The 52,026-nt window shown below is 72.6% G+C and carries 43 protein-coding genes, 2 pseudogenes and 2 riboswitches; of the genes and pseudogenes, 25 read left to right on the top strand and 20 right to left on the bottom strand.

Going from position 1 to position 52,026, the window contains the following annotated elements; all coding sequences use genetic code 11:
* Together AB0G17_RS33285 and AB0G17_RS33280 are read right to left on the bottom strand one after the other, a co-directional pair.
* A partial coding sequence (locus tag AB0G17_RS33285; RefSeq protein WP_361390715.1) for a substrate-binding domain-containing protein occupies nt 1-557 on the bottom strand: 557 nt, incomplete at its 3' end.
* Nucleotides 558-735: 178 nt separating this feature from the next.
* Entirely contained in the window at nt 736-1,467 is a 732-nt protein-coding gene (locus AB0G17_RS33280) for a TetR/AcrR family transcriptional regulator (RefSeq protein WP_361390713.1), read from the bottom strand.
* A 353-nt stretch (nt 1,468-1,820) separates the two neighbouring features.
* Between AB0G17_RS33280 and AB0G17_RS33275 the strand changes: the two genes are divergently transcribed.
* On the top strand, nt 1,821-3,239 hold the full coding sequence (locus AB0G17_RS33275) for an MFS transporter (RefSeq protein WP_361390721.1): 1,419 nt from the start codon (nt 1,821-1,823) through the stop codon (nt 3,237-3,239).
* A 32-nt stretch (nt 3,240-3,271) separates the two neighbouring features.
* Here AB0G17_RS33275 and AB0G17_RS33270 read toward each other — a convergent pair whose 3' ends face one another.
* A complete protein-coding gene (locus tag AB0G17_RS33270) occupies nt 3,272-4,366 on the bottom strand; it encodes a hypothetical protein (RefSeq protein ID WP_361390711.1) in 1,095 nt (364 codons plus the stop codon).
* Nucleotides 4,367-4,476: 110 nt separating this feature from the next.
* On the opposite strand from AB0G17_RS33270, the gene AB0G17_RS33265 reads away from it, so the two are divergent.
* Nucleotides 4,477-5,232 (top strand): tyrosine-protein phosphatase, encoded by a 756-nt coding sequence (locus AB0G17_RS33265; RefSeq protein WP_361390709.1) that lies wholly within the window; start codon nt 4,477-4,479, stop codon nt 5,230-5,232.
* 130 nt (nt 5,233-5,362) lie between these two features.
* Nucleotides 5,363-6,337, top strand: a complete 975-nt coding sequence (locus AB0G17_RS33260) for a hypothetical protein (RefSeq protein WP_361390707.1) — start codon at nt 5,363-5,365, stop codon at nt 6,335-6,337.
* Between the two features lie 22 nt (nt 6,338-6,359).
* On the opposite strand, the gene AB0G17_RS33255 is transcribed toward AB0G17_RS33260, so the two are convergent.
* Nucleotides 6,360-6,653 carry a hypothetical protein gene (locus tag AB0G17_RS33255; protein WP_361390705.1) on the bottom strand — a complete coding sequence of 98 codons (294 nt, stop codon included), beginning with the start codon at nt 6,651-6,653 and terminating at the stop codon, nt 6,360-6,362.
* A 267-nt stretch (nt 6,654-6,920) separates the two neighbouring features.
* Between AB0G17_RS33255 and AB0G17_RS33250 the strand changes: the two genes are divergently transcribed.
* Nucleotides 6,921-8,429 carry a sigma-70 family RNA polymerase sigma factor gene (locus AB0G17_RS33250; protein ID WP_361390704.1) on the top strand — a complete coding sequence of 503 codons (1,509 nt, stop codon included), beginning with the start codon at nt 6,921-6,923 and terminating at the stop codon, nt 8,427-8,429.
* Between the two features lie 33 nt (nt 8,430-8,462).
* Here AB0G17_RS33250 and AB0G17_RS33245 read toward each other — a convergent pair whose 3' ends face one another.
* Both AB0G17_RS33245 and AB0G17_RS33240 read right to left on the bottom strand, forming a co-directional pair.
* A complete protein-coding gene (locus AB0G17_RS33245; RefSeq protein WP_361390702.1) occupies nt 8,463-9,299 on the bottom strand; it encodes a CAP domain-containing protein in 837 nt (278 codons plus the stop codon).
* A 109-nt stretch (nt 9,300-9,408) separates the two neighbouring features.
* Nucleotides 9,409-10,452, bottom strand: a complete 1,044-nt coding sequence (locus AB0G17_RS33240; RefSeq protein ID WP_361390700.1) for a winged helix-turn-helix domain-containing protein — start codon at nt 10,450-10,452, stop codon at nt 9,409-9,411.
* 301 nt (nt 10,453-10,753) lie between these two features.
* Here AB0G17_RS33240 and AB0G17_RS33235 point away from each other — a divergent pair, with 301 nt between their 5' ends.
* Nucleotides 10,754-11,440 (top strand): NAD(P)-binding domain-containing protein, encoded by a 687-nt coding sequence (locus AB0G17_RS33235; RefSeq protein ID WP_361390698.1) that lies wholly within the window; start codon nt 10,754-10,756, stop codon nt 11,438-11,440.
* 28 nt (nt 11,441-11,468) lie between these two features.
* Nucleotides 11,469-12,068 (top strand): TetR/AcrR family transcriptional regulator, encoded by a 600-nt coding sequence (locus AB0G17_RS33230; protein ID WP_361390696.1) that lies wholly within the window; start codon nt 11,469-11,471, stop codon nt 12,066-12,068.
* A gap of 15 nt (nt 12,069-12,083) precedes the next feature.
* Here AB0G17_RS33230 and AB0G17_RS33225 read toward each other — a convergent pair whose 3' ends face one another.
* The 4 genes from AB0G17_RS33225 to AB0G17_RS33210 form a co-directional block, all read right to left on the bottom strand.
* The gene (locus AB0G17_RS33225) at nt 12,084-12,593 is read right to left on the bottom strand and encodes a hypothetical protein (protein WP_361390694.1); all 510 of its coding nucleotides are present in this window, start codon (nt 12,591-12,593) and stop codon (nt 12,084-12,086) included.
* An 11-nt stretch (nt 12,594-12,604) separates the two neighbouring features.
* Nucleotides 12,605-13,234: a sigma-70 family RNA polymerase sigma factor gene (locus tag AB0G17_RS33220; protein ID WP_361390692.1), complete on the bottom strand. Its 630-nt coding sequence runs from the start codon at nt 13,232-13,234 to the stop codon at nt 12,605-12,607.
* A 52-nt stretch (nt 13,235-13,286) separates the two neighbouring features.
* On the bottom strand, nt 13,287-13,763 hold the full coding sequence (locus AB0G17_RS33215; protein ID WP_361390690.1) for an LPXTG cell wall anchor domain-containing protein: 477 nt from the start codon (nt 13,761-13,763) through the stop codon (nt 13,287-13,289).
* A gap of 175 nt (nt 13,764-13,938) precedes the next feature.
* Entirely contained in the window at nt 13,939-15,345 is a 1,407-nt protein-coding gene (locus tag AB0G17_RS33210; RefSeq protein ID WP_361390688.1) for a PLP-dependent aminotransferase family protein, read from the bottom strand.
* A 149-nt stretch (nt 15,346-15,494) separates the two neighbouring features.
* On the opposite strand from AB0G17_RS33210, the gene AB0G17_RS33205 reads away from it, so the two are divergent.
* Nucleotides 15,495-16,601, top strand: a complete 1,107-nt coding sequence (locus tag AB0G17_RS33205) for an MFS transporter (protein ID WP_361390719.1) — start codon at nt 15,495-15,497, stop codon at nt 16,599-16,601.
* On the opposite strand, the gene AB0G17_RS33200 is transcribed toward AB0G17_RS33205, so the two are convergent.
* Nucleotides 16,585-17,478, bottom strand: a complete 894-nt coding sequence (locus AB0G17_RS33200; RefSeq protein WP_361390686.1) for a LysR family transcriptional regulator — start codon at nt 17,476-17,478, stop codon at nt 16,585-16,587. The genes AB0G17_RS33205 and AB0G17_RS33200 overlap by 17 nt on opposite strands.
* Before the next feature lie 498 nt (nt 17,479-17,976).
* Here AB0G17_RS33200 and AB0G17_RS33195 point away from each other — a divergent pair, with 498 nt between their 5' ends.
* Together AB0G17_RS33195 and AB0G17_RS33190 are read left to right on the top strand one after the other, a co-directional pair.
* Nucleotides 17,977-21,603 carry a tetratricopeptide repeat protein gene (locus tag AB0G17_RS33195; RefSeq protein WP_361390684.1) on the top strand — a complete coding sequence of 1,209 codons (3,627 nt, stop codon included), beginning with the start codon at nt 17,977-17,979 and terminating at the stop codon, nt 21,601-21,603.
* 52 nt (nt 21,604-21,655) lie between these two features.
* Nucleotides 21,656-21,839, top strand: a pseudogene (locus AB0G17_RS33190) (carbohydrate-binding protein); the annotation flags it as partial.
* Between the two features lie 60 nt (nt 21,840-21,899).
* Here the strand turns inward: AB0G17_RS33190 and AB0G17_RS33185 are convergent.
* On the bottom strand, nt 21,900-24,872 hold the full coding sequence (locus AB0G17_RS33185) for a tetratricopeptide repeat protein (RefSeq protein WP_361390682.1): 2,973 nt from the start codon (nt 24,870-24,872) through the stop codon (nt 21,900-21,902).
* On the bottom strand, nt 24,869-26,734 hold the full coding sequence (locus AB0G17_RS33180; RefSeq protein ID WP_361390680.1) for an HSP90 family protein: 1,866 nt from the start codon (nt 26,732-26,734) through the stop codon (nt 24,869-24,871). The genes AB0G17_RS33185 and AB0G17_RS33180 overlap by 4 nt, the downstream gene beginning before the upstream one ends.
* A 311-nt stretch (nt 26,735-27,045) precedes the next feature.
* Between AB0G17_RS33180 and AB0G17_RS33175 the strand changes: the two genes are divergently transcribed.
* The 7 genes and pseudogenes from AB0G17_RS33175 to AB0G17_RS33145 all read left to right on the top strand — a co-directional run bounded on the left by AB0G17_RS33175 (nt 27,046) and on the right by AB0G17_RS33145 (nt 34,806).
* The gene (locus tag AB0G17_RS33175) at nt 27,046-28,161 is read left to right on the top strand and encodes an alpha/beta hydrolase-fold protein (RefSeq protein WP_361390678.1); all 1,116 of its coding nucleotides are present in this window, start codon (nt 27,046-27,048) and stop codon (nt 28,159-28,161) included.
* Nucleotides 28,162-28,316: 155 nt separating this feature from the next.
* Nucleotides 28,317-28,859 (top strand): potassium channel family protein, encoded by a 543-nt coding sequence (locus AB0G17_RS33170; protein ID WP_361390676.1) that lies wholly within the window; start codon nt 28,317-28,319, stop codon nt 28,857-28,859.
* A gap of 242 nt (nt 28,860-29,101) precedes the next feature.
* Nucleotides 29,102-29,458, top strand: coding sequence for a peptidoglycan-binding protein (locus AB0G17_RS33165; protein WP_361390674.1), 357 nt, complete (start codon nt 29,102-29,104; stop codon nt 29,456-29,458).
* 202 nt (nt 29,459-29,660) lie between these two features.
* Nucleotides 29,661-32,078 (top strand): penicillin acylase family protein, encoded by a 2,418-nt coding sequence (locus AB0G17_RS33160; protein WP_361390672.1) that lies wholly within the window; start codon nt 29,661-29,663, stop codon nt 32,076-32,078.
* A gap of 188 nt (nt 32,079-32,266) precedes the next feature.
* Nucleotides 32,267-32,638, top strand: a pseudogene (locus AB0G17_RS33155) (radical SAM protein); the annotation flags it as partial.
* 517 nt (nt 32,639-33,155) lie between these two features.
* Nucleotides 33,156-33,320, top strand: coding sequence for a hypothetical protein (locus AB0G17_RS33150; RefSeq protein WP_361390670.1), 165 nt, complete (start codon nt 33,156-33,158; stop codon nt 33,318-33,320).
* 69 nt (nt 33,321-33,389) lie between these two features.
* Nucleotides 33,390-33,597: riboswitch (cobalamin riboswitch) on the top strand.
* A gap of 27 nt (nt 33,598-33,624) precedes the next feature.
* On the top strand, nt 33,625-34,806 hold the full coding sequence (locus AB0G17_RS33145) for a HoxN/HupN/NixA family nickel/cobalt transporter (protein WP_361390668.1): 1,182 nt from the start codon (nt 33,625-33,627) through the stop codon (nt 34,804-34,806).
* Here AB0G17_RS33145 and AB0G17_RS33140 read toward each other — a convergent pair.
* Complete coding sequence (locus AB0G17_RS33140; RefSeq protein ID WP_361390717.1) at nt 34,799-35,638, bottom strand: NAD(P)H-binding protein; 840 nt, start codon at nt 35,636-35,638, stop codon at nt 34,799-34,801. The genes AB0G17_RS33145 and AB0G17_RS33140 overlap by 8 nt on opposite strands.
* A gap of 155 nt (nt 35,639-35,793) precedes the next feature.
* On the opposite strand from AB0G17_RS33140, the gene AB0G17_RS33135 reads away from it, so the two are divergent.
* Nucleotides 35,794-36,843 carry a WYL domain-containing protein gene (locus AB0G17_RS33135; protein ID WP_361390666.1) on the top strand — a complete coding sequence of 350 codons (1,050 nt, stop codon included), beginning with the start codon at nt 35,794-35,796 and terminating at the stop codon, nt 36,841-36,843.
* Between the two features lie 88 nt (nt 36,844-36,931).
* Here the strand turns inward: AB0G17_RS33135 and AB0G17_RS33130 are convergent, their stop codons facing one another.
* Nucleotides 36,932-38,242, bottom strand: a complete 1,311-nt coding sequence (locus AB0G17_RS33130) for an aldehyde dehydrogenase family protein (RefSeq protein WP_361390664.1) — start codon at nt 38,240-38,242, stop codon at nt 36,932-36,934.
* 446 nt (nt 38,243-38,688) lie between these two features.
* On the opposite strand from AB0G17_RS33130, the gene AB0G17_RS33125 reads away from it, so the two are divergent.
* Nucleotides 38,689-39,348 (top strand): HAD family acid phosphatase, encoded by a 660-nt coding sequence (locus AB0G17_RS33125; RefSeq protein WP_361390662.1) that lies wholly within the window; start codon nt 38,689-38,691, stop codon nt 39,346-39,348.
* A gap of 71 nt (nt 39,349-39,419) precedes the next feature.
* Here AB0G17_RS33125 and AB0G17_RS33120 read toward each other — a convergent pair whose 3' ends face one another.
* From AB0G17_RS33120 to AB0G17_RS33110, 3 genes are all read right to left on the bottom strand, one after another.
* Complete coding sequence (locus tag AB0G17_RS33120; protein ID WP_361390660.1) at nt 39,420-40,736, bottom strand: FAD-binding oxidoreductase; 1,317 nt, start codon at nt 40,734-40,736, stop codon at nt 39,420-39,422.
* A gap of 130 nt (nt 40,737-40,866) precedes the next feature.
* Entirely contained in the window at nt 40,867-41,181 is a 315-nt protein-coding gene (locus AB0G17_RS33115; RefSeq protein ID WP_361390658.1) for a hypothetical protein, read from the bottom strand.
* Nucleotides 41,182-41,196: 15 nt separating this feature from the next.
* The gene (locus tag AB0G17_RS33110) at nt 41,197-42,867 is read right to left on the bottom strand and encodes a sodium:solute symporter family protein (protein ID WP_361390656.1); all 1,671 of its coding nucleotides are present in this window, start codon (nt 42,865-42,867) and stop codon (nt 41,197-41,199) included.
* 716 nt (nt 42,868-43,583) lie between these two features.
* Between AB0G17_RS33110 and AB0G17_RS33105 the strand changes: the two genes are divergently transcribed.
* The 5 genes from AB0G17_RS33105 (at nt 43,584) to AB0G17_RS33085 (ending at nt 48,167) form a co-directional block, all read left to right on the top strand.
* The gene (locus AB0G17_RS33105) at nt 43,584-44,486 is read left to right on the top strand and encodes an aldo/keto reductase (RefSeq protein ID WP_361390654.1); all 903 of its coding nucleotides are present in this window, start codon (nt 43,584-43,586) and stop codon (nt 44,484-44,486) included.
* Between the two features lie 358 nt (nt 44,487-44,844).
* Nucleotides 44,845-45,030, top strand: a riboswitch (cyclic di-AMP (ydaO/yuaA leader).
* A gap of 4 nt (nt 45,031-45,034) precedes the next feature.
* Nucleotides 45,035-45,868: a LysM peptidoglycan-binding domain-containing protein gene (locus AB0G17_RS33100; RefSeq protein ID WP_361390652.1), complete on the top strand. Its 834-nt coding sequence runs from the start codon at nt 45,035-45,037 to the stop codon at nt 45,866-45,868.
* A gap of 151 nt (nt 45,869-46,019) precedes the next feature.
* On the top strand, nt 46,020-46,613 hold the full coding sequence (locus AB0G17_RS33095; protein ID WP_361390650.1) for a helix-turn-helix domain-containing protein: 594 nt from the start codon (nt 46,020-46,022) through the stop codon (nt 46,611-46,613).
* Entirely contained in the window at nt 46,607-47,332 is a 726-nt protein-coding gene (locus AB0G17_RS33090) for a DUF2993 domain-containing protein (protein ID WP_361390648.1), read from the top strand. The genes AB0G17_RS33095 and AB0G17_RS33090 overlap by 7 nt, the downstream gene beginning before the upstream one ends.
* A 151-nt stretch (nt 47,333-47,483) precedes the next feature.
* On the top strand, nt 47,484-48,167 hold the full coding sequence (locus AB0G17_RS33085; RefSeq protein WP_361390646.1) for an epimerase: 684 nt from the start codon (nt 47,484-47,486) through the stop codon (nt 48,165-48,167).
* Between the two features lie 34 nt (nt 48,168-48,201).
* Here AB0G17_RS33085 and AB0G17_RS33080 read toward each other — a convergent pair whose 3' ends face one another.
* A complete protein-coding gene (locus AB0G17_RS33080; protein ID WP_361390644.1) occupies nt 48,202-48,882 on the bottom strand; it encodes a beta-glucanase in 681 nt (226 codons plus the stop codon).
* A gap of 389 nt (nt 48,883-49,271) precedes the next feature.
* Between AB0G17_RS33080 and AB0G17_RS33075 the strand changes: the two genes are divergently transcribed.
* The gene (locus AB0G17_RS33075; protein ID WP_035796868.1) at nt 49,272-49,475 is read left to right on the top strand and encodes a cold-shock protein; all 204 of its coding nucleotides are present in this window, start codon (nt 49,272-49,274) and stop codon (nt 49,473-49,475) included.
* 345 nt (nt 49,476-49,820) lie between these two features.
* A complete protein-coding gene (locus AB0G17_RS33070) occupies nt 49,821-51,341 on the top strand; it encodes a DEAD/DEAH box helicase (RefSeq protein ID WP_361390641.1) in 1,521 nt (506 codons plus the stop codon).
* Between the two features lie 51 nt (nt 51,342-51,392).
* Here AB0G17_RS33070 and AB0G17_RS33065 read toward each other — a convergent pair whose 3' ends face one another.
* Entirely contained in the window at nt 51,393-51,803 is a 411-nt protein-coding gene (locus AB0G17_RS33065) for a GntR family transcriptional regulator (RefSeq protein WP_361390639.1), read from the bottom strand.
* Nucleotides 51,804-52,026: the final 223 nt, after the last annotated feature.

Here is a 52,026-nt window from a genome sequence, read left to right as displayed (position 1 = left end):
TTCGGGTCGGTGATCGCGCCGTTCATCATCACGATCTGGCCGTCCTTGGCCTTCGCGCCCAGCGCGTCGACCAGGGCCTTGCCCTGCACATGGCCGACCTGCTCGTTGTCGAACGACGTGTACGCGTCGATCGGGCCCTCGGCCAGACGGTCGAAGGCGACGACCGGGATGCCCCGGTCCTTGGCCTTCTTGATCGCGCCCGCGATCGCCTTCGAGTCCACCGCGTCCACGATCAGCGCGTCGACCTTGTTGGTGATCATCGTGTCGACCTGCTGGGCCTGGATCGTCGCATCCTGCTTCGCGTTCGCGTAGATCACCTGACCCTTGCCCGCCGTGAGCTCCTTGACCATTTTCTCGATGAGCGGTTTGTCGAACTTCTCGTAACGCGCGGTCTGGTTCTCCGGCAGGAGCAGACCGATCTTGAGGGCTCCGCTCTTCTTCGCCTCCGAGTCCTTGGCGGTGTCGCCGGACTTCTTGGCGCTTCCGCAGGCGGCGAGAGCGACGGCCATCGCGGTGGCGGTCACGGATACGGCGGCACGACGCATACGGGTGTTCATCGAGAGACCTCCCTGACATGGCCGCGTCCTCGCGGCCGAGGTGGCTGGAAGTCAACTGGGAGGCGCATGGGGCGTCAAGGAGTTGAGGGTGAACGAGACCGCAATGAGTCTTTTCCTTGAATAGTCGAACGCGCAACAACTCTGGGGCCGGGTCGGGCAGTTGGTCTGCCCTGCTGGCTCACGCCAGCCGGAACGCGTCCGCCAGCGCGTCGACCTGCGCCATGAGCAGGGTACGGGCCCGGTGGCCGATCCCGCCGTACTGGCCCGACACCGCCAGGCTCACCGTGCCGTGCAGCTGCGACCAGGCGAGCACCGCGCCCGCCAGCGCCGTCCCCGCTCCGGCGGCGCGCACGGGGCGCCCGGTCCGCTCCGCCACCCACGCGGCCAGCGAGTCGTCCTCCCGTAGCCACCCGGCCATCTCGTCGACCGCCGGGCGGAACGCTTCGGCGGGATCCCCGTCGGCGAAGACCGCGAGGAAGGGGCCGAGGGCGGCCCGCGCGCGCTCCAGCGTGTCCGGCGGCGCGGCGTAGCCCGGCACCGGGGTTCCCTGGATCAGCAGATAGCGGTGCGGCTGGGCGGTGGCCCAGTCGAGGTAGGCGTCCGCGAAGGCGTGCAGCGCGGTACGGGCGTCGTTCGCGGCGATGCCCACGGCGTGCGCGATGGCGTGCGCCAGATCGTCGTACGCGTCCCGCATCAGATCGCCGAGCAGCTCGTCGCGGCCGGCGAAGTAGCGGTAGAGCGCGGGTCCGGACAGGCCCATGTCCTTGGCGATCCGGGTCAGCGCCACGGCCTGGGCGCCTCCCTCGGCGAGCTGTTCCAGCGCCGCCGCCTTGATCTCGGCGCGGGTCTGCTCCCGGTAGCGGGCCCGGGGACTCTTCACCTCGGCGCCGGTGGGTACCTGGGCGGTCATGGGTCCTCCTGCGTGCACCGGCGGTCCCGTGCGGCCCGGCGGCCGGACGCGGACGCGGTGGCTTGCGTCGGTCCCCTTGTCCCATGATCCTCCCGCGAGTGGGGCTCGCAATGGCTACGGCCCATAACAAGGCGGATCGCGGCGGCGCGGGATGGCGCGGGTGGTCCGCTTCCTGGGCCATCATTCGGATGCGTACCGTCCGCATGAGAGAGCGTGCGAAAGCGCGTGAACAGGCGCGTGAACAGGCGCGTGGACGGGCGTGTGAGAAAGAAGGGCGAGCGCTGGTGGCTGCGCATTCCGAGGGCGGTCGCGAGGTCGGGCCGGGCGGCGCCGGCCGGGCGGCCGCCGAGCGCCTGTCCGACCCCGAGCCCCTCTCCGACCGCGGCCGCTGGCGGGCGCTCGCGGTGTGCCTGGTGGCGGGCTTCATGACGCTGCTCGACGTGTCGATCGTCAATGTGGCCCTGCCGTCGATCCGGGTGGCGCTGGACGCCCCGGAGGCCGATCTGCAGTGGGTGCTCTCGGGATACGCGCTCGCGTTCGGCCTGTTCCTCGTCCCGGCCGGGCGGATCGGCGACGCCCGGGGCCGGCGTGCGGTGTTCATGACGGGGCTCGCCCTGTTCGTCGTCGCCTCGGCGGCCTGCGGGGCGGCGCAGTCCAGCCTGTGGCTGGTGGCGGCCCGCGCCGTCCAGGGCCTGGCCGCAGGGCTGATCTCGCCGCAGATCTCGGCCCTGATCCAGCAGATGTTCTCCGGCGCCGACCGCGGCCGCGCCTTCGGGATGCTCGGCAGCGTCATCGGCATCTCCACGGCCGTGGGCCCCCTCCTCGGTGGGCTGCTCATCCACGCGGCGGGCCCGCACGAGGGCTGGCGCTGGGTGTTCTACGTCAACGTGCCGATCGGCATCGCCTGCCTGGTGCTGGCCCGCCGCCTGCTCCCCGACACCCCCTCCGCGCGCCGCATCCCGCTGCGCTCCCTGGACCCGGCCGGTGTGCTGCTGCTGGGCGCCGGGGTCCTGACGCTGCTCCTGCCGTTCGTCCAGGCGCAGCAGTGGCACGGCCCGGAGAAGTGGCTGCTCCTGGTCCTCGCCGCCGCGCTGCTCGCGGCGTTCGTGGGGTGGGAACGGCGCCAGAGCGCGCTGGGCGCGTCCCCGGTCGTCGACCTCGCCCTCTTCCACGAGCGCAGCTACTGGCTGGGCTGCGCCCTGATCCTGCTCTACTTCGGCGGATTCACCTCGATCTTCTTCATCACGGCCCTCTACCTCCAGGCCGGGCTGCATCTGAGCGCGCTGCTCGCGGGCCTCGCCATGACACCGTTCGCGGTGGGCTCCGGTGTCGCCGCCACCATCGGCGGCCGGCTGGTCGCGCGCTTCGGGCGGCGGCTGGTCGCGGTCGGCCTGGTCATGGCCGCCACCGGCCTCGGCGCCACGGCGCTCGCCGTCCATCTGGCGCCGGGCAGGTCGGCGGCGTGGGCGATGACGGCACCGCTGCTGCTCGCGGGGCTCGGCAGCGGTCTGGTCATCGCCCCCAACCAGACCCTGACGCTCTCTCAGGTCCCGGTCCGCTCGGCGGGCAGCGCGGGCGGCACCCTCCAGACCGGCCAGCGCGTCGGCTCGGCCGTCGGCATCGCCGCCGTCGGAGCGGTGTTCTTCGCCCAACTGGCGCACGGCGACTGGGCCGCGGCGTACGACCACGGGCTGCTGGTGTCGATCGCGTTCGTGCTCGGCGCGCTGCTCCTCGCGCTCGGCGACCTGCGGGCCGGTATCCGGGAAAGGTGACCGGCCCTGCCCCCGGCGCGCCGACGCTCGGCTCAGGCCGTTCCCTTCACCTCTCGTACGGCCCGGCGCCACGCCGAGTCGACCGAGAGCAGGGCCGCCGGGGCGAGGTCGGCCGGAACGTCGGGCAGGAATCCGGTGCCGGCGAGGGGACCGGAGCCGGCCGCCCCTGACCGCGAGTCGCCGACCGGGACCGAACCCGGATCGTCGGCCGCGACCGACCCCGGATCGTCGGCCCGCCCGGACCCCGAACCGTCGGCCGCCCCGGACCGCGTGAGGCCGCGCGGCGCCGCACCCCGGCGGCCCGCCCAGTGCTCGCGGGCCTCGTCCCGTACGTCCACGAGAGCTTGACGGTGGTCGACCGGGGGAGGGACGAACAGGCCGCCCGCCGCGCGCGTCTGCTCCTGCCACCGGTCCTGCCAGAACTCGACCGTCCAGCCGGGCCAGCGCGACGCCATCTCGTACGCCCCGGCCTGCGCGCCGAGCAGCCACCAGCCCACTCGGCGGTTCGCCGGGTCGATGTGCAGTCCGGAGAGCACGGCGAGCTCGCAACGGCCGTGCTCCGGCGCCGAGTCGAGGCGCTCCAGGAGAGCGGGCCCCTCGGCGACCGGGTGGTCCCCGGTGGCGGCGACGAGATGGCAGCGGCCGGCGCCCACGGTGACGACCGTGGCGAGCGGATCGTCCTCGGCAAGCTCCTCGTCTCCCGGCGCGAGCGCGGCTCCCGCGGACACCTCGCGGAGCGGATCGCGCACCGCGCCCGGGTCAAGCCCCAGGTAGGCGCGCAGCTCCGCCGGGCCGTCGTAGGTCCAGCGGGGCTGCCAGCCGGGCCAGGCGTGGCGCAGCAGGTCGAGCGCCGCGGCCCGGTGGCGCATACAGGTGGTCGGCCCGTCCGAGGCGAAGACGAGCAGCACCCGGCGGTGCGGGTCGAGAAGCACCGCGCCCTCGCAGTGGACGTCGTCGCGCCAGCCGTGGCGCGCCGGGTCGTGGGCGCGCAGGAACGGCAGGGCGACATCGGGGCCGGCCAGCAGGTCGAGATCGAGCCCCACCGCCCCGAACCGCGACTCGTACAGCTCGTACCGCTCGTGGTCGCCGTCCTCGGGAACGACGGCGAAGGTTGCCCAGTCGGCCATGAGCGAGAGGATCTCAACCCGGTGCGGCGCCCACCAGTCGATTCCGGCCGGTGCGGGGAGTGATCCACGCCACGGCCCAGACCGTCGCGACGGCCGTAGGGTGCGATCCCGTGAACAGACACATTGCGTTCGAGCGACTGCACAACTTCCGTGACCTGGGCGGTTATCGCACCGAGGACGGCCTGACGGTGCGCTGGGGGCGGCTCTTCCGCTCCGACTCGCTGGGCAAGCTCCAGGGCGAGGACTGGGACCGGTTCCTGGGCCTGGGCGTCCGTACCGTCATCGACCTGCGCTACCCGTGGGAGATCGAGGGCAAGGGCCGCGTCCCCGAGCACGCCTCGCTGACCTACCACAACCTCAGCATCGAGCACCGCCCGTACGACCAGGCGGCTCTCGGCGCGGACGTGGAGACCGGCCGGTTCCTCGCCGACCGCTTCCTCGAAGTCGCCCACGACGGGGTCGAGGAGCTGAGCCGGGCGCTGCGCACCATCGCCGCGCCCGACAGCGGCCCGCTCGTCTTCCACTGCGCCTCCGGCAAGGACCGCACCGGTCTGCTGGCCGCGCTCGTGCTGACCCTGCTGGGCGTCCCCCAGGACGTCGTCGTCGAGGACTTCACCCTCACCGAGCTCGCCACGGACCGCCTGATAGCCGACTGGCGGGCCGCCAACCCCGGCCGCGAGATCACCTGGCCGGGCTACGGCCGCGCCCCCGCCGACATCATGCGGTTCTTCCTCGCCGATCTGACGGATCGCTACGGGTCGGTGCGCGGATACGCGGCCGAACTGCTCGGCGCCGACGGTGAGTTGGTCGCCGGGCTCCGCGCCGCGCTGCTGGAACCGGCGGTCGAGCCCGCCCCCGCCGCGTAACCGACGCGGGGGTCCGCGGTCACCGCGGGCACTTCTGCCCGCAACGCACCACGCCTATGGTGGGACGTCACCTGTCGTCACTTGCCGTCACTCGTGTCCGGCCAGAGGGGAACTGATGGTGCGTAGGACCGTGCGTAGGACCAGAATCATCCGGCACACCGCCGCGCTCGCGGCCGCCCTGCTCCTCGGTGCGGGGTTCGCCCCGGCCACCGCCGCTGACGAGGGCGGCCCGGCCGGTGTGAACCCGGCCGCCGCCGCGCTCGACGCCTACTGGAGCCCCGCCCGTATGGCGGCCGCGCTGCCCGGTGACGCGGGAAAGGGCGCCGGCCCCTCGGCGCGGGCGGCGGCGCCCACCGAGGACGGACCCCGGCCCGGCGAGTACATCCCGCCCAGCAGGAGCTTCGACGGCATCCCGCAGGCGGGCACCTTCTTCTGGACCGACGCCAACGGCACCGGGCGCACCTGTAGCGGTTCGGTGGTGCGCAGCCCCGGCCACGACCTGGTGCTGAGCGCCGGACACTGCCTGAAGGGCTACGCGGGCCCCTCGCCCCGGCGGCATCTCGCCTTCGTGCCGCAGTACCACGACGGGCTCAAGCCGTACGGTGTCTTCCCCGTGGCGGCCAATGGGGTCTATGTGTCGCAGGAGTACTACGACCTGGGCGAACACGCCGGAGCCGCGTACGACTTCGGCTTCGCGGTCACCGAACCCAACCAGGACGGCACCCGGCTCCAGGACGCGGTGGGCGGGGTGGAGCTGCTCACCGACACGGGCTACTACCACCTCCCGGTACGGATGATCGGCTATCCCGGCAACGCGCAGAAGCCGCTGGAGTGCTGGAGCTGGACCACCAAGTGGGTCAGCGACGACCCCGCCGACCCGGGCACCTTCCCGCGCATCGCCTGCGACGCCTTCGTCGGCGGGACCAGCGGCGGGCCGATGCTGGTGCCGTGGCCGGACGGCTGGGCGGTGATCGGGGTCATCGGCGGGTACCACACCGGCGGCAACACCCCCCAGGTCTCCTACAGCGCCTACTTCGGCGCCGCCACCCGGGCCCTCTACCGCGCCGCGGTCAGCGGTGCTCCACCGGCGGGTCCGGCGTCCTGACTCCTGTCGGACACCTGACGGGTCAGCGTGCCAAGGCCGACAGACCCTTGCGGAGGTCGTCCCGGTCCATGACCGGCGTGTAGGAAACCTTGGCGCCGAGTTCCATGAAGAACGGTTCCGAGAACTTCGGCATGTGGGACGAGTCCGTCATGTCGAACACGATGAACGCCGTACGACAGCCGTTCTGCGCCGTGAAGTAGGCGGCTTCGGGCTGGAGCGCCTCCAGGGCGGATTCCACCGTCTTCTGAAGCGTCCCGTTCCTGATGGCGTCGTTGGCCTTCGCCGTGTCCATCTCGATCTTCATCAGTGTGCGCACCGACCTCACCCCTTCCCGACCGGGTGGGTGCTCGCTTTTCGCGCACCGGTCACTCCCGGCCGCATGCACCTCCAGCGTCTCGCTTTCTGCCCGGTACCACAACGCGAAGGGTCCCGCACGACGCCTGCGAGGCGCGTTCGGAGGTGCACGTTCCGGGCCGCGCGGGGCGTCATACAAAATGAGGGCCGAGTTCCTGTTATCCCCGTGTCCGCCAGGGGTCTCCGAACGACGGGAGCGTACGAACGACGCCAGCGGGTGAGGGAGCAGATGCACAGGGACAGCACGTCCATGCCGGAGCTGGTGGGCGCCGCGCGGACCGGCGACGCACAGGCGCGCGAGCGGCTGGTCTGCGACTACCTCCCGCTCGTGTACAACGTCGTCGGCCGGGCCATGGACGGCCACGCCGACGTCGACGACGTCGTGCAGGAGACCATGTTCCACGCCCTGGAGGGGCTCGACGGGCTGCGCGAGCCGTCGCGCTTCCGGTCCTGGCTGATCGCCATCGCGATGAACCAGATACGCCACCGCTGGCGGGCCCAGCAGTACACGACCGCGGTCGGCCCCGAGCAGCTGGCCGAGGCGGCGGACCCGGAACCGGACTTCGTGGACCTCACCATCCTGCGCCTCGGACTGTCCGGGCAGCGCCGCGAGGTGGCCGAGGCGACCCGCTGGCTCGACGAGAGCGACCGCGAACTGCTCGCCCTGTGGTGGCAGGAGGCGGCGGGCGAGCTGACCCGCGCCGAACTCGCCGAGGCGATGGCCCTCACCCCGCAGCACGCCGCCGTACGCGTCCAGCGCATGAAGGCCCAGCTGGAGGTGGGCCGGATCGTGGTGCGGGCGCTCGCCGCCCGGCCGCTCTGCGGCGAGCTGGCCCGGACCGTCGCCGGGTGGGACGGCCGCCCCGCCCCGGTGTGGCGCAAGCGGATCGCCCGCCACACCCGCGACTGCCCCGCCTGCTCGGGGCGGGGTGCGGGCCTGATGCCCGCCGAGGGGCTGCTCGCCGGACTCGCCCTGCTCGTGCCGCTGTACGGGGCCGCCCAGTTCCTGCCGGGCGCCCGCCTCGCCCCGGTCGCGTCGACGACACCGACACCGACACCGACAACGGCACCGGCACCGGGGAGCGGCGGGTCGGGCGCGGCCGCCCCGGCGAAGGCGCGCGCCTACGTGGTCGGGGGAGCCCTCGTCCTCGCCGTGGTCCTCGGGATCCTCGCCGTCCTGCTGTGGCCCGATCCGCGTCCCGAGGCGAAGCCCGCGCCGACCGCCGTGCCGCACGCCACCGCGAGCGCCGCCTCGCCCTCCCCCTCCGCCACCCCCGTACAGCAGCCGCCGAGGACGAGCCCGTCGCCCAGCCCGACCCCGAGCAGGACCGTCCGGCCCACGCCCGCCGCCGCCACCCCCGAGCAGCGGCTGCTCCGGCTGGTCAACAGCCGCCGTGGCGCGGCCGGTTGCGCGCCGCTGCGCATGGACCCCCGGCTGACCACGGCGGCGCTCCGGCACGCCCGGGACATGGTGGCCCGCCACTACTACGACCACGCGAGCCCCGAAGGTCAGCACGCCGACGCCCGGATGCGGGCCGCCGGATACCCCGTCGGGGCCTGGGCGGAGAACCTGGACCGGGGGCCGGCGGACCCGGCCACGATCGTCGACGACTGGACGGACGGCTCGATCCACCAGCAGAACATGCTCGACTGCGGGTACCGCGACACGGGCGTGGCCGCCGTGTCCGGCCCGGACGGCACGGTGTGGGTGCAGGACTTCGCGGGATCGCCGTCCTGAGTTGCGCCCCACACCGGTGCCGGGCGGGGCGGGTCAGCTGCCGAAGTTCTGCACCCACCACGGGCCGTTGCCGCTGAGGTTCACACCGACGCCGATGTCCTTGAAACCGCAGTCCAGGAGGTTGGCGCGGTGGCCGGGGCTGTTCATCCAGTCGCGCATCGCGTCGGCCGGGCTCTTGGGCCCCCGGTGGATGTTCTCGCCCCACTTGTGCCAGCCGTATCCGGCGGCGCTCATACGGTCGCCCGCGTTGCGCCCCTCCGGGCTGTTGTGCTCGTAGTAGTTGCGCGCGGCCATGTCGTCGGCGTGCGCCTGGGCGGAGGCGTTGAGCCGGCGGTCGGCCTTGAAGGGCGAGCAACCCGCCTTGGCGCGCTCGGCGTTGGCGAGGTCCACGACCTGCTGGACGTACGAGGCGGCGGTGCCGACCGCGGTGTTCTGGGTACGCGGCGGTGTGGTCCTGCGGGGTGCGGGGCCGCCACCCGCGTGTCCGGTGGTCGTCGTGGCCCCGGTGTCCTTGCTCGTGTGCGTCGGGCCGGGCGTCGGGGTGCTCCGGCTCGGCCCCGGCTTGGGGGCGGCGGTCTTCGTGGGTGCGCCGGAGCGTATCGGCGTGGGCGAGGACGACGGGGTGGCGGCCGTGGTGGCGCCGGTGTCGAGGGCGTGCCCGGCGGGCGGGGCCGCCTGGGTCCGTACGGTGTCGGCGTGGTCGTCGGAATGCGGCCACAGCAGCGCTCCGGCGACCGCGGCGACCGCCACGGTCCCGGCCACCGCGGTACCGACGGCCTGCCGGGAGCGTTGCCGGTGCGCACGTCGGCGCCCGGCCCGGCCCTCGCTCGCGGTGGGCCGTACGTGGGGGTGGTCGTCGTGGTGCTGCATGGGGCTCCGCTCTCCGTCCGGTGCTGCCGGGGTGTCCGGCACATGGGAGAGCCGGGGGCGCCGGGGTCATAACACTTTCCGCGGACGTGACCTGGGTCACGGGGCGTGGTCAGGTGCGCAGGAAGGCGGGCTCCGGCCCCGCCGCGTCGGCGGTGGACGCGTTGAGCAGGCCGATCCCGGCCGCGGTGGGGGTGTGCAGGACGGCGTTGCGGTCCCGGGCCGTGCCGACCAGACCGGCCGACCGCAGCACCGTGGCGTGTTCGCTCGCACTCGCCGGTGAGATGCCCGCCCGGACGGCGAGCTGACTGGTGGTCAGGCCGGGGTGCTCCGCGATCGCGCACAGCACGGTGGCGCGGGTGCGGCCGAGGAGCGCCGCGAGGGAGCGCGGCGCGGTGGTCAGGGCGCTCGCGGTCGCCGTCGCGGGCAGCGGGAACCATGGCGTCCGGTCATGGCCGACGGGAAAGCTGATCCAGGGCTGCGGACCGGCGTCGTCGAAGAGCGGATACGCCGATCCGAAGACCGTCGGGATCAGCAGGAGGCCCCGCCCTTCGAGACGCAGATCGCCCTCGTGGCCGGAGGCCATGGTCAGTTCGAGCACCGGTGGATTCCAGCGCACCCGGCGCGGGTTGAGCCCCTGGAGCAGCCGCTCCACCCCGCCCTCGGTGAGGTGGCGCATCCGCATCGCCCGGTCGGCGTCCGCCAGTTGCTCGATCCGGGGCCAGTGGGGCGCGACGAGCTGCTCGTAGGTCTCCTCGAAGACATCGACCAGATCCTGTACGAAGCCGGGCTCGTCGGCGAGGCGGCCCGTCCAGGCGGGAACCCGGCGGACCCGGCCCGCCCACTGGTCGACTTCCTCGCGTATCCGGCCCGCCGGGGTGGCGCGCACCATCTCCCACAGCTCCTGGGCGCTGCCCGGCTCCGCCGGCAGCAGGAAGTCCATCGACCAGCCCGTGACGGGCACCACCTCGAAGGCGAGCCGGGTGCGGGGCGCCAGCCGGGCGAACGACTCCCGCCGCCACGCGTCGAAGCGCACCCGCTGCGTGGACTCCCGCAACACCCGCAGGGCGACGTCCAGTTCGAGCAGTGGGCGCGGCCCCCGCGCCACCCGTGTACGGGCGAGGTCGTCGGCGGTGAAGTGGATGCGCAGCGTCACGCGCCCGAGCATGGCCGTCCGCCGTGTTTCGGACCAGCCCGAAACACGTCACCTCCGCGTCCCGGCGGCTGCCACGGTGGAGGTGCGCAACAACGGGGGAGTGCCGGCTGGTCCGCACCGGAAGTACGGGGGCGGTGGACCAGCCGGCATGTGCGTGCGTGGCCGCGTGGCACGGTAGGCGGGCCTCGGCCGCCGCTGACGGGCCGTTGCGGTCCTTGTAGTACCGAACGGCTCGGTTTACGTTCACGTGCACCGGGCGGCCGCCCCTCACCGGCCCCCGTTCCCGAAAGGATCGAGCCCCATGCGCTACGCAGTCCTCGGCACCGGTGTCGTCGGCCGGACCATCGCCGCCAAGCTCGCTTCCCTCGGCCACGAAGTGGTCGTCGGCACCCGTGACCCCAAGGCCACGCTCGCCCGCACCGAGCAGGACGGCATGGGCAACCCGCCGTTCTCCGTATGGCAGCAGGAACACCCGAGAACGCGGCTCGAAGCGTTCGCGGACGCGGGGGCGTTCGGCGACACCGTGGTCAACACCACGGCGGGCCTCGCCAGTCTCGACGTCCTCGCGGCCGTCGGCGCGGAGAACCTCGACGGCAAGGTGCTCATCGACATCGCCAACCCACTGGACTTCTCCCACGGCATGCCGCCCTCGCTCGACCCGGTGAACACCGACAGCCTCGGCGAGCGGATCCAGCGTGCCTTCCCCGGCGCGCGCGTCGTGAAGACCCTCAACACGATGAGCGCCGGCGTCATGGTCGAGCCGTCCCGGATCTCCGGCGAGCACAACGTGTTCCTCTCCGGGGACGACGAGGACGCCAAGAAGGCCGTCGCCGCGCTGCTGATCTCGTTCGGCTGGCCCCAGCCGAGCATCATCGACCTGGGGGACATCACCAGTGCGCGCGGCGCTGAAATGATGCTGCCGGTCTGGCTGCGGCTCATGGCGGCGCTGGGCCGCACCGATTTCAACTTCCACATCCAGGGCGCCTGACCTCGGGCCGGTGCCCCACGAGGCGGGCATGCACGACGACAAGACGACCAGGGGCGCCGGCCGGCCCCGCTCGGCGGAGAAGAACGACGCGATCCTGCGGGCCGCCCTCGACCTGCTGGCGCGCCAGGGGTACGTACGGATGACCCTTGACCAGGTCGCCGCCGCGGCGGGCGTCAGCAAGTCCACCATCCATCTGCGGCGGAAGACGAAGGCCGAGCTGCTCGCCGCGGCGCTCGCCGCCGTACAGGCGGCCGACGCCCCGCCCCCCTCCGGGGACGACCGCGCGGACCTCCTCGCCATCCTGCGGGACTTCGCCGCCACCATCGCGCGGGTGAACGGGATGGCGCTGATAGGCACCTGCCTCGCGGAGGAGGACCACACGCCCGAGCTCCTCGCCCTGCTGCGCGCCCGCTCGGTCCTGCCCCGCCGGGCCCTGCTCCGGCAGGTTCTGGAGCGGGCGCGCGAGGAGGGGAGGATCCGCCCGGACGCGGATCTGGAGGCGGCCGTCTCGGGGCTCGTCGGACCGTTCTACGCCGACTGTCTGGCGGGCCGCGGCGGCCACCCGGAGTGGGCCGAGCAGGCCGTCGACCTGATCATGGCGGCCCTGCGCCCGCAGGGGAACCGGTAGCGGCCCGGGGCGCCCTCAGGGGGCCGCGGGCGCGGACGGCGCACGGGACGGCTCGGCCGAGTGAGGGACGGGCGGGGCCTGCGAAGGCGCCCGGCTCCCCGGGCCGCCGGGCGACTTGGCGGTGCGCGGAGTCGGTACGGAAGGCTCGGCCGCCCGCCCCTTCCCGGTGGGCGGCGCCGAAGGCTCCGGCCGGGGCGTCTCGGCCTCGGACGGGCGGGGCGCGGGCGAGGGCGAGACCGGGCCCGGCGTGGCCGCGGGCAGGGGGCGGCTGGGCTCGCCGCCGGGGGCCAGCGCCACGTAACCGATCGCCACGGCCCCCACGGTGGCGAGCGCGGCCAGCGGCAGGGCGAGGCGGCGCACCGGCAGCGCGTGAAGCAGCGGCCCCAAAAGCCGGGTGCGGCGCAGATGCGGGCCCGGCGGGTCGGCCGGGCGCAGATCGCGTACCGTCACGGTCTGCGCGCGCGCCGCCAACGCGCGCCGCAGCCGCGCCTCGACGGGGCGTTCGGGGGTCTCCTGGCCGCTCATGTCCACTCCTCTCACGACCGCTCCTTCAAGATCTTCTCCAGTGCGTCCAGGCCCCGGCTCGCCAGTGACTTCACCGAGCCCCGGCTGATCCGCAGCGTCTGCGCGATCTCGGCCTCGGTGAGCTCGCCCCAGTACCGCAGCACCAGCACCTCGCGGCGCCGTGCGCTCAACTGCCCGAGCGCGGCCAGGACTTCCCGGTGATCCTCGGCGAGGACGACCCGCTCCTCCGCGGAGGGCGCGTCGGCCTCGTGGGGAGGGGTGTACGCGCGCGCCGTGCGCCGTCTGCGCAGCACCGACCGGGAGGCGTTGACCACGGCGGTACGGAGATAGGCGAGCGCGTTGTCGACCTCGGCGATGTGCTCGCCGTGGCGCCGGTAGAGCGCGGTGAACGCGTCCTGCACCACGTCCTCGGCCGTGGCCCTGTCGTCCACGAGCATCACCGCGAGGTGCACCATGCGCAGCCGGTGCGCGTGGTAGAGCTCGCTGACGGTCGGGCGCGAGGTGTCCGGGCCGTACCCGCCGAACGCGGCGGGCCGCGCGGGTTCGGTGGCCAGCCGGTCCCGGCGCAGCAGCCAGCGCAGAAAGGCGCGCGGGCTGAAACGCCCTGGCGGCGCCGGGTACCGGACGGCGGTGTACTCCATCACTTCCTCGGGTGGAACGGTACGGCTCCGCACGACGGAGCCGTCGTGCGCCTCAGTGGCTCTGCCGCCGCCGCACGGCGTAGACGGTCCCGGCGCCCGCGGCGATCAGCGCGCCCGCCCCGGCACCCAGCACGGTGTTGGTCTTGGACGAGCCAGTATGAGCCAGTTCGTCCTGGCGCGTCGAAGGGGCGGGTACGGCGCTGGGTGCGCCGTTCGCCGGGGCCTTGGTCGCCGGCTCGGGCGTGGCGGACTCGGCAGCGCCGCCCGGCGCGCTCGGCCTGGCGGAGGGCCGCTGGTCCGGGGAGGCGGGGGGCGCGCTGGGCGCGGGCTTCTCGGGCTCGGCGGAGGGCGCCGCGCTCGGCGGCACGGCGGGCCGGGTGGGGGCGCCGTCGGCCGCCAGGTGCCGCGGCTGGGTCCCGCTGTCGGCGTGGGCCGTCCCGGCCAGGGCGGGGACGGCGAGCGCGGCCAGCAGTCCGGTGGCGGCGGCCGCGCGGGCAAAGGCTCGGCGGTGGTGCTTCGTGGTGTTCACGTGGTACGTCTCCAGATCGGCTGAACGGCGCCGGACGACGCCCTTCACCCCTGACGACGTGCGGCGGCCACCGAGGTTGCCGACGCTCCGAAGAAAATTTCCGCGATCCCGCGATCCCGCGATCCCGCGACGAGGGCCGGGGGGCGGGGGGCGGGGGCCCGTCGAGCCGCACGCCTCACCCGCCCACCAACAGGTCCCCCACCGCCGCCACCCCCGCCCGGATCGCCCGCTCACCGACGTTGCCGAACCCGAGCACCAGCCGGGGCGGGGCCGTCGTGCCCGTCGAGCGGCACGGGCTCATCCCGTACAGGCCGACGGACCGCGCCCGCGCGGCGGCGACCACGGCTGCCTCGTCGGCCGCGGCGTCGAGGTGCGCGACCGCGTGGAAGCCCGCCGCGAGGCCGCTCACCTCGACCCCGGGGGCGTGCTCGGCGAGCGCTTCGAGCAGGGCGGTGCGGCGCGCCGCGTACGTCGTGCGCATCCGGCGCAGATGCCGGTCGAAGCGGCCCGACTCGATCAGTCGCGCCAGGGCGAGCTGGTCCAGGGTGGGGGAGCCGCGGTCGCTCAGCCGCTTGTGCTCGACGACGTCCTCGGCGAGCGCGGGCGGGCACAGCAGCCAGCCGATGCGCAGCGCGGGCGCCAGGGACTTGCTGACCGTGCCGATGGAGACCACCCGGTCCGCGGCGAGGCCCTGCACCGCCCCCACCGGCTCGCGGTCGTAGCGGAACTCCGCGTCGTAGTCGTCCTCGATGACGTACGCGTCCCGCTGCACCGCCCACGCGATGAGCTCGCGCCGCCGCCCGGGGGAGAGCAGCACACCGGTCGGCCACTGGTGGGCGGGGGTCAGCACGACCGCGCGGGCGTCCGTCGCGGCCAGCGCCCGCACGTCGACGCCGTGGGCGTCGACCGGTACCGGGACCGCCGCCAGCCCGGCCGAGGCCGCCGCCGCGGACACCGTGGCGGGCGAGCCGGGGTCCTCGTACGCCACCGTGCGCACACCGGCCCGGGCCAGCGCCCGCAGCGCCAGGACGAGGCCCTGGGCGTAGCCCGAGCAGACGACCATCCGTTCCGGGTCGGCGGCCGCCGCCCGGACCCGGCGGGCGTATCCGGCCAGCACCTCGCGCAGGACGGAACTGCCGCGCGGGTCGCCGTAGTCGAGCGCCGCCGTCGGCATGGCCCGCCCGGCCTCCCGCATCGCCCACATCCAGTCGTCCAGCGGGAAGGAGCCCAGGTCGGGGACGCCCCAGCGGAAGTCGGCCAGCAGCCCCGGGCCGGTTCCGGACGGCTGCGCGGGCGTCGGCGGTATGTGCGCGCCGGCGGCGACTCGGGTCGCGGCGCCGACCCGGGTCACCAGGTATCCCTCGGCCTGGAGCTGGGCGTAGCACTCCTGCACCAGGCCCCGCGACACCCCCAGGCCCTGGGCGAGTTCACGCGAGGACGGCAGCCGTTCACCGACCTGGAGCCGCCCCGAGCGGATCGCCTCGCGCACCTGCCCCTCCAGCTGCGCACGCAGCTGCTCGCCGCTCTCGCGGTCGAGCGAGAGCAGCAGACCGGGAGTGCGACCGGACCACTGGACTGCCATGGAATTGGAGCTTACCGGTGATCCGGTCGGCCCCTAGCGTCGATCCCATGACGACCTCGCCGCCCCCGCGCACACCGGCTGCCACCCCCACTGCCACCCCTGCTCGACCGCCGCTTCTGACCCGGGCGTTGATGCTCCGCTTCGTGAGCATGATCGGCGCTTCGGCCAGTGTCTTCCTGCTGCTGTCCGCCGTACCGCTGTACGCGCGCGAGTCCGGCGCCGGCGGTGACACCGCGGGTCTGGCCACCGGCGCGCTGATGCTGGCCACGGTCCTCGGCGAGCTGGGCGCGCCCCGGCTCGTCGCCCGCTTCGGCTACCGGCCGGCGCTGGCGGCAGGGCTCTTCCTGCTGGGGGCGCCCGCTCTTGTGCTGACCGTTTCCGGGAGCATGGCGTGGATCGTGACGGTGTGCTTCCTGCGCGGCCTCGGCTTCGCGCTCACCCTGGTCGCGGGCGGCGCGCTCACCGCGTCGCTGATCCCGGCCGAGCGCCGGGGCGAAGGGCTCGCCCTGGTCGGCGTGGTGGGCGGGGTGCCGAATCTGGTGGCCCTGCCGCTGGGCGTCTGGCTCGGCGCGCACGTCGGATACGGGACGGTCTCGGTCGCCGCCGGGGCCGTCGCGCTGGCCGCGATCGCCTCCGTACCGGGGCTGCCCGACCGGGAGTTGACGCACGGTGAGCCGGTGGGTGTGCTGGCGGGGCTGCGCACGGGCGCTCTGGTCCGGCCCGGGGTGGTGTTCGCCGCGACCGCCGTGGCGGCGGGCATCGTCGTCACCTTCGTCCCGCTCGCGGTTCCCTCGTCGATGAGCGGGGTGGCGACGGCGGCCCTCTTCGTGCAGCCCGCCGTCTCGACGGCGGGCCGCTGGTGCGCGGGCCGCCTCGGCGACCGGCACGGCGCCGCCCGCCTCGTCCTGCCCGGCCTGCTCCTGTCGGCCGCCGGGGTGCTCCTGACCGCGCTGATCAGCACGCCCGCCGCCGTCGTGGGAGGGGTGGCCCTGTTCGGCGCGGGCTTCGGCATCGCCCAGAACGCGACCCTGACGCTGATGTACGCCCGTGTCTCCACGGCGAGTTACGGCACGGTCAGCGCGCTGTGGAACCTGGCGTACGACGGCGGGATGGGCGTCGGCGCGGTGGGGTTCGGGGTGCTCGCCGGCCGTACCGGCTACTCCTGGGCGTTTGTGCTCACCGCCGCGCTGATGCTGGCCGCGGCCGTCCCCGCGGTGGGTGACCGCCGTAGCGGAACGGTCACCCACCGCCCGTGAGGCTGTCGACGACCGTGCCCGCGAACTCCTGGGCGAGTGGGCCGAGCGCGTCCCACTGGCGCACCGCCCAGCCCGCCGCCAGCGGCGGCAGCATCGGCAGGGGCACGAAGCGCAGCGCGCCATGGCCGGAACCGGTCCATCCGGGCAGCGCCGGAACCACGGCGTGACCGAGCCCGAGCTCGGCCAGCAGGATGGCCGTGTCCCAGTCCGCGACGCTGGTGGTGGACGCCAACCGGATCCCCTGGGCGGCGAGTTGCTCCTCCAGGTGGTGCCGGGACGTCGAGTTCGCGGGCAGCTGGATGTGGTGGATCCGTGCCAGGTCCGATGCCTCGACGCGGCTCTTGCGGGCGAGCGGGTCATCCGCGTGGACCGCGAGCACCCAGGGCAGCTCGATCACGGGGCGCTGCTCCACGCCCCGCGCGGGGGAGCCGACGGTGATCCAGGCGAGGTCGGACTCGCCCGCGGCGAGGGCCTCGAAGCAGCCCCGGCTGGAGTTCTCGGTACGGAACTCCAGCTTGACGTGGGGATGTGCCCGCCGGAAGCGCACGACCCCGTCCGACATGAAGTGGCGCACGGTCGTGGCTCCGGTGGTGATGCGGACGGTGCCGCCGTCGCCCTCTCTGAGCTCCCGGAGCTGACGCAGCGCCAGCTCTATGTGGCCGATGCCCTGGGCGGCGGCCCGTTGCAGGATGCGTCCGGCCTGGGTGGGGGCGACGCCGCGGGGGCGCCGCTCCAGCAGGGGCAGACCGAGCTCGGCCTCCAGGCGCTTGACGTGCTGGCTGACCGCCGACTGCGTACGGGACAGATCGCGCGCCACGGCGCTCAGGTTGCCGCTCTCGCAGGCGGCGACGAAGACGCGGAGATCGTCGAGAGTCATGAACCCCAAGGTATAGCTTGGGTCTTTGAAAGAAAACCAGAGGATTGACTTGGGTTTCCGTCGCCGCAAGGATTTGGGTCCGGGGCGGCAACCCGTCCGTGGGCGCCGTCGGGGATCCGGACCCGGGCGGCGCGGCCCACGGAGGGTGCCGACCCCGCCCGTGCCCCCCCGGTGCACTCCTTGGCCCGCGGTTCCTGACGAGGGGCGGGCGCGAAGAACTTCTGACGGGGGTGGGGGCGGCGCGAAGGGTTTCTGGCGGGTCCGGCGTGTCCGGCGGGTCAGGCGTGCCCAGCGGGGCCAGCGGGTCCGGCGTGGCGAGGCGGGGCGGAAGGGGGCTGGCGTGTCCAGTGTGTCCGGCGTGGGCGCGCGAAGGGCTTCGGGCGTCTCCAGCCTGTTCAGCGTGGCGGCGCGAAAGGCTACTGGCATGTTCAGCGCAGGTGGCGCGCTACGATGCTCGCCACGGGGGCCCGGCCAGGCCCGGAGCGCGCGGGAGAACACGTGAAGTTCGGGCTGCTCGGTCCGCTGTCCGTCCGTGACGACCACGGGGCCGAGCGGACACCCGCGTCGCCCAAGGGCCGTGCCCTGCTGACCGCGCTGCTGCTCGCGCCCGGCCGCGCGGTGCCGCTGGCCCGCCTGGAGACGGCGCTGTGGGGCGAGCACCCGCCGGCCAGCGCCCGCGCCTCACTCCACAACCACCTGCTGCGGCTGCGTCGTTCGCTGGGCGAGGGGACCCGGATCCGGGCGGTCCCCGGAGGCATGCAGCTCGACGCCGAGGACGGCGAACTGGACACCCGTGTCTTCGCCGAGCGTCTCGACGCGGCGCGGGCCGCGCGCCTGGAGGAGGACTGGGACACGGTCGTACGGGAGGCGGACGCCGCGCTGGCACTGTGGCGAGGCAACCCGCTCGACGAGTTCCCGGCGCTCGCCGAGGAGGAGCACGCCCGGCTGGAGCAGTGGCAGGAGTCCCGGATACAGGCCCTGGAGTGGCGGTGCGACGCGGAGCTGCGGCGCGGCCGGTACGACGGACTGCTGCCCGAACTGGCGCGTCTGGTCGCCGAGTTCCCGCTGCGGGAGGCCTTCCCCGTACAGCTCATGCGGGCGCTGCACCGCGCCGGCCGACGGGCCGAGGCCCTGGCCGCCTACCACCGGCTGCGCCGCACACTGATCGACGAGCTGGGCGTCGAGCCGGGGGTGGAGGCGGCTGCGGTCTACCAGGCCATCCTGACGGACGACGGCGGTCCGCCCGCCAAGGACCATGCGCGGGCGGCGGCCCCGGCTCAGGCCCAGGTTCAAGCCCCAGCCCAGGGCCGGGCCCAGCTCCAGGTCCCGGCTCAGGCCCAAGCCCCCGCTCAGGACCGGGCCATGGGCCCGGTTTCGGGCTCGGCTCCGGCTGAGGCCACGGGCCAGGCTCAAGCTTTGACCAGGGCCCTGGGCCAAGCCTCGACCAGGGCCCTGGGCCAAGCCTCGACCAGGGCCCTGGGCCAAGCCTCGACCAGGGCCCTGGGCCAAGCCCAGGCCCCAGCCCCGGCCCCCGCCTTGGCCCAGGCCCCGCCCCCGCCCCCGGACGTGGACCCCGCCGCCGTACCGACCTCGCTGCCCCGCGACGTCACCGCCTTCACGGGCCGTGAGCGCGAAGTCGAGGCGCTGGTCTCGGCGGTACGCGCCGGGTCCGCCGGGGGTGTGGTCGGGATCCATGCCGTCGACGGCATGCCGGGAGTCGGCAAGACCGCGTTCGCCGTCCACGTCGCCCACCGCCTCGCGCCCGACTTCCCCGACGGCAGTCTGTTCCTGTCCCTGCACGCGCACACGCACGGGACGCCGCCCGTCGACCTCGGCACCGCGCTGACCAGCCTGCTGCTCGCCCTGGGGACCGACCCCCAGCGCATCCCGGCGGACCTGTCCGCGCGCGCCGGACTGTGGCGCGGCAAACTCGCGGGCGGCCGCTACCTCGTCCTCCTCGACGACGCCCGCGGCAGCGACCAGGTGGAGCCACTGCTGCCCGGGGCGCCGGGGTCCCTGGTCCTGGTCACCAGCAGGCGACGGCTGGTCGCGCTCGAGGACGCGGTGCCGGTCACCCTGGACGTACTCCCCGAGGACCGGGCGGTCCGGCTCCTGGTGGCCAAGGCGGGGCGCGCGGACCTGACGGTCGAGGACCCCGGCTGCGCCGAACTCGCCCGCCTCTGCGGCCACCTGCCGCTGGCCCTGCACCTCACCGCCGCACGGCTGCGCCACCACCGCGCGTGGAGCGCCGAGGACGTGATCGCCGACCTGGCCGCCGCGAGCGGCCGCCTGGCGGCGCTCAGCTCCGAGAACGTGTCGGTACGGGCCGCCTTCGAGCTCTCCTACCGCGCCCTCTCCCCGGACCAGCAATTGCTCTTCTGCCGGCTCGGGCGGCAGCCGGGGCTCGACTTCGACGCGTACGCGGTCGCCGCGCTCCACGGCACGGACCTGCCGACGGCCCGTCGCCTCCTGGAGGAGCTGGAGGACCACCATCTCGTCGAGGAACCGTCGCGCGGCCGCTACCGGATGCACGATTTGGTGCGCGACTACGCACGCGCGCTCACCGATGCCGATGCCGACGCTGACGCTGTCCACCAGGCCGACCACGAAGCCGACCACGAAGCCGACCACGACGCCCGGCGCTGCTCGGACGGGGTGCGGGCCGTGGCGCGCCAGCTCGACTACTACCTGCACGCCGCCCTCGGCGCCAGCCGTTCCTTCGCCCGTTTCGACACCCCGGCTCTCACTCCGAGCGCTCCCGCCCCACGGGCCCTGCCGCCGGTCGCGGACGAGGGGCGCGCGCTCGCCTGGATGCGGGCCGAACACGCCAACCTGAGCGCGGCAGTCGCCCACGCGGCCCGCCACGGACACGGTGAGCACGCCGTTCAACTCCCCGCCGCCATGGCGGAGTTCATGCGCACCCACGGCTACTGGGGCGACGCCCTCGCACTGCACCGGACGGCTCTCGGCGCGGCTCTGCTGACCGGCGACGCGCTCGGCCGCGCCGTCGCGCTGCGCAACACCGCGGTCATCGAGGCGCTCCAGGCCGAGTACGCGCGGTCCGAGGCCAATCTGCTGGCCGCCCTCGACATCTTCCGCGGGCTGCGGGACCCGGGCCGCGAGGCCATCGCGCTCCACGGCCTCTCCTCCGTCCTGCGCCGCACCGGACGCTACGAGGAGGCCCAGAGCTCACTGCTCCACTGCCTGCGCCTGTTCGGGCAGACCCGGGACGCGCGCGGCCAGGCACAGGTCCTCATCGAGCTGGGCCACGTCCAGCAGCTCACCGGCCGGTTCGCGGAGGCGGCCGACAGCATGGGCCGCGCGCTCGAACTGCACCGCGCCCTGGACAACCGCCTCGGCCAGGCCAACGCGCTCACCGCGCTCGGGGACGTACGCAAGTCGACCGGCGCGTACGGGGAGGCCGTCTCCTGCCACCGCCGGGCCCTGGTGCTCTTCCGTGACCTGGGCAACGACCTGGGCGAGGCGAACGTCCTGAGCGACCTCGGTGACGTGCTGCGCCTGACCGGGGCGTACGAAGAGGCGCTGGAGAGCGTCGGTCAGGCGCTGCGCCTCTACCAGTCCCTCGGCGCCCGTCTGGGCGCGGCCAACGCACTCGCGCACCGGGGCAGGATCAAGCAGCGCCTCGGCCGCCCGACAGAGGGGGAGAAGGACCTCCAGGAGGCGCTCGACACCTGCCGCTCCCTCAACAGCCGCATGGGGCAGGCCTATGTGCTGATGTATCTGGCCCAGGTCCGGGTCCTGAGCGGCTCGTACACGTACGCCCTGGAGAACGCCACCGCGAGCGTGGAGCTGTGTCGTGAGATCGGGGATCTCGGCGGCGAGGCTGAGGCGCTCAACACCCTCGGCGCGGTCCAGCGGGCGGACGCGGCCCCGGCCGAGGCCCTCGACTCCCACCGGCGGGCCCTCGAACTGGCCCGTGAGGTCAGTTCGCCGTATGAGGAGGCCCGGGCCCTCGAAGGTCTTGGCGAAGCCTTGAACGACCTGGACCGGACGGACGAGGCCATCGAGCATCTGACCCGCGCGCTGGAGCTCACCCGCACCCTCCAGGTCCCGGACGCCCGACGCGTCGAAGCGCGCCTCGACGGCATCAACCCTCCCGGCTGAACCGCTCGTTCGACGCGCGCGCCACAGCTGCCCCACCGTCCAAGGCTGCCACCTCAAGACGACGACCGACCCCGGCGACCCCGGTGAGCCGGGCGACGGAACCTGGGCGCCCGGCGCCGTCCACTCGGCGGGGTGACCAGGTCATCTACGGCGGCGCGAACCACCGCTGCTTCCAGGGCCACCGGGCGCAGCCCCGCCGGGAACCCCCGAACGTCCCGGCACTCTCGCAGCGCCTGTGGGATGCCCCGGACCCCGGCGGCGCGGTGGTGACCGCCCCGCGTCGCCGGCCCCGGCGGTCAGCCGAGCCGCTTGCGGACCTGTTCGGCCTGACCGGCCAACTCGGCCGCCTCGGCGCCCTTCAGCTCGCCCAGGTCGGCGATGAGGGCGGTCATCCGGGATATGCCGTCCTGCGGCCGACCCAGCGCGTGCTCGGTCCAGGCGGCTCGCACGGCGCACTGGAACCACTCCCGCAGCGCGCCCTCACCGAGCGCGCCGTAGCCGGCGGCCGCTCGGTCGAGGAGCGCCACTGTCTCGGACCGTACGGCTGTCTCACCCGCCCGACCCACCTCCTCATCCGCAGCCTCGTCCTCGTCGTCCTCCTCCTCGTACTCGTCCTCGTTCAACGAGTCCTCAAGGAGGGCGGCGAGCTGCTGCCAGGTCTGCGCCCGCTCGTAGCGCAGTTCGGGCTCCTCGGCGCCTTCGAGCACGGCCAGCGCCTGCTCCATCAGGGCACGCGCCTGCCCGTACTCCTCGTCGCCCGCCCCGCTCTCCACCATCAGCCATGCCAGCGAGCGCAGCACCCGGACCTCCCCGACCGGGTTGTCGCCCGCCCGCCGCCACAGCTCCAGCGCCCGTCCGTACGCCTGCCGCGACTCCTCGCGCAGCCCGGCCGCCGAGAGCGCCTCCGCGGCCGAGTGGGCCAGGCTCGCCTGCGGCCGGGGGTTGTCCCAGCCCTTCGCGGTCTCGGCGGCCAGCAGATACTGCTCGGCCGCCGCGCGCTGGTCGTGGAGCCCGCGCAGCAGCCCGCCGAGCATCCGCCGGGCCCCCACCGCCTCCTCCTCGCCGTGCTCCAGCAGATCGGGCAGCGCGGACTGGAGGACCTCGGCCGCTTCGGCGGTGCGCTCCGCCTCGGCGTAGGCGCGGGCCAGCAGCAGGCGTGCCCGGGCGCCGCCGGTCGCGGTGAGCCCCGCCTGGTCGAGCCAGTGCGCCGCGTCCAGCGCGTGCGCGGCCGCCTCGTCGGCGCCGCCGGGCCGCCGCAGCAGGATCTCGGCCAGCGTCAGCCGTACGGCGGCCTGCTCCTCGGGGTCCGTCAGCTCCGCGGCGTGCCCGAGCGCGGTCCGGGCGACGGCTTCGGCGCCCTCTCTGTCGTCCCGCGCGGCCAGCACCCGCGCCCGCAGCGAGAGCGGCTCGGCCGCTTCCCAGGGGCGCTCGGCGACAAGGCAGTGGTGTGCCGCGGAGGTGAGCAGCGGCTCGGCCCGGCCCAGGTCACCAACCGTCAGGGCGATGCGGGCCAGCACCAGTTCGGCCTCGGCGAGCACGTCCGCCACGTCCGGCCGTACGTCGGTGCCGTGCGCGGTGACGAAGTCCTCCAGCGCGGCCGTCAGGGCGGGGTCGACCGGCTGCCCGTCCTCCTCGGGGATCTCGCGTCCGCGCAGGTACGACTCGATCTGGAGGGTGGTCAGTTCGGCCGCGGCGATCCGACGGGCGCGGGCCGGATCGGCCTCGTCCAGCGCCCGCGCCGCATCGGCGGCCACGGCGAGCAGGTGCCGTATCTCTCCGGCCTCCCCTCCGGCCCGGGCGGCGGTGCCCGCGACGCCGAGCAGCGCGTACGCCGCGCGGGCCTGCTCTCCGGCCGCCCGGTGGGCGTCGGCCGCCTCCGCGTACAGGCCGCGGGCCTGGTCGGCCCCCGCCCGCGCCGCCGTCCTCGCGCGGAACTCCAGCAGGTCGGCGGCGACGGCCGCGTCGGGCAACTCCTCGCCCGCATCGGCGAGTTCACCGACCCGCGCCCACAGGGCGTCGGCCGAGGGGCGACCCTGCTGCCGGGCGGTACGCGCGTGCTCGACCAGCGCCGCGAAGTCCAGGGCGGCGGTGGCGGCCGTGACCGGGCTCGCCGTGCCGGGCTGCCGTACACCCACGGGTGCCGTGGCGGCGGGCAGCGCCGCACTGCGCACACCGAGCGGCAGCACGTCGACCAGGGGCTGGCGCCCGACCCGCTCGGCCAGCCGCTCCGACACGTGCGGCGTGCCGTTGCGGGCGTCGAAGCGGGCCGCGATGGAGGTCGCGTCGGCGGACAACCGCTCGTACAGCTCGTTCACCGTCTGGGGAGCGCCCTGGTAGGGGACGGCGGGGCGGTCGCCGTGGCCGAGGTCGGCCAGGCGGCGCAGCAGGACCAGGACGCCGCCCGCGAACTCCATCTGCGACTCGACGTCGGTGAGCGGGCCCAGGTGGGTGGCGTGCTCGGCGAGGATCTCGAGGCCGCGCGACTCGTTGCCGGTGAGCGCGCAGAACTCGATGTGCTTGCCGACCGAGCGCAGCAGGCTGTCGTTGCCGCGCGCCATCCGGTAGCCGCGAAGGTGGTGGGAGCGGGCCTCGTCGAGGCGGCCGAGGCGCACCAGGGGGAGCAGGGAGTGCGCCAGGACCCGGTGCGGCTCCTCCATGCAGGACTTGCCGCCGGCGAGCACCGGCTCCCAGACCTCGATCGCCTTGGCGTCCTCGCCTTTGCGCGCCCAGTACCAGCCCTGGGTGTTGATCTCGCACGCGTGGCAGTCGCTCATCCGGTCGCGCGCGGCCGCCGTCCAGGCCGCCGCGGCCCGGTCCATCCGGGCCTCGTCACCGGTCGCGTCGGCGAGGTGGAACTCGGCCTGGCGCACGGCCCGTTCGCTGTATCCGGCCAGCCGGTAGCGGCGCTCCATGTCCGTGAGCCAGCGCTCCACGGCGGCGAGCGGGATCTCCGGGGACTCGACGATCCGCCCGGCCACCCACTTGAAGCGCCAGAACAGGCCGTGCACCTCGTAGCCGGGGAAGGCGGTGGGGTCGCGGTCGTACTCCTGGAGCAGGCGCGCGAAGGGCACCACCATCTTGGTGCGCTCGGCGCTCCACTCGTACGCGTCGATCAGCTGGTCCAGCGTCTGGCGGAACAGGTCGCGGTCGCCGCTGGACTCGGCCGCGGCGGCCAGCGTCTCCGCGCGCGCGTTGCGCGCCGCGCCGTAGGGAGCGCGGGCGTTGTCCGCGAGGCCCTGGCGGATCTCGTCGGGGGTCAGGACGGTCACTTCTGGTCCTCCTGGGGGTGCGTGCCCTGCGCGGCGTGGGTGGCCCATTCGAGGAGGCCGAGGAAGGCGCGGTTGAGCAGGGTGGAGTCGGCCGGGCGCAGCGGGCGCTGCGACATCAACAGGGCCTGGCCGTAGAGCGATTCGACCGCCGTGCCGGTCAGGTCGGCGTCGGGCAGCGCGGCGATCCGGCGGATCAGCGGGTTGTTGTGGTTGAGCACCAGACGCGCGCGCGGGGCGGAGCCGCGCAGCGCGCCGAGGATGTCGTTCCACAGCGAGTCGGCGTTCTCCTGCGCGGCGGCCCGGTCCCGCTCGTGCCGCGCCTGGCGGTCGTCGAGGAAGAGCGCCGGCACGGCCACCGGCTGGAAGGCACGCAGCACCACGTCGCATCCGTACGGATCCAGGCGGGTGCGGGCGGTCGACAGGAACGCGGCGAGCGAGAGCTCGGCCGTGGTGGGCACCGGATCGAGCCGGTCGGTGACCGCGCCCGCGTCCAGCTCCGTGACCTTCAGACCGGGCCGGATCCCGGGCAGCAGGGCGAGCAGATCGGCGTCGTACGTGTAGCCCGCGTTGACCACGCCCAGGCCGTGCGCCGCCGCGATCGGGGCGATCTGGCGGAACTCCTCGACGGTCCGGGTGAAGTGGATCTCCGAGTGGGCGGCCGCGAACTCGTCCAGACTCCGCTGCCCGTCGTTGGTCTCGAACGGCAGCCACGGCAGCATCAGCGCGAACAGCTCGGCGTCATGCCGGGCCAGCGACTTCACCCCGAGGTGGTGGACGCTCAGGAACGCGGCGAGGCGCTGCGGGTCGCCCGCGGCGAGCTCCGCCAGCCACTGCCGCACGCGCGCGCCGAGGGCGTCGCGGACGGCGGCGAGCGTCTCGTCGTCGTACAGGTTCTCCCGCGAGGCGGTGGGGCGCAGAGTGTCGGTGTCCACCACCGCGCGCACGAAGAACGCCCACTCGGGCAGCAGGTTGTCCGCGTGGTCGGTGAGCAGCATCCCCTTGAGGTAGGCGCGGTGCCCGGCCCGGTGCGCCGGGCTGGTCGGCTCCGGCAGTACGTAGGCGACGCCGCGCACCCCGGCGACCGGCAGGTCCAGGTCGATCGAGTCCAGCGGCGTGAACCCGAACAGGCGCGCGCAGTGGCCGGAGAGCGCGACCCGGCGGGCGGCCGGGGTGGCGTACTCCCGCTCCCACACGGGGGGCCGGTCGGTGACCGGGCGCTCGGCGCCGTCGTCCCCCGCGAACGTGATGTCGTACGGCAGCAGCGAGCCGAAGTCGCGAGCCAGCTCCTCCACGCGCGCGGCGGCGGTCCACTCCTCGGCGCCCGGGCGCGGCTCCAGGTGGACCGTGGTGCCGGGCTCGGGCCTGGCCTCGTCGGGCAGGGCGCGGACCGTGTACGACCCGTCGTCGGAGGCGAGCCACTCCACCGGGGCGGCGTCGGGGGTGCGGGCCGAGCGGGTGACCACGCGGATCTGGCGGGCGACCACGAAGCAGGCGAGCAGGCCGATGCCGAACTGGCCGAGGAACTCCCGGCGGGCCGACTCCAGGCCGTGCTCCCCGCCGCGCTTGGAGCTGCGGCCGATCGTCGCGAGCAGGGTGTGCACCTCGTCGGCGGTCAGGCCGATGCCGCTGTCCTCGATGGCGACCCGGCCGTCCACGGCCGAGAGGCGGATGTGGATCCGCGCGCCGGGGTCGTGGGCGCGGCGGGCGGTGACCGCGTCCACCGCGTTCTGCAGGAGCTCGCGGACGTAGACTCGAGGGCTGGAGTAGAGATGGTGGGAGAGCAGGTCGACCAGGCCCCGCAGGTCGACCTGGAAGCTGTTGACGTCCGGCGGGGTGCCGTCGGTCAGGGCGGTAGAAGTCATGACGCATCACCTCGCGTGCACAGGGAAATGAGCGATCGCGAGGTCCCCCCTCATCGATCACGAAGTGAGAACCAGCGTAGGGGCGGCCACTGACAATCTCCTCCGGAATAGTGACCGGCGGCGATCCGGCCACCGAGCGCGGTGATCTTGTGTGTCCGTTCCCCTTCCGGTTCCCGTCCGCGCCGGTCCGCTCCGCGTCAAGCGTTGATCACGATTCGGCAAATTTGGAACCCTTGTATCTGCTTTGTCTATCCCCGGAGGCGGAACACGACCGTCGTGCCCCGAGGGGCCGAAGCAAGCCGGAGTCACTGATGCCGCAAGCGTCCACCAAGACCAGGAACGGGGCCGAGACCTATCAGTCCCGGGGCCACCGTCGCGCCTCCAAGGCCCGGCGATGGCTTCTCGCCGTGGTCTGCGTGGGTCTGGTCGGGGCGATCGCCTGGCCGGTCATGAGCTACTTCGAGATACCGCCGTTCACGGACAAGGGCGACCCCATCTCGTACGGCAAGATCGACAACAAGGGCGGCGGCGCCCAGCAGAAGCCCGTGGACTCCAAGACCCTGATGCCGACCGGGCCGGCCGCCGACTTCAAGATCTCCAGCACGCTGGGTGACGGGACGCATGTCGGCGTCGTGAAGATCACCGGCAAGAAGTCCGGCTTCACGGGCAAGGTGTGGGTCTGGGCGCCGAAGCAGTACGAGGACCCGAAGTACGAGAAGAGCGGCTTCCCCGTACTGATCGCGCTCCCTGGCGGCCCCGGCTTCCCCAACAACTACTGGATGGACAACAACCTCAAGCTGGAGTCGTCCATCTCCAAGTGGGCCGAGGAAGGCAAAGGCAAACCGTTCCTGCTGGCCATGCCGGTGCTGAACCCCAAGCCGGACGACGGCGGGCTCTACTGGGACGGCAGTGACATCCCCGGCCAGCCCAAGATGGGCACCTGGCTGACCGAGGACGTGCCCGACCTCATGCGGCAGAACTTCCGCACGATCAAGTCGCGCGACGGCTGGGCGTTCATGGGCTCCTCCTCCGGCGGCTTCGCCGGCCTCAAGGCCGTCCTCAAGCACCCCGACAAGTTCAAGGCCGTCATCGCCTCCGGCCCCGACATCGTCCCGGACTCTCCCTTGTGGAACGGCCACCCCAAGGAGAAGGCGGAGAACAACCCCGAGGTGCTCTCCAAGCGGCTGATCGCCGCCAAGGGGCTGGACGTTTACCTCGCCTTCCAGTACGGCACGAAGGAGTCGTCCGTCATCCCCAAGGTGAACAAGTACATCGCCACGTACGGGAACAAGGGCCCCATCCACACCCATCTGGAAGTCATCCAGGGCGGGCGGCACAACGCCGTGACGTATGTGAAGGGGATGGACGCGAGCAGTATGCAGTGGATCAGCGAACACATCGAGGGGCCGACCCCGGCGTCCCCCTGAGGCGGCTTGAGGCGGCCGTATCCGGGAGGGGGCGCAGCGGTGTCCCTCCCGTGTCCGGTGGCGGGACCGGCTCACCTCGTCTTCCCTGAAGTCGAGGGCGGACCGGCCCCCGGGCCCACCGACGCCCGACAGCAGCGCGCACACCGGAGCGGCCCATGGAACGCGCAGGCCCGGGCAACCGGCGCCGTCGCCGTGCCGTCGCCGGTCATCTGCTGCGCTCGACGGCCTCTGTGGTGCTGCTGACGGCGCTGTACTACCGGGCCCCGCTGGACCGAGGAGTCGGCGTCGGCACCGCCGTGCTGCTCGTCCTGGGGCTGGTGCTCTTCGGCTGTCTCACCGCCTGGCAGATCGCCGCCATCACCCATGCGGAGTATCCGCGACTGAAGGCGATCGAGGCACTGGCCACCGCGCTGCCGCTCTTTCTCGTGCTGTTCTCCATGGCGTACTTCCTGCTCGCCCACAACCGCCCGTCGTCGTTCTCCGAACCGCTGAGCCGGACCGACGCGCTGTACTTCACGGTCACGGTGTTCGCGACCGTCGGCTTCGGCGACCTCGTGCCCACCACCGGCACCAGCCGCGTGCTGACCACTGTGCAGATGCTCGCGGATCTCATCGTGGTGGGCGTGATCGCCAAGGTCCTCTTCGGCGCGGTCCGCCTCGGGCTGCGACGGCGCGGGAAGACGGACGACCGGCTCTGAGACTCGGCACCGCCGCCGCGGGGTGACGCCGCCTGCCGCAGACCGCTTGCCGCTGCCGCGCCAGGTGGAGAGCCGGGCCACCTACCGCTCTGGTTGCAGGACGTATCTCAACCCGCTGTGTGACGCCGGGCGGCGACCGCGCTCCCTAGGGTGGCGTTCCGGCGGCGGCGAACCGGCACGCCGCCCGAGTACGGCGACACGCGTCGCGCCGGACGCGGTCGCCCCCATCCACGGGAGGCCCCATGAGACAGGTACGGATCCTCGTCGTCGCGCTCGTCAGCGCGGGAGTCCTGGGCGGCGCGGGCATGCTGGCCCCGGCCGACGCCGCCACGTCCGCCACCACCCGGGCGCCGAGCGCCGCCGGGTGCGCGCAGAACAGGCCGTTCCTCTCCCAGGGCGACCGGGGGACCTGCGTCAGGTTCCTCCAGCAGAAGCTCACCGACCAGGGCATCAGCACCCGCGTCGACGGCATCTTCGGCAGCGGGACGACCAAGTCGGTGAAGAGCTTCCAGTACCTGTGCGGCTACCGCGGCCGCGAGGTCGACGGGCTGGTCGGGCCCCGGACCTGGGCCGGTCTGCTGGACCACGCCTGCGTGTGACGATCAGCCGTCGACCGCAGGTCAGCGCCGCCCGCTCCACCCCAGGGTGTACATCCAGGGGTCCAGCGCCAAGTGCGAAGTTCGGTCGAGGGGTTGATGTGGTGAGGGCCGCGCTTCCGGCACTCTTGGGGACATGCTGAGCTACCGACATCACCCGATGGTGCGCCAAAAGACCCGACATATGCGGAGACTGGGGGCCGTTGTGGCCGCTCTCTGCCTGGCCTCCGGCGCCGCCGCGCTGTTACCGGCGTCAGCGTCCGCCGCGGCGGCGCCGGACGGCAAACACGTGGGCGACCACGGCTACACCTCGCAGATCCGCCGCACCGAGTACGGGGTTCCCCACGTCCTGGCCCACGACTACGGCGGTCTGGGGTACGGATACGGGTACGCGTTCGCGCAGGACAACCTGTGCCAACTCGCCGACCAGGTACTGACGTTGCGGGGAGAGCGCTCCAGGTATCTGGGCCCGACGGAGACGACCGCCGACGGTACCTCCAACCTGGCGAGCGACACCTACCAGCAGGGACTGCGGCAGGCCGGTACGGTCCGGCGACTGCTCGACCGCCCGGCGCCGCTCGGCCCGACCTCCGAGCTGCGCCGGATGGTCGAGGGGTACGCCGCCGGGTACAACAGGTATCTGCGCGACACCGGCGCCGCTCACCTGCCGGACCCGACGTGCAAGGGCAAACCCTGGGTCGGCCCGATCAGCGCCATGGACATCTGGAACCTCGTCTACGACCTCAATGGCGCTTCCGGCGCGGCGGCGCTCAGACAAGCCATCGCCACCGCGACCCCGCCGACCACGGGCAGAGCCTCGAAACCGCTGCGTGCGGCGGCGCCGACACGCGGCGCCGGTCCCAGCGCCCCGGACTCAGCCTCACCATCGGCTTCGGCTTCGGCGGCTCCGTCCCCGAGTTCGAGCCCCCGCCGAGACGACCTCGGCAGCAACGGCTGGGCGCTCGGCCGCGATGTGACCCGGGGCCGAGACGGCATGCTGCTGGCCAACCCCCACCTGGGATGGATCGGCGGCGACCGTTTCTACCAGGTGCAGTTGACGATCCCCGGCGTCATCGACGTCGCGGGCGCGAGCATCTACGGCACGCCGCTCGTCGAGATCGGTCACACCCGCACCCTGGCCTGGACACACACCACGAGCTACGCCGACCACGCCTCGCTCTACCGCCTCACCACCACCCCCGGCGACCCGACCAGCTACCTCGTCGACGGCAAGGCGGTACGGATGACCCGCCGGGCTGTACCGGTCACAGTCCGCGGCGCCGACGGCAAGCTCTCCACCGTCACCAGCACGCTCTACACCTCCCGATTCGGGCCGGTCCTGGCCGACGGCTGGACGCGCACCGAGGCGTACGCGCTGAGGGACGCCAACGCCGACAACCTGCGCTCGACGAACGAGTGGCTCGCGATCGGCAGGGCGCAGTCCGTCGCCCAGCTCCAGCAGGCGCACCAGACCTACCAGGGCATCCCCTGGACATACACGCTCGCCACCGACTCCACCGGCACCGCGTACTTCAACGACTCCTCCGCCGTGCCCCACGTCTCCGACGACCGGCTCAAGCGGTGTGCCCTGCCGGGGGAGGACCACGATCTGCCGGGTGTGCTCGACGGTTCGACCTCGTCCTGCGACTGGGGCAGCGACCCCGACGCGGTCGTGCCGGGCATCTTCGGCCCCGGCCACCAGCCCCGGCTGACCCGTACCGACTATGTGGCCAACTCCAACAACGACTCGGCCCTGACCAACCCGGCGGCGCCGCTCACCGGTTACCCGCGGATGTACCACTCCGGAGCGCCGCTCGGGCCGCGTGCCCAGCTGGGGCTCCAGATGATCGCGGACCGGCGCGCCGGCACCGACGGCCTCGGCATACCGGGCTTCACCTTGCCCACGTTGCAGGCGAGCATGCTCGGTGACCGCAACTACACCGCGGAGCTGGGGCGCGACGACGCGGTCGCGATGTGCCGCGCGCACCCGGTCCTGACCGCCACCGACGGCACCGAGGTGGATGTGCGCGCCGCCTGTGACGTCCTCGCGGTCTGGGACACCCGCGACGACCCCGACAGCCGTGGCGCCGCCCTGTGGAAGGCGTTTCGCATCCGGGTGGGCGGCCCGCACCCCTGGTGGCGCGTTCCGTACGACCCGGCTCAGCCGCTCACCACCCCGCGCGGGCTCAACGGCGACGAACCGCAGGTGCGGCGCGCGCTGGCCGACGCCGTGCGCGAGCTGGCCGCCGACCAGGTGCCGCTGGACGCGCCGATCGGCAGTGTGCAGCGCTGGGCGGGGATCCCGCTGCCCGGCTGCTCCGGCGCCGAGGGCTGCTTCAACGTCGTGAACGCGTCACCCACGTCGGGCACCGGCGGCGCCACACGCCCCAGTTCCCCCGAGGGCTACGCGTCGGGCTCCAGTTTCATCATGGCCACGGAGCTGACGTCCCGCGGTCCCCGTACCCGTACGATCCTCACCTACGGCCAGTCGGCCAACCCCGAATCACCCCACTACACCGACCAGACCGTCCTCTTCTCGCACAAGCGCTGGGTCGCGGAACGGTTCACGGAGGCGGAGATAGCCTCCGACCCCCAGCTCCGCGTCACGACGCTGCGGGGCTGACCCAGGGGGCGGCGGAAGCCCAGGGCATGGACGTGCGTCGTCGACGGCCCGTCCGGTCCGCGCCATCCCCAGAGTTGGGGATACCCGGGCCGGGCGGTGCCTCCTAGTCTGAGCGAGGCGGGAGCGTCCCCCTCCACCGCACGGGACGTTCCGGCACCGAGGCCGCGAACGGACACGGGGAGCATGCGATGGGGTGCGCGAACAACGTTGCCGATGGTCCGCAGTCCGTCATCTGGGACATCACCTACGCCTGTCCACTGCGCTGCACCCATTGCTACTCGGAGTCCGGCAGGCGCCCGTCACGGCAGGTGAGCCATGACGACATGCTCCGGATCGCCGACGCCGTCATCTCGCTGGGCCCGGTCCAGGTCACCCTCGCCGGGGGTGAACCACTCCTGGTCAAGGGGGTGTTCGAGGTCGCGGAGCGGCTGACGCGCGCGGGCATCTCGGTGCTCGTGTACACCGGCGGCTGGAACTTCCAGCCGTGGATGGCCGAAGAGCTGGCGCGCGTATGCGGACGGGTTGTGGTGAGTGTCGACGGTCCCGCGCCCGAGATGCACGACCGGATCCGCGGCAGGGCGGGTTCGTTCGAGCGGGCGATGCGGGCGCTGACACTGCTCGAGGCAGGTGCGCGGGAGCGGGCCGGGCGCGGTGAGCGTCCGCTCCCGTTCGCCATCGACTGTGCGGTCGTACGGAGCAACGTGGACGGGCTGGAGGAGTTCTGCACGGACATCGTGCCGCGGTTCCCGCACCTGAGCTCCCTCGACTTCGCCGCCGCCGTGCCGTCCGGGCTCGGCAGCCGCACGGGATACGCCGAGCACGAACTGCTCTCGGACGAACAGCTCGCGCGGCTGGGCAGCGAGGAGCAGCGCGCGCGGCTCCAGTCGCTCGCCCCCACCACCGTCCGGGTCGGCACGTCGACCAACCTCTCCTTGCAGATGAACCCCGAACAGGTCGCTCGCGGGCTGGGCTTCCAGGCGCTCCAGATCGAGCCCGACGGACAGGTCCGGGCCATGCTACGAGGGAACCGTCGGCAGTCTGCTGGAGGAGCCGCCCGCCGAGCTGTGGCGACGCGCGGTGGAACGGTGGACCGACCCGTTCGTGGCCGAGGCGCTCTCCGGCGCGGGCACCATGCGCGGCTGGGCCGAGGCCGTGCGGCGCATCGACTACCACTTCGGCTCCGACGAGGTCCGCGCCCGCATCGACCGCCGCCCGGTGTTCACGGGGCCGGCCGGCGGGTAGTCGAGGTCGCGGAATGTGATCTGCAATACCCCTGCCCGCGGCCAGACTTGCAGGTGGGGCGGGTCGCACCTACGGTTGGCGAGCCGTGGTGTTCGGGAAGACCGGTGCAAGACCGGAGCGGCCCTCGCCACTGTGATCGGGCCCCATGTCGTTCAGGCCATGAACGGCTTCGGGTAGCCCGTCCCGTTGTGCCACTGGGGGCCGCGAGGCCGCTGGGAAGGCAGGGGCGGTGCGACACCCGGAAGCCAGGAGACCGGCCACGGCATCTCGCGTAATGATCCACGAGGTGCTGGAGCGTGAACGAATGACCCTGCCCACCCTGCCCACCCCACCCGCCACATTCCACTGGCGACGCGAGGACACCGTCCGGACCGCCTGGCTGCTGGCGGTGATCGCCGCCCTGCACGTCGTGGCGTTCGGCATCCTCTTCCTGCTCGTGGTGCCCGAGCACTATGAGGTCGGCTCGAAGACGTTCGGCCTCGGACTGGGCGTCACCGCCTACACCCTCGGTATGCGGCACGCCTTCGACGCCGATCACATCGCCGCGATCGACAACACCACCCGCAAGCTGATGGCCGACGGCAAGCGGCCGGTGTCGGTCGGCTTCTGGTTCGCGCTCGGGCACTCCAGCGTCGTGGTCGTGATGGCGGCCCTGGTCGCCGGGGGCGCACAGCTCGCGGGCACCCTGATGAACGACGACTCGCGGACCCACCAGACCCTCGGAGTGGTCGGAACGACCGTCTCCGGATCGTTCCTCTACCTCATCGCCGCACTCAACCTCCTCGCGCTCGTCGGGATCCTGCGGGTCTTCCGGGCCATGCGCGCCGGGACGTACGACGAGGCCGAGCTGGAACAGCACCTGGACGCACGGGGGTTCATGAACCGGCTCCTGGGCCGCTTCACCAAGTCGATCACCCGGCCCGGCCAGATGTTCCCGCTGGGCTTCCTCTTCGGGCTCGGCTTCGACACCGCCACCGAGGTCACGCTGATGGTGATGGCCGGCTCGGGCGCGGCGGCCGGGCTGCCCTGGTACGCCGTACTGTGCCTGCCGCTCCTCTTCGCCGCGGGGATGAGCCTGTTCGACACCATCGACGGTACGTTCATGAACTTCGCCTACCAGTGGGCCTTCTCCAACCCGGTGCGCAAGGTGTTCTACAACCTCACCATCACCGGCCTGTCGATCGCGGTGGCGTTCCTGATCGGCACGATCGAGCTGGTGGGCGTGCTGCACGACAAGCTCGATCTGAGCGACGGGCTCACCGGGTGGGTCGCGGGCCTCGACCTGGACAACGTGGGGTTCATCATCGTCGGCCTGTTCGTCGTGGTGTGGGCCGCGGCCCTGGCGTACTGGCGGTTCGCCAAGGTCGAGCAGCGGTGGGCGGTGCGCGTCGCGGGCCGGCCCACATCCGTCACCGTGCCCGGCCAGGCGCGGCCGGGCACGGCGAGGGACGAGGCCGCGCCCGCGACCGCCTCGGATGTCATCTGAAGGCCGGGACGTTGTCCGCCGCCCACGCGGTGAACGTACGCGGTGCCCGGCCGAGGATCTCCTCGACGGCCGGGCTCACCCGCCGCTCCTCGGGCGTGGGTTCGCCGAGGATGCCGAGCGTGCTCTCGACCACCGGCTCCGGCATGAAGCGCGTCAGCAGCTCCCGCGCCTCGGCCCGGCTCTGCTCGACGAACCGCACCGGCGCCCCCAGCGCGTCCCCGATCGCCCTCGCCTGCTGGCGCGGCGAGATGGGGGCCGGTCCGGTGAGTACGTACGTCCGGCCCGCGTGGGTCCCCCCGCGCAGGGTCGCGGCGGCGACCGCGGCGATGTCGGCCGGGTCGATGACGGGCAGGGCGACGTCGCCGAAGGGCGCGACGACCGTCCGTTCGGAGCGGACCGAGGGCGCCCACATATAGGCGTTGGAGGCGAACCCGCTGGGCCGCAGGACCGTCCACTGCAGGCCCGACTCCCGTACCGCGCTCTCGAAGGCGCGCAGCCGGGTGTGCGCGGGGGAGTGCGGACGCGTCGCGGTGGCCTGCGACGACTGGAGGACGACCCGGCGGACCCCGGCGTCCCGCGCCGTGCCGAGGATGGCACCCGGATCGAGGCCCTCGCCGTCACCGGGGATCAGGAGATACAGCGCGTCGGCCCCGTCGAGGCAGCGCTTGAGGCTCTCGGGCCGGGCCGGATCGGCTTGCTGGAACTCCACGTTGCCCGGCATCTGCCCGGCCGGGACGCGGCGGGAGACCGCCGTCACCCGCTCGCCCGCCGAGGCGAGGGCCCGCACGAGGTGCTGTCCCACGTTTCCGGTTGCTCCGGTGACCACGATCATGATCTCTCCCTGATGGCGCATGGCCTGTGACCTATGGCCCTTGGCGTATGTGGCGCGGCTTGATCCCGTTGTTGATCCGTCCGCGTTCGATCTGCACTCATCCTGGAAGCCAAACTGGCCATCTCCTGGCCAGTTTTCAAAAGAGAATGATCGATATGAGAGCCGATCGTCTGGTGGCGACCCTGCTGTTCCTGCAGACACGCGGACGCGTGACAGCGCGTGAGGTGGCGGCGGAGCTGGAGGTGTCCGAACGCACCGCGCGCCGCGATCTGGAGGCGCTCGCGGCCGCCGGCATCCCCGTGTACTCCCAGCACGGGCGGGGCGGCGGCTGGTCCCTGGTCGGCGGCGCCCGCACCGACCTCTCCGGTCTGACCGCCGCCGAGATCCGAGCGGTGTTCCTGGTCGCGGGCCCGTCGGCCGTCTCACCGGAACTGCGTACGGCACTGCGGAAGTTGATCCGCGCCCTGCCTTCCACGTTCCGGCCCGACGCCGAGGCGGCGTCGAGGGCAGGCGTCATGGACGGCACGGACTGGTCGCGCCTGCCCGTCACGGCGGGCACGCCGGTGGTGGACGAGCTGCAACGGGCGGTGGTGGACGGACTGCGGATCCGGCTCGGATATGCCCGCCCCGGCAGCCCGGCCGGTACGCGCACGGTCCACCCGCTGGGCATCGTCACCAAGGCGGGAGTCCCGTATCTCGTGGCCGGTACGGAGAAGGAGACGGGGGGAGGCGACGAGAGGACCGGTCAGGAGAGAGAAGCGGGGGAAGCCTCCGGAGCGGGGGACGGCGGCGAAGTGGCCGCAGACCCCGGCCAAGCGGGATTGCGGATCTTCCGGCTCGACCGGATCACCTCGGTCGAGGTGACCGCCGACCCCGTCGTCCGCCCCGACGGCTTCGATCTGGCCACGGCCTGGCGCGACCTGGCCGCGCCGATGGAGGCGCGGATGCGCGGGGCGACCGTACGGGGGCGGGCCGAGCCCACGGCCGGGCGCGTCCTGGGGGGCCTGTTCGGCGGCCGGCTGCGCCTGGGTGCCCCACGGCCCGACGGCTGGCTGGAGATGGAGATCGACGGCCCGTCCCCGGAGGTGGTCGCCGCGCAACTGGCCGGTCTCGGGGCGCGCGTGGAGATCCTGGAGCCGACCGAGGCCCGCGAGCGGCTGGCGGAACTTGCCGCCGAACTCGCCACGCTCTACGGCCCGGTGTAGCGGGGTAGCGGTCACACACGTGCAGACGTGCACGCGCGCACCCGTGCCCAGGGGGCCGGAACGGAGATCCGTCCCGGCCCCACTGCCGTCACCCAGCAGCCAGCACAGCCTTCCGGTGGCTGAACGTCTCGATGGAGTAGCGGCCGTGGTAGTTGCCCATGCCGCTCTCGCCGACGCCGCCGAACGGCAGGTCGGAGACGGTGAGATGGGCCAGCGGCAGGCCGAGGCCCAGGGCGCCCGAGGACGTCTCGGCGGCCAGGCGCTCCCGGGTGGTTCCGGACTCGGTGAAGACGTACAGGGCCAGCGGCTTGTCGCGGTCGTTGATGAACGCGATGGCCTCGTCCAGGCCCGGCACCACGACGATGGGCAGGATCGGCCCGAAGATCTCCTCCCGCATCACCGGCGACTTGGGGTCGACGTCGGCCAGAACGGTCGGCGCCAGGTACTTGGTGGCAGGGTCGCCCTGGCCGCCCGTGACGACGCGGCCCGAGTCGAGCAGCGCCTTCAGGCGGTCGAAGTGGCGCTCGTTCACGATGCGGCCGTACTCGACGGAGGCCTGGGGGTCGGCTCCGTACAGGGCCTCGATGGCTCCGGCCAGAGCGGGTTCGAGGGCGCGGGCGGTCTCCGGGTCGGTGAGGACGTAGTCGGGTGCGACGCAGGTCTGGCCCGCGTTGAGGAACTTGCCCGCGGCCAGCCGCGCGGCGACCGTGGCGATGTCGGCGTCCCGGTCGACGAACACCGGGGACTTGCCGCCCAGTTCGAGGGTGACCGGAGTGAGGTGCTGCACGGCGGCGGCCATGACGATACGGCCGACGGTGCCGTTGCCGGTGTAGAAGATGTGGTCGAACCGCTCGGCCAGCAGCGCCGTGGTCTCCGGAATGCCGCCTTCCACCACGGCCACCGCGTCCGTGTCGAGGTACTCGGGCAGCAGCCGTGCCAGCACCGTGGAGGTGGCGGGCGCCAGCTCGCTGGGCTTGACCACGACCGCGTTCCCGGCGGCGAGGGCGCCAATCATCGGCGTGAGCAGCAGCTGCGCCGGATAGTTCCAGGGCGCGATGACCAGGACGACGCCCAGCGGGTCGTACTGGGTCCAGGCCGTCGCCCCGCCCAGGTGCTCCGGGACGGGCGCGGGCTCGGGGCGCAGCCACTGCGCGAGGTGGTCCAGGGTGTGGTCGATCTCCCGGACCGTGAAGCCGATCTCCGTGCGGTGGACCTCGGCGGGGCTCTTGCCGAGGTCCGCGTGGAGCGACTCCACCAGGTCCGCACCGCGCTCGGTGAGCATCTCGCGCAGGCGTCGCAGCTGCGTGGTGCGCCACTCGACGGGCTTGGTGCGGCCGGTACGGAAGGTGGCGCGCAGCCGGGCCACGGTGTCGGCGGGCTGCTCCTGGATGGGGTTCATGGTGCCTCGCTGCTGGGGGCGGACCCGTCGGTCCGCTGCTGTCGTCGGGTCGAGCCGCGGCGGCTCGATGTATATGCCAACAGTTGAGGTTGGAAAATACATTCCCCGGCCGCGTGTGAATGTCCCGGCATCCACCCGACGCTCGCGGTGCTGCGTACCGGTGGCGGGGCCGCTACCGGTGGGCGGGGCCGCGCCCGGCGCCTCCGTACGCGTGCGGAGCCGGTGGCTCATCTTCCGCATGTGGTGGGCCCGTGCGGCACTCCCGTGGATTCACCCCTCGTCAACCAGAAGTTTCCTACCGACCAGTAGACATTGAGCCACCGGCTGATCATTCTTGGCCGTGCGCATGCCAACTCGGCGTGGTCCGTGCCGTCCGTGCCGATCCCCAGGGCCCGGCGGACCTCCCGAGGACTCCCACCATCGCGACAGAGGAGCACCAACCCCCCATGCACCGCACTGCTTGGACGACGCGCACGGCCGTCACGGTGGCCGCCGCCGCGACAGCCCTCATAGCCGCGCCGACCGCCTCCCAGGCGGCCCCCGCCGCGGCCCCGCACTCCGTCGTGGCCCAGGCCTCCGCCCCCGGCGGGATCGCCGCGCTCAAGGGCGTCGACTACGCCACCTGGCAGCGCGACGTCCAGACCGTCGTGGACACCGCCCGCCCGTACCTGAAGGAGCGCATCGCCGCCTCGCCCGCGGGCGAGAGGCCGGCGATCGTCCTGGACATCGACAACACCTCGCTGGAGACGGACTTCCACCACTTCTGGACGTTCCCGACCCCGGCCATCCAGTCCATGCGGGACATGGTGCGCGAGGCCAGTGCCCAGGGCGTGGCCGTCTTCTTCGTGACGGCCCGCCCCGGCATCATCGAGTCCCTTACCTCGTACAACCTCAAGGCGGTCGGCTACCCCGTCACCGGGCTGTACGTACGCGATCTGCCGGACCTGTTCCACGAGGTCAGTACGTACAAGACGGAGAAGCGGGCCGAGATCGAGGCGCGCGGCTACACGATCGTCGCCAATTTCGGCAACAACACGACCGACCTGGTCGGCGGCCACGCCGAGCGCACGTTCAAGCTCCCGGACTACGACGGCAAGCTGTCCTGACCGGCTTCCCGCCACGACGACGGCGCCCCGCGGCCACTGCCGCGCGGCGCCGTCCTGCGTACCGGGGCCCGTCAGCCAAGCACCGGGAAGTTGCTGCGGAAGACCCCGCGCGGGTCGCGGGCGCGCTTGACCTGCTGGAGCCTGGCCAGTGCCGCCGGCTTGAAGGCCGTGGCGGCAGTGTCGCCGGGGGAGAGATACGTGTACGGCTTGCGGCCGCTGACGTACGGGGCCACCGACTGGACCAGCGCCTCCTGGCGGGCGGCGATCTCGGCCCCGCGCTCCGGCGTGGACGGCACACCGAACATGGACAGCGTGTACGGCTCGGTCAGCGGGCCCTGAGGGTTCTCCGTCGGCGCGGCGAAGGCGCCGCCCAGGTGGCGGATGTGCACACCGAAGAGCGGGTCGATCGGCTCCGCCAGCAAGGCCGCCGCCACCTTGTCGTCCAGGTCCGTGAGCAGCTCGGCACGGGCCGCGCTCGGACCGGGCTCGGTCGGCTCGCCGGTGATCTCGCCCAGCTGGGCCACCGGCAGCACGGCCCGGGTGTCGGTGTTCGCGCCCTCGATCTCGTCGAGCGCGCCGAGCAGCGCCCGGCCCTCGGCCTCCTCGCCCAGGAAGGTGCTGTCCACGGTGACCAGCGAGGGGCCGTTCGGGATCTGGAGCAGGTTGATCCACGCGGTCAGCTCGTCCGGGGCGTTGGAGGTGATCTTGCGGAAGGCCTCCAGGACGCGGGGCGCCTGGCTGCCGTGCCAGACGACCCGGCCGCCGAAGAGTGCGGGCGCGGGGTGCAGGTCGTACTCGATGGCCGTGACCAGGGCGTAGTCGCCGCCACCGCCGCGCAGAGCCCAGAAGAGCTCGGCGTCGGAGTCGGCGGTCACCCGGGCCCGGGTGCCGTCGGCGCTGACCACCTCGAAGGCGGTGACGCTGTCGGCGGCCCAGCCGTACTTGCGCCCGAACCAGCTGAGCCCGCCGCCGAGCGTGTACCCGACCACGCTGACCAGCGGGGAGCTGCCCGGCAGCCCGGTCAGGCCGAGCGGCCCGGCCACCGCCTGGACCTGGCCGCCCAGGACGCCCGCGCCGACCCGCGCGGTGCGGGCGGCGGCGTCCACGTGCAGTTCGTCGAGCCTGCCCGTGCGGAGCAGGATCACTCCCTCCACGTCGCCGCTGGCGCCCCGGCCGCCGGGCTGGGGCGCGACGACGAGCCCGGCGGCCGCCGCGTACCGCACCACCGCCGAGACGTCGTCGGCGTCAGCGGCCTCGACGACCGCCGAGACGGGCTGCTGCACCGAGAGGTTCCACGGCCTGCGTGCCCGGTCGAAGTCGTCGTCACCGGTCAGCAGGACACGGCCGCGCACCTGGGAACGCAGTTCGGCGAGAGCGCTCGTGGTCATGGTTCTTCCCTACTTCCTCGTTCTGCGTGTGCCCCCGGAACCGCACCGGCCGGCTTTCGCGATCACTTCCCTGACGGAATCGAACGGGGAAATGTGACGGGAGGGGGCGAGGGAGGAAGCAGGTGGGCGCCTACGGTCCTTCCGGTCCGACTCGTTCTCCGTCTCCGTCCTCCGGGGCGGACGGGGTGGGCGGCGCGAGGGGCCGCAGCCACAGCCAGACCAGGAAGAACAGCCCCAGGGCCAGCATCCCGAGCCCCGTCCAGAGGTTGATGTTGACCCCCTCGGCCTTCTCCAGATCCGCGTCGGAGGCCGTGAGCCCGGCTATGGTGACGATCACTCCGTACAGGGTGAAGAGGCCGCCGATGATCCGGCGGATGTCGAAGAGCCGGGCCGCGGTGGCGGACTTCTTCTCCAGCTCGGAGACTTCGCGTTGCAGTTCAGACATGGTCCGGGCCTCCGATCAGAGCGAGTAGGGCAGGTAGCAGAGCGCGGCGAGGACCACCGCTCCCCAGCCGAGCAGCGCGGGCCTGCGGTACCAGGCGCCGTCGCCGTCGGCCGGCGGCTCCTCCAGACCGGGCGAGGTCGTCCCGTACACCAGCCCGGCGAGCTCGGCCTCTGGCTTGGGGGCGGTGAAGAGCGTCACCACGACCATGACGATCGCTCCGGCGGCGAAGCCGACGATGGCGGAGACGAAGTTGGCGCCCTGGTCGGTGGGGATGGAGACGACGCCCTGCTTGTAGATCCAGAAGTAGTTGACCATCGCGGCGGTGGTGCCCGCGAGCAGCCCCCACACACCGGACTTCACGGACGCCCGCTTCCAGAACATGCCGATGACGAAGACCACGAACATCGGCACGTTGAAGAAGGAGAACAGCGTCTGGAGGTACCCCATGATGTTGGAGAAGCTGGACGCGATGAACGCGGTGCCGATGGAGGCCAGCACGCCGATCGCCGTGATCAGCCGCCCGAAGCGCAGGTAGTACGCGTCCGGCTGCCCCTTCTTCACGTACTTGGACCAGATGTCGTACGTGAAGACGGTGTTGAACGACGACACATTGGCCGCCATGCCCGCCATGAAGGCGGCGAGCAGCCCGGTGACGGCGATGCCGAGCACGCCGTTGGGCAGCAGCTCCTGCATCAGATACGGGATGGCGTCGTTGTACGTGAGGTCGGAGCCCGGAGTGCCGATCTTGGGCACCAGGGCGGCGGCGACCAGTCCCGGGATCATCACCAGGAAGACGATGAACATCTTCGGGAAGGCGGCGATCAGCGGCGTGCGCTGGGCCGCGCTGAGGTTCTTGGCGGAGAGGGCGCGCTGGACCTCGGCGAAGTTGGTGGTCCAGTAGCCGAAGGAGAGCACGAAACCGAGCCCGAGGATGATCGTCAGCCAGTTGGCGCCGAGGGGGTTGCTCTGCCCGATGCCCGTGCCGCCCCAGGCGGTGAGGTAGTTGTGGCCGTGCGCGGACTCCAGGTTGTCGCTGAGCGCGCCCCAGCCGCCGACCCGCTTGAGGCCGAGGACGACCAGCGGTATGAGCGCGGCGAGGATCACGAAGAACTGGAGCACTTCGTTGTAGATCGCCGAGGAGAGACCGCCGACGGTGATGTACGCGAGGACGAAGAGCCCGGCGACGACGATGGCCACCCATTGCGGCCAGCCCAGCAGCGCCTCCACGACGATCGACAGGGCGTAGAGGTTCACGCCCGCGATGAGGATCGCGGCGAAGGCGAACAGCGCCGAGCTGAGCAGGTGCGCGGACGCGTCGAACCGCTGGAGCAGGAACTCCGGCACCGAGCGGACCTTCGAGCGGTAGTAGAAGGGCATCATCACCAGGCCGAGGAAGACCATGGCCGGGATGGCGCCGATCCAGTACCAGTGCACGACCGCCACGCCGTACTGGGCGCCGGTGGCGGCCATCCCGAGGATCTCGGTCGCGCCCAGGTTGGCGGCGACGAAGGCGAGCCCGGTCACCCAGGCGGGCAGCGACCGCCCGGAGAGGAAGAAGTCGAGGCTGGTCTTCACGCTCGCGCGGGCGGCGAAGCCTATGCCCAGAACGACGACGAAGTAGATCGCCAGAATCGTGTAGTCGAGCCCGTTGGTGGGGAGCCGGAGCCCTGCGGCCAGAGAGTGCATACGTACCCGCTTCGTCGAGCGAACTGATCGAAACGGAACCTACGCCTCGAGGGCCAGAAACTGAACACTTTTGTTGGAAGTTTTTGTTTGATTGTGGTGGAGGGTGGGGGGATGGGGACGCGATCTGCCCGAAGGAGAGCCCGGGCGGTGGGGTGCCGGGCCACAGCCGCCTCGGGGCCCGGCGCCGCCGGTGGCGTGGGGCCCACCGGCCGGCCCCGGTGGCCGGCGGTCTTCGCGCTGTTCGCCAACGAGGTGTCCAACGAGAGCGGGAAGACGGTCGCCATCCGGTACGAGGCGACCGGGCGGGCCAGCGGTGTGGGTTCCGGCAGGCGGGCACCAACGGCGCGTACCACAACACCGGCTTCCGTTTCCGGGCCACCAATACACCGACACGCGAGAGGTGTTCACCCTCAGCGCCGTCGTACCGGGGCTCTATGTCGGGCTGCTCATGACCGCCCAGTCGGGCTGGGAGCCGCCGAACGTGCCTGCCCCACGTCGTCGTTCTGGCGCAGACCGCGATTGAACTCTCGATTGCCCGCCGCTTTCGCTATTCCTTTCCTCTGCAGCCTTTCTGACCGTTTGCCGTGTCGCGTGGATTCACGGCAACGGGACCGAGAGGACTTTAATGCGAGGGACGTTTTCCGGCCGTACGTCGCGTAGTAGGCCGTGGAGTTCGGACGTTTCCGGGGTCCGGGCGCGCATGGCACACTGCGATCATGACTACGGAGACGATCAATGCGGCGGCCGCGGGCGCCTGGAAACTCGGTGACCTGTCGGTCAACCGCCTGGGATTCGGCGCGATGCGCCTCACCGGCAGTGCCGCGTTCGACCTGGGGACGCCCAGCGACCGCGAACGGTCCATCCGCGTGCTGCGGCGGGCGGTCGAACTCGGCGTCAACCACATCGACACCGCGGCCTTCTACTTCTCCCGGCTCCGTTCTGCCAACGAGCTCATCAACCGGGCGCTGGCGCCCTATTCGGACGATCTGGTCATCGTGACGAAGGTCGGGCCCGGGCGCGACGCGTCGGGCGAGTGGCTGCCTTGGGCCACGCCGGAGCAGCTGCGCGGCCAGGTCGAGGAGAACCTGCGCCAGCTCGGCCGCGACCACCTCGATGTGGTCAACCTGCGCCTCAACGGGCCGGGTTCGCTCGCCGAGCACTTCGGCGCCCTGGCCGAACTCCGCGACGCGGGCCTCATCCGCCACCTGGGCATCTCCAACATCGACCCTGAGCACCTCGCGGAGGCCCAGGCCATCGCGCCGGTGGTCTGTGTGCAGAACCGGTACGGCCTGGACAGCCGGCGTACGGGCTCCGACGAGGTGCTGCGGCTCTGCGGCGAGCAGGGCATCGCGTTCGTCCCGTTCTTCGCCATCGCCGGGGAGGGGCGCGAGAGCGGCGCGGGGCAGGGTGGCGGCACGGACAACGACGCGGTCCTCGCGGTCGCCCGCGCGCACGGGGTGACGTCCGCGCAGGTCCGCCTCGCGTGGACGCTCCAGCAGGGCGACCACGTGCTGGCCATCCCCGGCACCGGCAACCCGGACCACCTGGTGGAGAACGTGGCGGCGGGCGCGCTGCGGCTCACGGCCGAGGAGATGGCACTGCTCGGGTCCCCGAGCTGAGGTCATCGAGCCTCTCCGCCCCTCTCTCGATCTCTTGATGTCCGAAATGGACCACAGAGGGGTAGTTCCGCTCCTATGTCGCCAATCGATTCATTGGGAATGATAAAGCAGCTTACCTTTCGCTTTAGTCGCTGCCGATGGAATTGCCATGAGCGGCAGAAGGAGTGAATTGGGTCACGCGGGCCCCTGGCGGGCAGGCGCCCGCAACGCGTGCATTGCGGTCCCTGGAGGGGGAGTTGGGGGTACGGGGAGAGGGGCGCCCGTATTCCCTCTCCCTGGTGGATCTTTCTCGCGGATGCCGTGATGAATTTGAGGTCTTGTTTCGGCCAGTCGAATTCGTTTACGGTCACCGTCAAATCCGGATGGACCGCCGAATCCTGCCGCTGTCCGGAAACCTCCCACACACGGAATGGCAGGAGCGGGGGACCCAGGTAAGCCGCCGAATCCGGATGACGGAACGGCTCGGGGTGAAGCCGCGTGCGCCGCGGCCGGGCAGCTCTCGCCCGAACCCGACAGCTCACCTCGCAGGCGAAGGAGAGGAATGCGCCATGCCTGCAAAGGGTAAGCACCGCCGCCCGAAGTCCAGCTCCCTGACCCGGGGCATCGCCGCCGCGGGCACGGGCGGGGCCGCGCTCATCATTCCGGTGATCGGCGCGACCAGCGCCGGTGCCGCACCTTCGGCGGCGCCGCACTCCGGCACCGCCGTGAAGGCGGCGCCCGCCGTCGCGGCCGCCGCGCCGGGTGTGGCCGCCGCCAAGCCGATCGTGGTGAAGAAGGCCGCCGCGACGACGTACTCCGTCGTCGCCGGGGACTGCCTCTCCAAGATCGCCCAGGACCTCGACGTGAGCGGCGGCTGGAAGAAGCTCTACCAGGACAACCGCCAGGCCATCGGCGGCAACCCGGCCCTGATCCACCCGGGCCTGGAGCTGTCCGTGGGCAAGAAGGCGCAGGCTACGGCCGCGGCCGACCGTGCGGCCACCTCGGCCCGGGCCGACCGCTCGACGCGGACGACCACGCTGCCCCACCAGGCGACCGCCGCCGTGGCGAAGACGTCGACGTACGCGAACAACCTGGACGGCTGGATCCGGCAGTCGCTGGACATCATGGCCCAGCACGGCATCCCGGGCTCGTACGAGGGCATCTACCGCAACGTCATGCGCGAGTCGTCGGGCAACCCGCTGGCCATCAACAACTGGGACTCCAACGCCGTGGCCGGCACGCCCTCCAAGGGCCTGCTCCAGGTCATCGACCCCACCTTCCAGGCCTTCCACGTGCCGGGTACGTCGACGGACAGCTACGACCCCGTCGCCAACATCGTCGCCGCGTGCAACTACGCGGCCAAGACGTACGGCTCCATCGACAACGTGAACGGCGCGTACTGATCGAAGCCCCCTGACGAGGTCGCCGCCTTCGGCCGCACCGCCTCCCCTCGCGGACCATCTGGTCCGTCACAGACCATCCAGTCCGTGGCGGACCAGTTGGTCTGTTACGGTGACGACGACCAGGTCACGTGATCAGCTCAGGGGGACCGTCATGCCACGCCCGACGCGCGCCGAGCTCGACGCCGAGATCGTCGAAGCCGCCGCCGAGCTCTTCACCGCGCAGGGCTACCTCGGCACCTCCGTGCAGGAGATCGCGGATCGGGTCGGCTACTCGAAGACCGGGCTGCTGCACCGGTTCCCCTCCAAGGAGCGGCTACTCGCGGCGACACTGATCGGGCCGCTGACCGAGTTCGCCGCGCTGCGGGCCACCTGGGGTGCCCTGCCGCGGGGGCCCGAGCGGCACCGGCGGGCCTCGGCCGACATGGTCGACCTGGCGCTGCGCCACCGCTCCCGGCTCGCCCTGCTCTTCAACTCCGGGCTGCCGGTGCTGCCCGGCGCGCTGGCCGGGGTGGAGGGCCTGGGGGATCTGGGCGACCACCGCACGGAGACGCTCGCCGCCTTCGCGGACGCGGACGATCTGGACGGCACGATCCGGGCGCAGCTGGCCGTGACCGGCCTGGTCAGCACCGTCGCCGCGCGCCAGGACGTACCGGACGACCTGCTGCGCGCCCCGCTGCTGAGCGCCTTCCGGGCCGCGTGCGGGATCTCCGCGCACCCCGTACGTCACGAGAGCCCGGCATGCTGAGGGCGCGGGCCACAGCCCTGCGGGGATGGCGGAAGTACGCCGTCGCCGTCGTCGTGCTCGCCGGGCTGAGTGTGGCGGGCGACCGGGCGGCGGCCGTCTGGACGGAACACCGTACGGCCGACGCGTTCCAGCAGGCCCAGGGGCTCAAGGCCGCGCCGCACGTGGAGGTGCACGGCTTCCCGGTACTGACGCAGCTGGCCAAGGGCACCCTCGACCGCGTCGACATCGAGGCCTCCGACATACCCGCGGGCCGCGACGGCGGCAGGCTCCCGATCACCAGGCTGAACGTCGAACTCGACCGGCTCCGTCGCTCCTCGGACGCCTCCGAGGCCCACGCGGCCTCCGCCAGGGCCACGGCCTTCGTGTCCTACCACGACCTGTCCGACGCGCTCGGGGTCGAGATCGGCTACAGCCAGGACAGTACGAAGTCCGAGCCGCGCGTGGCGGCCACCGCATCCCTGCCGCTCCTCGGCAAGGCCACGGCCAGCGCGCGGGTCGAGGTGGCGGGCGACCACGCGCTCGCGTTCCGCTCCGTGAAAGTCGGCGACGGCCTGCCGAAGGCGATGCGTACGATCGTCACCGGCATGCTGGAGCGCGAGCTGAAGCTCGACGGCATCCCGGACGGCCTGGCACTCACGTCCCTCACCACGACCGCGGACGGACTCACCGCGACGCTCTCCGGCAAGGACGTCACCTTCCGCACCGACGCCCGCGCCTGACCGCCCGCCGGGCAGGTGCAACAACGGGTTTCGCGGGCGCCAACGGGCTCGGCGGGGCGCCCGGCGTGATACGCAGACTCCAACGCTCGTCGAAGTCACGGGACTTCGCCGGGGTTCACATCAGTCACGAAGGTGGACGGGGAGCGAGCCCATGCCCATGAAGGTGATCCTCTTCGGCGCGACCGGCATGGTCGGTCAGGGTGTCCTGCGGGAGTGCCTGCGCGACGACAGGGTCGAGAGCGTCCTCGCGGTGGGACGCACCCCGCTCGGCGTCGAGCACGCGAAACTGCGCGAGCTGGTCCACCCCGACCTCGCGGCCCTGATGAACCTGCCCGGTACGAAGGCCCAACTCACCGGATACGACGCCTGCTTCTTCTGCCTTGGCGTCTCCTCGGCGGGCATGAGCGAGGCGGCCTACCGCCGCATCACCCACGACCTCACCCTCGCGGTCGCCCGCCCGCTGGCCACCTGGAACCCCGGCTCCACCTTCGTCTACGTCTCCGGCCAGGGCACCGACAGCACCGAGCACGGCCGGGTCAAGTGGGCCCGGATCAAGGGCAGGACGGAGAACGACCTGCTGGCGCTGGACCTGGACGCGTACATGTTCCGCCCCGGATACATCCAGCCCCTGCACGGAATCACCTCCAAGACCCGCCTCTACCGGGCCGCGTACGTGGTCACCACCCCGCTCTACCCCCTCCTGAGGCGACTGGCCCCCAACCACGTCACCACGACGGAGCAGCTGGGCCGGGCGATGATCGCGGTGGCGGTCGAGGGCGCCCGCGTCCACGTCCTGGAGGCGAGGGACATCAACAGTACGGCGTCCCGCCTCTGACGGAGCATCATCCGCGACCCGGGCCGGAGTCACCTCACCCCACGGCCCCCGCGCTCCGGTACACCCGCAGCGAGGGGACCTCGAACGACATCTCCGAGACGTCCGCGGCGGGGGCCGGGTGGAAGCGGCCCGCGCTGACCGAGAGGTTGACGATGAGGTGGGCGTGCCAGCGGGTGCCCACTCCTCGGTGGTCGGCGTAGGCGTGGGTGTCGTTCACCCACCACGTCACCGAGCGGGCGCCGAACTCGACGCGCAGGTCGAGGATGCCGCCGGGGGTGACGGACGGGTGGCGGTAGGAGTGGTGGGCGCCCCGGACGTGGTTGGTCAGTTCCAGGAGGTCGGGGTTGTCGGGGTGGTATTCGAAGACGTCGACCTCCTGCCCGCCGTCCCGCCAGGTCCAGATCGCCGGCCAGGCTCCCTGCGCGACCGGCAGCCGGACCCGCGCCTCCAGGACGTCGCCCGCACGCACCATGAAGTCCTCGTCGCTGCCCTCGGTGGTGAGCAAGCCCGTGCTCCACGTGCCCTCGGGGCGGCGCCTCGCCCGGAACGTGCCGGTGCGGCTGTACTCGGCGTCGGGGACCAGGTGGTCGAGCTTGTCGTCGCCCGGGTTGACCGGGCCGCCGTCCGGATACGCCCAGGAACGGCCCGCGACCCACTGCGCGGGGGAGGTGAAGTCGGCCGTGAGGACGGGGAGCCGCGGGGCCTCGTTGAACACGGCCCCACTCTGGCACAGGGACGGGGCGCACCGTGGCGCCTTCCGTGCGTTGCCCGGCATCTCCTCCCCGTACAGCGAAAGTATGCTTTACGTAAGCAAATATCTGATGGGGCAGGTTCGGGGCAGGTCCCGGGGTTTTTCCTTGGGGCGCCGGGGATTCCCGGCGGCGCGGCTGAAAAATTCGACATTTGCTGTACGCGACGGCCGCACCGTGCTACTGTTGATCCCAGTTGCAGTTGTGGTTCCCAAAGACTTCAAGTGCCTGGGCGGGCGTCTTCCGTCGGGCACTTTTGTATTTCCGGAGATTTTTCCGGACGGGGCAATCATCGCGGCGACGCCGGGGTTCGCACAGTGTGGACCCCAGGGCACTGCCCCGAAGGAGATATGACATGGCTACTGGCACCGTGAAGTGGTTCAACGCGGAAAAGGGCTTCGGCTTCATCGAGCAGGAGGGTGGCGGCCCGGACGTGTTCGCCCACTACTCGAACATCGCCACCCAGGGCTTCCGTGAGCTTCAGGAAGGCCAGAAGGTGAACTTCGACGTCACGCAGGGCCAGAAGGGCCCGCAGGCGGAGAACATCACCCCTGCCTGACGCCACTGAAGCGTAGGTATGACGCAGCTGGGGCCCGCACCTTGTGTACGGGCCCCAGCTCGTTGCTGTCTCCAGGACATGCGCCCCCGCGCGCGTGCCCACCGCGCCGTGGACGGCACTCCACGACGCGCGTGACACCGGGTACCGCCGTACGCGCCACCGCCCCGCCAGGGCCATCCCCCGGGGCCGGCGTACGACAGGTATTCCGAGGCCCGACAACGGCCCGCAGCGCAGCGGCCGGACCGGGCTCGTTTTCGTCTTTTCTTTCGGCTCGTTCTTGCGATTCCCCGGCAGTGATTTCTGCCGCGAATTCCTCGATACGTGCCATATCGAGGAAGGTTCTGCATGAACCGATCAGCTCGCACGAATGACCGCTCGTTCGGCGCCCGCAAGGGATCCGGCTCCGGCGGCGCAGACGGCGCCCGCTACCGCGCGCAGGCCCAGGCGCGCTCCGCCGGCCGCAGCCGCCGCCCCGCCGCCCCGCAGGGCGAGTTCGCGCTCCCCACCACGCTCACCCCGGCGCTGCCCGCGGCCGAGGCGTTCGCCGACCTGGACATGCCCGCCCCGCTGCTCGCGGCGCTCACCGCCGAGGGTGTGACCGAGCCGTTCCCGATCCAGGCGGCCACCCTGCCGAACTCCCTCGCCGGCCGCGACGTCCTGGGCCGCGGCCGCACCGGCTCCGGCAAGACCCTCGCCTTCGGCCTCGCGCTCCTCGCCCGTACGGCGGGCAAGCGCGCGGACTCCAAGCAGCCGCTGGCCCTGGTCCTCGTTCCCACCCGCGAGCTGGCCCAGCAGGTCACCGACGCGCTCACCCCGTACGCCAGGTCGCTGAGGCTGCGCCTCGCCACCGTCGTCGGCGGGATGTCGATCGGACGGCAGGCCGGCGCGCTGCGCTCCGGCGCCGAGGTCGTGGTGGCCACCCCCGGCCGCCTCAAGGACCTCGTCGAGCGCCGCGACTGCCGCCTGGACCGGGTGGACATCACCGTCCTGGACGAAGCCGACCAGATGGCCGACATGGGCTTCATGCCGCAGGTCACCGAGCTGCTGGACCTGGTGCGCCCCGATGGGCAGCGGATGCTGTTCTCGGCCACCCTGGACCGCAATGTGGACCTGCTGGTGCGCCGCTATCTGAGCGACCCGGTGGTCCACTCCGTCGACCCGTCGGCGGCCGCGGTCACCACGATGGAACACCACCTGCTGCACGTGCACGGCGCCGACAAGTACGCCACCGCCACGGAGATCGCCGCCCGCGAGGGCCGGGTGATCATGTTCCTGGACACCAAGCACGCCGTCGACCAGTTCACCAAGCACCTGATGAGCAGTGGCGTACGGGCGGCCGCGCTGCACGGCGGCAAGTCGCAGCCGCAGCGTACGCGCACCCTGGCACAGTTCAAGGACGGGCACGTCACCACGCTGGTGGCGACCAATGTCGCGGCCCGGGGCATCCACGTCGACAACCTCGACCTGGTCGTCAACGTCGACCCGCCCAGCGACCACAAGGACTACCTGCACCGCGGCGGACGCACCGCCCGCGCCGGTGAGTCCGGCAGCGTCGTCACCCTGGTGACGCCCAACCAGCGCCGCGACATGACCCGGCTGATGGCGGACGCGGGCATCCGGCCGCAGATCACCCAGGTCCGCTCCGGCGAGGCCGAGCTGAACCGCATCACCGGCGCCCAGGCCCCGTCGGGCGTCCCGATCGGCAACGCGCCGGCGGCCGAGCGCCCCAAGCGCGGCGGAGCCCCGTTCCGGGGCATCGGCACCACCCCCGGCCGGCCCGGCCGCTCCGGTGGTACCCGCCGCACCAGCGAGGCCCAGCAGCTCGCCGAGGCGCGCAAGGCGGCACGGGTGCGCCGCTCCGCATAAGCGGATACGTCAACGGGTGCGCCGCTCGGCCTCGGGGCCGGGCGGCGCCGCTCAGTTGGCGGGGGTGCGCGTCGGCGTCGTCGCCGGGAAGGTTTCGGCGAGCAGGGCGTCGAACAGCGTCGTGACGTCGTGTGCGGTCAGGCCCTCCGCCCGCGCCTCGCGCAGCCACTCGCCCAACCGCGCGCGCAGGGGTGACTCCGGAGCGGTCTGCGGGGTGGCGAGCGAGCGGGTGATGAACGTCCCCGCCCCCTGGCGCACTTCGACCAGGCCGGAGCGCTCCAGCTCCCGGTAGGCCTTGAGGGTGGTGTTGGGGTTGACCTTGGTGGTGGCGGCCACCTGGGCGGCCGTCGGCAGCTTGTCGCCCTCGGTCAGCGCCCCCATGCGCAGTGCCTGCTCCACCTGGTGGACGATCTGGAGGTAGGCGGGCAGGCCGCTGCGGCGGTCCACGCGGAACACGACCATCGCACCTGCCTCCTTCGCGTCGTGTGTGCCGGGTGGGTGGGGGCCCCGGCTCGCAGTCCGGGGCGCGACACCCTTCGTACGGTGGCGTACAGCCTATGCCCGGCGGCTTCCCGTTCCGGGCCTGACAGGTCCTAGGGCCTGTCGTCAAATTCCCGTCTGTCCTGCGACGCCTGGCACGCACTCTCGCCGCACCGGGCGAAAGCCCACGTACGTCCAGTACGAG

This window comes from Streptomyces sp. NPDC023838 (assembly GCF_040639555.1).
In the GTDB taxonomy this organism is placed as follows: Bacteria; Actinomycetota; Actinomycetes; order Streptomycetales; family Streptomycetaceae; genus Streptomyces.
Note: the sequence above shows the minus strand (reverse complement) of the source record. Positions and strands in the feature narration are given on the sequence as shown.

Coding starts and splice junctions, on each gene's coding strand:
- AB0G17_RS33280 (WP_361390713.1), bottom strand. CDS start 1,467: ATGACCGCCCAGGTACCCACCGGCGCCGAGGTGAAGAGTCCCCGGGCC.
- AB0G17_RS33270 (WP_361390711.1), bottom strand. CDS start 4,366: ATGGCCGACTGGGCAACCTTCGCCGTCGTTCCCGAGGACGGCGACCAC.
- AB0G17_RS33250 (WP_361390704.1), top strand. CDS start 6,921: ATGCACAGGGACAGCACGTCCATGCCGGAGCTGGTGGGCGCCGCGCGG.
- AB0G17_RS33245 (WP_361390702.1), bottom strand. CDS start 9,299: ATGCAGCACCACGACGACCACCCCCACGTACGGCCCACCGCGAGCGAG.
- AB0G17_RS33235 (WP_361390698.1), top strand. CDS start 10,754: ATGCGCTACGCAGTCCTCGGCACCGGTGTCGTCGGCCGGACCATCGCC.
- AB0G17_RS33230 (WP_361390696.1), top strand. CDS start 11,469: ATGCACGACGACAAGACGACCAGGGGCGCCGGCCGGCCCCGCTCGGCG.
- AB0G17_RS33225 (WP_361390694.1), bottom strand. CDS start 12,593: ATGAGCGGCCAGGAGACCCCCGAACGCCCCGTCGAGGCGCGGCTGCGG.
- AB0G17_RS33220 (WP_361390692.1), bottom strand. CDS start 13,234: ATGGAGTACACCGCCGTCCGGTACCCGGCGCCGCCAGGGCGTTTCAGC.
- AB0G17_RS33210 (WP_361390688.1), bottom strand. CDS start 15,345: ATGGCAGTCCAGTGGTCCGGTCGCACTCCCGGTCTGCTGCTCTCGCTC.
- AB0G17_RS33205 (WP_361390719.1), top strand. CDS start 15,495: ATGATCGGCGCTTCGGCCAGTGTCTTCCTGCTGCTGTCCGCCGTACCG.
- AB0G17_RS33200 (WP_361390686.1), bottom strand. CDS start 17,478: ATGACTCTCGACGATCTCCGCGTCTTCGTCGCCGCCTGCGAGAGCGGC.
- AB0G17_RS33180 (WP_361390680.1), bottom strand. CDS start 26,734: ATGACTTCTACCGCCCTGACCGACGGCACCCCGCCGGACGTCAACAGC.
- AB0G17_RS33175 (WP_361390678.1), top strand. CDS start 27,046: ATGCCGCAAGCGTCCACCAAGACCAGGAACGGGGCCGAGACCTATCAG.
- AB0G17_RS33170 (WP_361390676.1), top strand. CDS start 28,317: ATGGAACGCGCAGGCCCGGGCAACCGGCGCCGTCGCCGTGCCGTCGCC.
- AB0G17_RS33165 (WP_361390674.1), top strand. CDS start 29,102: ATGAGACAGGTACGGATCCTCGTCGTCGCGCTCGTCAGCGCGGGAGTC.
- AB0G17_RS33145 (WP_361390668.1), top strand. CDS start 33,625: ATGACCCTGCCCACCCTGCCCACCCCACCCGCCACATTCCACTGGCGA.
- AB0G17_RS33140 (WP_361390717.1), bottom strand. CDS start 35,638: ATGATCGTGGTCACCGGAGCAACCGGAAACGTGGGACAGCACCTCGTG.
- AB0G17_RS33135 (WP_361390666.1), top strand. CDS start 35,794: ATGAGAGCCGATCGTCTGGTGGCGACCCTGCTGTTCCTGCAGACACGC.
- AB0G17_RS33130 (WP_361390664.1), bottom strand. CDS start 38,242: ATGAACCCCATCCAGGAGCAGCCCGCCGACACCGTGGCCCGGCTGCGC.
- AB0G17_RS33125 (WP_361390662.1), top strand. CDS start 38,689: ATGCACCGCACTGCTTGGACGACGCGCACGGCCGTCACGGTGGCCGCC.
- AB0G17_RS33120 (WP_361390660.1), bottom strand. CDS start 40,736: ATGACCACGAGCGCTCTCGCCGAACTGCGTTCCCAGGTGCGCGGCCGT.
- AB0G17_RS33115 (WP_361390658.1), bottom strand. CDS start 41,181: ATGTCTGAACTGCAACGCGAAGTCTCCGAGCTGGAGAAGAAGTCCGCC.
- AB0G17_RS33110 (WP_361390656.1), bottom strand. CDS start 42,867: ATGCACTCTCTGGCCGCAGGGCTCCGGCTCCCCACCAACGGGCTCGAC.
- AB0G17_RS33105 (WP_361390654.1), top strand. CDS start 43,584: ATGACTACGGAGACGATCAATGCGGCGGCCGCGGGCGCCTGGAAACTC.
- AB0G17_RS33100 (WP_361390652.1), top strand. CDS start 45,035: ATGCCTGCAAAGGGTAAGCACCGCCGCCCGAAGTCCAGCTCCCTGACC.
- AB0G17_RS33095 (WP_361390650.1), top strand. CDS start 46,020: ATGCCACGCCCGACGCGCGCCGAGCTCGACGCCGAGATCGTCGAAGCC.
- AB0G17_RS33090 (WP_361390648.1), top strand. CDS start 46,607: ATGCTGAGGGCGCGGGCCACAGCCCTGCGGGGATGGCGGAAGTACGCC.
- AB0G17_RS33085 (WP_361390646.1), top strand. CDS start 47,484: ATGCCCATGAAGGTGATCCTCTTCGGCGCGACCGGCATGGTCGGTCAG.
- AB0G17_RS33075 (WP_035796868.1), top strand. CDS start 49,272: ATGGCTACTGGCACCGTGAAGTGGTTCAACGCGGAAAAGGGCTTCGGC.
- AB0G17_RS33070 (WP_361390641.1), top strand. CDS start 49,821: ATGAACCGATCAGCTCGCACGAATGACCGCTCGTTCGGCGCCCGCAAG.
- AB0G17_RS33065 (WP_361390639.1), bottom strand. CDS start 51,803: ATGGTCGTGTTCCGCGTGGACCGCCGCAGCGGCCTGCCCGCCTACCTC.